55 protein-coding genes, 1 tRNA gene and 1 pseudogene (2 of these 57 only partly in view) are annotated in these 57061 nt (G+C 56.8%); 22 read left to right on the top strand and 35 right to left on the bottom strand.

Going from position 1 to position 57061, the window contains the following annotated elements; genetic code table 11:
* Positions 1-322, bottom strand: partial view of a glycine--tRNA ligase subunit alpha gene (locus tag RYZ18_RS07790; RefSeq protein WP_317656006.1) — the beginning only. It extends 617 nt beyond the left edge of the window; the window shows 322 of its 939 coding nt (coding positions 1-322); it begins with the start codon at positions 320-322; its stop codon lies off the left edge, out of view.
* A 184-nt stretch (positions 323-506) separates the two neighbouring features.
* Between RYZ18_RS07790 and RYZ18_RS07795 the strand changes: the two genes are divergently transcribed.
* From RYZ18_RS07795 to RYZ18_RS07815, 5 genes are all read left to right on the top strand, one after another.
* Positions 507-2285: a peptidoglycan-binding domain-containing protein gene (locus RYZ18_RS07795; protein WP_317656007.1), complete on the top strand. Its 1779-nt coding sequence runs from the start codon at positions 507-509 to the stop codon at positions 2283-2285.
* 128 nt (positions 2286-2413) lie between these two features.
* Positions 2414-3400 carry a cobaltochelatase subunit CobS gene (cobS, locus tag RYZ18_RS07800; protein WP_317656008.1) on the top strand — a complete coding sequence of 329 codons (987 nt, stop codon included), beginning with the start codon at positions 2414-2416 and terminating at the stop codon, positions 3398-3400.
* Positions 3401-3417: 17 nt separating this feature from the next.
* Entirely contained in the window at positions 3418-5328 is a 1911-nt protein-coding gene (cobT, locus tag RYZ18_RS07805) for a cobaltochelatase subunit CobT (protein ID WP_317656009.1), read from the top strand.
* Entirely contained in the window at positions 5321-7144 is a 1824-nt protein-coding gene (locus RYZ18_RS07810) for an aminopeptidase P family protein (RefSeq protein ID WP_317656010.1), read from the top strand. The genes cobT and RYZ18_RS07810 overlap by 8 nt, the downstream gene beginning before the upstream one ends.
* Positions 7145-7214: 70 nt before the next feature.
* Positions 7215-7559, top strand: coding sequence for a DUF427 domain-containing protein (locus tag RYZ18_RS07815; RefSeq protein WP_317656012.1), 345 nt, complete (start codon positions 7215-7217; stop codon positions 7557-7559).
* A gap of 11 nt (positions 7560-7570) precedes the next feature.
* On the opposite strand, the gene RYZ18_RS07820 is transcribed toward RYZ18_RS07815, so the two are convergent.
* From RYZ18_RS07820 to RYZ18_RS07830, 3 genes are all read right to left on the bottom strand, one after another.
* Entirely contained in the window at positions 7571-9238 is a 1668-nt protein-coding gene (locus RYZ18_RS07820; protein WP_317656684.1) for a chloride channel protein, read from the bottom strand.
* A 113-nt stretch (positions 9239-9351) separates the two neighbouring features.
* Positions 9352-11064 carry a methionine--tRNA ligase gene (gene metG, locus RYZ18_RS07825; protein WP_317656014.1) on the bottom strand — a complete coding sequence of 571 codons (1713 nt, stop codon included), beginning with the start codon at positions 11062-11064 and terminating at the stop codon, positions 9352-9354.
* An 82-nt stretch (positions 11065-11146) separates the two neighbouring features.
* On the bottom strand, positions 11147-11806 hold the full coding sequence (locus RYZ18_RS07830; RefSeq protein WP_317656015.1) for an ImuA family protein: 660 nt from the start codon (positions 11804-11806) through the stop codon (positions 11147-11149).
* 115 nt (positions 11807-11921) lie between these two features.
* Here RYZ18_RS07830 and RYZ18_RS07835 point away from each other — a divergent pair, with 115 nt between their 5' ends.
* From RYZ18_RS07835 to RYZ18_RS07850, 4 genes are read left to right on the top strand one after another with little or no spacing between them, the layout of a single operon-like run.
* Positions 11922-12968: an aldo/keto reductase gene (locus RYZ18_RS07835; protein WP_317656017.1), complete on the top strand. Its 1047-nt coding sequence runs from the start codon at positions 11922-11924 to the stop codon at positions 12966-12968.
* Positions 12968-13459, top strand: coding sequence for a lipocalin family protein (locus RYZ18_RS07840; RefSeq protein WP_317656018.1), 492 nt, complete (start codon positions 12968-12970; stop codon positions 13457-13459). Before RYZ18_RS07835 ends, RYZ18_RS07840 begins: the two co-directional genes overlap by 1 nt.
* A gap of 42 nt (positions 13460-13501) precedes the next feature.
* The gene (locus tag RYZ18_RS07845) at positions 13502-14413 is read left to right on the top strand and encodes a DMT family transporter (RefSeq protein WP_317656020.1); all 912 of its coding nucleotides are present in this window, start codon (positions 13502-13504) and stop codon (positions 14411-14413) included.
* Positions 14414-14422: 9 nt separating this feature from the next.
* Entirely contained in the window at positions 14423-15370 is a 948-nt protein-coding gene (locus tag RYZ18_RS07850) for an AEC family transporter (RefSeq protein WP_317656022.1), read from the top strand.
* On the opposite strand, the gene RYZ18_RS07855 is transcribed toward RYZ18_RS07850, so the two are convergent.
* From RYZ18_RS07855 to RYZ18_RS07880, 6 genes are all read right to left on the bottom strand, one after another.
* Positions 15371-16213 (bottom strand): ATP-binding protein, encoded by an 843-nt coding sequence (locus RYZ18_RS07855; protein ID WP_317656685.1) that lies wholly within the window; start codon positions 16211-16213, stop codon positions 15371-15373.
* A gap of 15 nt (positions 16214-16228) precedes the next feature.
* Positions 16229-17122: a twin-arginine translocase subunit TatC gene (gene tatC / locus RYZ18_RS07860; RefSeq protein ID WP_317656024.1), complete on the bottom strand. Its 894-nt coding sequence runs from the start codon at positions 17120-17122 to the stop codon at positions 16229-16231.
* Entirely contained in the window at positions 17119-17724 is a 606-nt protein-coding gene (gene tatB, locus RYZ18_RS07865; RefSeq protein ID WP_317656026.1) for a Sec-independent protein translocase protein TatB, read from the bottom strand. The genes tatC and tatB overlap by 4 nt, the downstream gene beginning before the upstream one ends.
* Before the next feature lie 83 nt (positions 17725-17807).
* Positions 17808-18029 carry a twin-arginine translocase TatA/TatE family subunit gene (locus tag RYZ18_RS07870; protein ID WP_317656028.1) on the bottom strand — a complete coding sequence of 74 codons (222 nt, stop codon included), beginning with the start codon at positions 18027-18029 and terminating at the stop codon, positions 17808-17810.
* Between the two features lie 204 nt (positions 18030-18233).
* Positions 18234-19337 (bottom strand): ABC transporter ATP-binding protein, encoded by a 1104-nt coding sequence (locus RYZ18_RS07875; protein ID WP_317656030.1) that lies wholly within the window; start codon positions 19335-19337, stop codon positions 18234-18236.
* 87 nt (positions 19338-19424) lie between these two features.
* Positions 19425-20204 carry an SDR family oxidoreductase gene (locus RYZ18_RS07880; RefSeq protein ID WP_317656032.1) on the bottom strand — a complete coding sequence of 260 codons (780 nt, stop codon included), beginning with the start codon at positions 20202-20204 and terminating at the stop codon, positions 19425-19427.
* 171 nt (positions 20205-20375) lie between these two features.
* Here RYZ18_RS07880 and RYZ18_RS07885 point away from each other — a divergent pair, with 171 nt between their 5' ends.
* The 3 genes from RYZ18_RS07885 (at position 20376) to RYZ18_RS07895 (ending at position 24908) form a co-directional block, all read left to right on the top strand.
* Positions 20376-21395, top strand: a complete 1020-nt coding sequence (locus RYZ18_RS07885) for a Hint domain-containing protein (protein ID WP_317656033.1) — start codon at positions 20376-20378, stop codon at positions 21393-21395.
* Positions 21396-21463: 68 nt separating this feature from the next.
* Positions 21464-23083 carry a peptide chain release factor 3 gene (locus tag RYZ18_RS07890; protein ID WP_317656034.1) on the top strand — a complete coding sequence of 540 codons (1620 nt, stop codon included), beginning with the start codon at positions 21464-21466 and terminating at the stop codon, positions 23081-23083.
* 139 nt (positions 23084-23222) lie between these two features.
* The gene (locus tag RYZ18_RS07895; RefSeq protein ID WP_317656036.1) at positions 23223-24908 is read left to right on the top strand and encodes a DEAD/DEAH box helicase; all 1686 of its coding nucleotides are present in this window, start codon (positions 23223-23225) and stop codon (positions 24906-24908) included.
* A gap of 26 nt (positions 24909-24934) precedes the next feature.
* On the opposite strand, the gene RYZ18_RS07900 is transcribed toward RYZ18_RS07895, so the two are convergent.
* The 22 genes and pseudogenes from RYZ18_RS07900 to RYZ18_RS08005 all read right to left on the bottom strand — a co-directional run bounded on the left by RYZ18_RS07900 (position 24935) and on the right by RYZ18_RS08005 (position 45637).
* On the bottom strand, positions 24935-26614 hold the full coding sequence (locus RYZ18_RS07900; protein WP_317656038.1) for a ribonuclease J: 1680 nt from the start codon (positions 26612-26614) through the stop codon (positions 24935-24937).
* A complete protein-coding gene (locus tag RYZ18_RS07905) occupies positions 26614-27390 on the bottom strand; it encodes a type III pantothenate kinase (RefSeq protein WP_317656040.1) in 777 nt (258 codons plus the stop codon). Before RYZ18_RS07905 ends, RYZ18_RS07900 begins: the two co-directional genes overlap by 1 nt.
* A 12-nt stretch (positions 27391-27402) precedes the next feature.
* Positions 27403-28158: a biotin--[acetyl-CoA-carboxylase] ligase gene (locus tag RYZ18_RS07910; RefSeq protein WP_317656042.1), complete on the bottom strand. Its 756-nt coding sequence runs from the start codon at positions 28156-28158 to the stop codon at positions 27403-27405.
* Positions 28148-29584, bottom strand: a complete 1437-nt coding sequence (gene nuoN / locus RYZ18_RS07915) for an NADH-quinone oxidoreductase subunit NuoN (RefSeq protein WP_317656044.1) — start codon at positions 29582-29584, stop codon at positions 28148-28150. The genes RYZ18_RS07910 and nuoN overlap by 11 nt, the downstream gene beginning before the upstream one ends.
* Before the next feature lie 10 nt (positions 29585-29594).
* On the bottom strand, positions 29595-31139 hold the full coding sequence (locus RYZ18_RS07920) for an NADH-quinone oxidoreductase subunit M (RefSeq protein WP_317656046.1): 1545 nt from the start codon (positions 31137-31139) through the stop codon (positions 29595-29597).
* 9 nt (positions 31140-31148) lie between these two features.
* Entirely contained in the window at positions 31149-33290 is a 2142-nt protein-coding gene (nuoL, locus tag RYZ18_RS07925) for an NADH-quinone oxidoreductase subunit L (protein ID WP_317656048.1), read from the bottom strand.
* A 4-nt stretch (positions 33291-33294) separates the two neighbouring features.
* Positions 33295-33603, bottom strand: coding sequence for an NADH-quinone oxidoreductase subunit NuoK (gene nuoK / locus RYZ18_RS07930; RefSeq protein WP_317656049.1), 309 nt, complete (start codon positions 33601-33603; stop codon positions 33295-33297).
* A 68-nt stretch (positions 33604-33671) separates the two neighbouring features.
* Positions 33672-34286, bottom strand: coding sequence for an NADH-quinone oxidoreductase subunit J (locus tag RYZ18_RS07935; protein WP_317656051.1), 615 nt, complete (start codon positions 34284-34286; stop codon positions 33672-33674).
* A gap of 3 nt (positions 34287-34289) precedes the next feature.
* Entirely contained in the window at positions 34290-34706 is a 417-nt protein-coding gene (locus tag RYZ18_RS07940) for a carboxymuconolactone decarboxylase family protein (RefSeq protein WP_317656053.1), read from the bottom strand.
* Between the two features lie 23 nt (positions 34707-34729).
* Positions 34730-35224, bottom strand: coding sequence for an NADH-quinone oxidoreductase subunit NuoI (gene nuoI, locus RYZ18_RS07945; protein WP_317656054.1), 495 nt, complete (start codon positions 35222-35224; stop codon positions 34730-34732).
* A 3-nt stretch (positions 35225-35227) separates the two neighbouring features.
* A complete protein-coding gene (nuoH, locus tag RYZ18_RS07950; RefSeq protein WP_317656056.1) occupies positions 35228-36265 on the bottom strand; it encodes an NADH-quinone oxidoreductase subunit NuoH in 1038 nt (345 codons plus the stop codon).
* Between the two features lie 7 nt (positions 36266-36272).
* On the bottom strand, positions 36273-36659 hold the full coding sequence (locus tag RYZ18_RS07955) for a hypothetical protein (RefSeq protein WP_317656686.1): 387 nt from the start codon (positions 36657-36659) through the stop codon (positions 36273-36275).
* A gap of 49 nt (positions 36660-36708) precedes the next feature.
* The gene (gene nuoG, locus RYZ18_RS07960; RefSeq protein ID WP_317656058.1) at positions 36709-38730 is read right to left on the bottom strand and encodes an NADH-quinone oxidoreductase subunit NuoG; all 2022 of its coding nucleotides are present in this window, start codon (positions 38728-38730) and stop codon (positions 36709-36711) included.
* 70 nt (positions 38731-38800) lie between these two features.
* Positions 38801-39244 (bottom strand): DUF5333 domain-containing protein, encoded by a 444-nt coding sequence (locus RYZ18_RS07965; RefSeq protein WP_317656060.1) that lies wholly within the window; start codon positions 39242-39244, stop codon positions 38801-38803.
* 117 nt (positions 39245-39361) lie between these two features.
* Positions 39362-40648: an NADH-quinone oxidoreductase subunit NuoF gene (gene nuoF, locus RYZ18_RS07970; protein WP_317656062.1), complete on the bottom strand. Its 1287-nt coding sequence runs from the start codon at positions 40646-40648 to the stop codon at positions 39362-39364.
* A 3-nt stretch (positions 40649-40651) separates the two neighbouring features.
* Positions 40652-40924: a DUF5337 domain-containing protein gene (locus RYZ18_RS07975; RefSeq protein WP_317656064.1), complete on the bottom strand. Its 273-nt coding sequence runs from the start codon at positions 40922-40924 to the stop codon at positions 40652-40654.
* Between the two features lie 126 nt (positions 40925-41050).
* Entirely contained in the window at positions 41051-41740 is a 690-nt protein-coding gene (locus RYZ18_RS07980; RefSeq protein WP_317656065.1) for a hypothetical protein, read from the bottom strand.
* A gap of 194 nt (positions 41741-41934) precedes the next feature.
* Positions 41935-42789: pseudogene (nuoE, locus tag RYZ18_RS07985) on the bottom strand (NADH-quinone oxidoreductase subunit NuoE); the annotation flags it as partial.
* A gap of 66 nt (positions 42790-42855) precedes the next feature.
* A complete protein-coding gene (locus RYZ18_RS07990; protein WP_317656687.1) occupies positions 42856-44076 on the bottom strand; it encodes an NADH-quinone oxidoreductase subunit D in 1221 nt (406 codons plus the stop codon).
* Positions 44076-44699 (bottom strand): NADH-quinone oxidoreductase subunit C, encoded by a 624-nt coding sequence (locus tag RYZ18_RS07995; RefSeq protein WP_317656067.1) that lies wholly within the window; start codon positions 44697-44699, stop codon positions 44076-44078. Before RYZ18_RS07995 ends, RYZ18_RS07990 begins: the two co-directional genes overlap by 1 nt.
* A gap of 48 nt (positions 44700-44747) precedes the next feature.
* Complete coding sequence (locus RYZ18_RS08000) at positions 44748-45281, bottom strand: NuoB/complex I 20 kDa subunit family protein (protein WP_317656068.1); 534 nt, start codon at positions 45279-45281, stop codon at positions 44748-44750.
* Positions 45272-45637: an NADH-quinone oxidoreductase subunit A gene (locus tag RYZ18_RS08005; protein ID WP_317656069.1), complete on the bottom strand. Its 366-nt coding sequence runs from the start codon at positions 45635-45637 to the stop codon at positions 45272-45274. Before RYZ18_RS08005 ends, RYZ18_RS08000 begins: the two co-directional genes overlap by 10 nt.
* 258 nt (positions 45638-45895) lie before the next feature.
* Between RYZ18_RS08005 and ptsP the strand changes: the two genes are divergently transcribed.
* Positions 45896-48145 (top strand): phosphoenolpyruvate--protein phosphotransferase, encoded by a 2250-nt coding sequence (gene ptsP, locus RYZ18_RS08010; RefSeq protein ID WP_317656071.1) that lies wholly within the window; start codon positions 45896-45898, stop codon positions 48143-48145.
* Between the two features lie 3 nt (positions 48146-48148).
* Here ptsP and RYZ18_RS08015 read toward each other — a convergent pair whose 3' ends face one another.
* Positions 48149-48898 carry an SDR family oxidoreductase gene (locus tag RYZ18_RS08015; protein ID WP_317656072.1) on the bottom strand — a complete coding sequence of 250 codons (750 nt, stop codon included), beginning with the start codon at positions 48896-48898 and terminating at the stop codon, positions 48149-48151.
* Between the two features lie 132 nt (positions 48899-49030).
* Between RYZ18_RS08015 and RYZ18_RS08020 the strand changes: the two genes are divergently transcribed.
* From RYZ18_RS08020 to RYZ18_RS08035, 4 genes are read left to right on the top strand one after another with little or no spacing between them, the layout of a single operon-like run.
* Complete coding sequence (locus RYZ18_RS08020) at positions 49031-49708, top strand: TetR/AcrR family transcriptional regulator (protein WP_317656074.1); 678 nt, start codon at positions 49031-49033, stop codon at positions 49706-49708.
* Complete coding sequence (locus RYZ18_RS08025) at positions 49690-50685, top strand: MDR family oxidoreductase (RefSeq protein ID WP_317656075.1); 996 nt, start codon at positions 49690-49692, stop codon at positions 50683-50685. Before RYZ18_RS08020 ends, RYZ18_RS08025 begins: the two co-directional genes overlap by 19 nt.
* Before the next feature lie 20 nt (positions 50686-50705).
* Positions 50706-51419, top strand: a complete 714-nt coding sequence (locus tag RYZ18_RS08030; protein WP_411567098.1) for a dimethylsulfonioproprionate lyase family protein — start codon at positions 50706-50708, stop codon at positions 51417-51419.
* 21 nt (positions 51420-51440) lie between these two features.
* Positions 51441-53036, top strand: a complete 1596-nt coding sequence (locus RYZ18_RS08035) for a GMC family oxidoreductase (protein WP_317656076.1) — start codon at positions 51441-51443, stop codon at positions 53034-53036.
* On the opposite strand, the gene RYZ18_RS08040 is transcribed toward RYZ18_RS08035, so the two are convergent.
* Entirely contained in the window at positions 53033-53509 is a 477-nt protein-coding gene (locus RYZ18_RS08040) for a GNAT family N-acetyltransferase (RefSeq protein WP_317656078.1), read from the bottom strand. The two genes, RYZ18_RS08035 and RYZ18_RS08040, sit on opposite strands and share 4 nt — an antisense overlap.
* An 82-nt stretch (positions 53510-53591) precedes the next feature.
* Between RYZ18_RS08040 and RYZ18_RS08045 the strand changes: the two genes are divergently transcribed.
* The 4 genes from RYZ18_RS08045 to RYZ18_RS08060 all read left to right on the top strand — a co-directional run bounded on the left by RYZ18_RS08045 (position 53592) and on the right by RYZ18_RS08060 (position 55999).
* Entirely contained in the window at positions 53592-54194 is a 603-nt protein-coding gene (locus RYZ18_RS08045; RefSeq protein ID WP_317656079.1) for a flavin reductase family protein, read from the top strand.
* Positions 54195-54281: 87 nt separating this feature from the next.
* Positions 54282-55154 (top strand): S-methyl-5'-thioadenosine phosphorylase, encoded by an 873-nt coding sequence (locus RYZ18_RS08050; RefSeq protein WP_317656081.1) that lies wholly within the window; start codon positions 54282-54284, stop codon positions 55152-55154.
* Positions 55155-55177: 23 nt separating this feature from the next.
* A complete protein-coding gene (locus RYZ18_RS08055) occupies positions 55178-55717 on the top strand; it encodes an adenine phosphoribosyltransferase (protein ID WP_317656083.1) in 540 nt (179 codons plus the stop codon).
* 197 nt (positions 55718-55914) lie between these two features.
* Positions 55915-55999 (top strand) — tRNA-Leu (locus tag RYZ18_RS08060).
* 62 nt (positions 56000-56061) lie between these two features.
* Here RYZ18_RS08060 and RYZ18_RS08065 read toward each other — a convergent pair.
* Positions 56062-56373, bottom strand: coding sequence for a DUF6280 family protein (locus tag RYZ18_RS08065; RefSeq protein WP_317656084.1), 312 nt, complete (start codon positions 56371-56373; stop codon positions 56062-56064).
* 218 nt (positions 56374-56591) lie between these two features.
* On the opposite strand from RYZ18_RS08065, the gene efp reads away from it, so the two are divergent.
* Positions 56592-57061 carry the 5' portion of an elongation factor P gene (gene efp, locus RYZ18_RS08070; RefSeq protein WP_317656085.1) on the top strand. 94 nt of this gene lie beyond the right edge of the window, so only the first 470 of its 564 coding nucleotides appear in the window; it begins with the start codon at positions 56592-56594; the stop codon falls past the right edge of the window.

The raw sequence follows: 57061 nt of genomic DNA on the forward strand, positions 1-57061 counted from the left end.
TCCCAATGGCCTCGAGGCTACCAAGATAGAGATCTTGCAAATTGGGCGGGCTTGGTTTGATCAGCACCTGATACTGGTAATAATGCTGCAAGCGGTTAGGGTTCTCCCCATACCGGCCATCGGTGGGGCGGCGCGAGGGCTGCACATAAGCTGCCGCCCAAGGCCGCGAACCTAAGCTGCGCAAGGTTGTGGCAGGGTGAAAGGTTCCCGCCCCGACCTCCATGTCATAGGGCTGCATCACGGCACAGCCTTTCTGCGCCCAGTAGGTTTGAAGACGCAGGATGATCTCTTGGAAACTGCGGGGCTTTTCCATGCGCGACATTGATCGTTCCTTGGGCTTAACGAAAGTTGTCGTCCACATAGGACGCAGGATGCCGAGGGTCAATCACAGCTTATGAGCTGCGCGATGGGAAATTTAAGAAATTATTGATGAAAACGGGGTGCATCCCGTCCGTTTCGCGGATAACCTGAACAAAATCACCCTTAAGGTTACGGATTAGGGCAGTATGCAAAATCACGGGGTTCGGGCAGGTCAGACTGCGCGGTTGCGGGCGGCAATTGTGATCTCTTTGGCCATTCTATGCGCCGGTCTGATTGGCCATGCGCCACAGGCCCAAGCGCAGGCCCAAACAGATTTGGTTTGGGTGCAAATCGAAGCGCATCCTGATCTGGTTACGGCGCAATCGCGTCTGCGCGTCTATGAAAGCCGCAGCGCCACCATGGGGGTGGCAGGGTTCATGATGCGCACGGGCCTATATGCACTGGCCCTCGGCCCCTATCCGCGCGAGGTCGCACAGGAACGCCTGCGCGATCTAAGGGCCTCGGGTCAAATCCCTAGCGACAGCTATATGCAAACGCCGCAAAATTATACGCGCCAATTCTGGCCTATTGCGGCCCAAGCGACAGCACCGCAGGTGATCGCAATTGAACCTTTGCCCGAGATCGCGCCACAAGACGCGCCTGAAAAACCATCACAAACACCCGTGGAACCAAAAGCCGCCCCCGTAACCACGCCCCAAACAGATGCGCCACCGCGAGAAACCCTTGCCCAAGCGCGCGCAGGCGAAGCAGATCTTGATCCCGCCGCGCGCGATGATTTGCAGCGCGCGCTGCAATGGTTCGGTTTTTATGATGGGGCGATTGATGGGGTATTTGGCGCGGGCACGCGGGCGGCCATGGCGGCATGGCAGCGCAGGAATGACTGGCCCGAAACGGGGGTATTAACCACCGCCGAACGGTCAGATTTGATCGCGCAATGGCAAGCAGATTTGGGGGAACTTGGGCTAGAGCGGATCACGGACACCCGCGCGGGCATCGCAGCACTCTTGCCCATGGGATATGTGGAATTCGCGGCCTATGCCCCCCCTTTCGCGGTCTTTGCCCCGACAGATGCGCGCGGGGTCGAGGTCGTGCTGATCTCCGCCGAGGGGGATCAGGCGCGGCTGCAGTCTTTGTTCGAGATTGTAACGAATGCCGACATCATGCCCGAAGGGGGCTTGCGCGATATGCTGCGGGGCCGTTTTGATATTGCCGCCAGTGATGCAGCACGCTTTACCACAGGTTTTGCCCGCTTAGAGGGCGGCGCGATTAAGGGTTTAATCATCCGTGGCCCCGCTGCTGAATATACCCCCATCGCACGGCTGATGCCGCAGATTGAGGAAAATTTCTTGGCATTAGAGGGCGTGTTAGAGCGTGACACCGCACCAAGCGGCACATCACCCGCGCTGAATACATCGGAAACAGAGCCAAGCCCCCTTGCGCAACGCTCAGGCGTTTTTGTGACGGACACTGGCCATGTCCTAACCGATGCAAGCCTGCCGCAAACCTGCTCCAGCCTGCGCCTCAATGATGCGATTGCCGCGCGGGAGATTTACCGCGACAGCGCCCTTGGGATTGTGGTGATTGCGCCAGACACCCCGCTGACCCCACCAGATTTGGCTGAATTTACCGCAGCCTCGCGGATGGGATCGGCGCAATATATCGCTGGATTTGCCTATGAGGGCAGGCTTTCAGCGGCCACCTTGCGACCCTTGGAGGACGCAGGCCCCGCCTATCCAACCCCCTCGCAAACCGAGTTGGGCGGGCCCGTCCTTGATGCCACAGGCGGGCTTTTGGGGCTTTATCGCGGGGGGGCTGTCACGCCTGCTGCCGATATCACCACAACGCTTGCGGCGGCAGGGCTGCCTGCCCTGCCCCGTGTGGTCCGAGAGGAACCGCTGCGCGGCGAGAGCTTAGCGCGGCTTGCGCAGGCGATTACAGCAAAGGTGACCTGTCTTTCGCGTTAAGCGTGTAATTTGGCGGAAATCACCCCCAAATCGGAGACAAAATTCCTACGCCCCTTCCCCTTGCGGCGCGGCGCGATATGTTGCACCACCACAGGTGACGCATTTTAACTCCCCCGAGGTTTTACGATATGGCAGATGGCAGCTTGGCAATGGATGCAAAACCGACCGAAGAAATTTCGGTGCGGGATGTCTTTGGCATCGACAGTGATATGAAGGTTAAAGGCTTTGCTGACGCGACTGATCGTGTGCCTGAGATCGACTCGACCTATAAATTTGATCGCGACACGACATTGGCGATTTTGGCGGGGTTTTCTCATAATCGCCGCGTGATGATCCAAGGCTATCACGGCACAGGGAAATCGACCCATATCGAACAGGTCGCCGCCCGCCTGAACTGGCCCGCCGTGCGCGTGAACCTCGACAGCCATATTAGCCGTATTGACCTCATCGGCAAAGACGCCATCAAACTACGCGATGGTAAGCAGGTGACCGAATTCCACGAGGGTATCCTTCCTTGGGCTTTGCGCAATCCTGTCGCCATCGTATTTGACGAATATGATGCGGGCCGCGCTGATGTGATGTTCGTGATCCAGCGCGTGCTCGAGCATGATGGACAGCTCACCCTGCTTGATCAAAACGAGATCATTCAGCCGCATAAATATTTCCGTCTTTTCGCAACGGCAAACACAGTCGGTCTGGGCGACACCACAGGTCTTTATCACGGCACGCAGCAGATCAACCAAGCGCAGATGGACCGTTGGAGCCTAGTGGCGACCTTGAACTATCTCAGCCATGATGCCGAAGCCGCAATCGTTCTGTCAAAGGCCCCCCATTACAACACGGCAGAGGGGCGCAAAACGGTCAGCCAGATGGTCACAGTTGCAGATCTCACGCGCACGGCCTTTATGAACGGCGAATTGTCGACTGTGATGAGCCCGCGCACCGTCATCAATTGGGCGCAGAATGCCGAGATTTTCCGCGATACGGGCTATGCGTTCCGTTTGTCCTTCCTCAACAAATGTGACGAGCTCGAGCGCCAGACAGTGGCGGAGTTTTATCAGCGCTGCTTTGATGAAGAATTGCCAGAAAGTGCTGCAAGCGTCAGCCTTGGCTAAGGAAAGACCGACACCCAATGGGCAAGCCCACCGATAACCCAGCCGATCCGTTCAAAAAGGCGCTTGCCGATGCGACACGGGTTTTGGCCAATGACCCCGATCTTGGGGTCAGCTATTCGGTTGACCCGCCCGGCGCCAGCAATGACACGATCCGCCTGCCGCAAATCAGCCGCCGCATGAGCCGCGATGAGGTTCTGCTTGCGCGCGGCACGGCTGATGCGTTTGCACTGCGTCATCGCTTTCACAACCCCCGCATTGCCGCGAAATATGAACCCACGGGGCCTATTGCGCGCGATTTGATGACGGCGATTGAAACCGCACGTTGCGAAGCCATTGGTGCCCGCGTCATGCCTGGCACAGCTGGGAATATTGACGCAAAAATCGGCGCAGAGGCGCGGCGCAAGGCCTATGGTGAAATCACCGAGCGCAGCGATGCGCCGCTGTCGACCGCGGCGGGATATATGCTGCGCCAAATTGCAACAGGCCGCCCCCTGCCCCCTGAGGCGCAAAATATCGTAGAGCTGTGGCGCCCCTTTATTGAAGAACGCTGCGGCGAAAGCCTAGATGCCCTCAAAGGGTCACTGGACGATCAAGCCGCCTTTTCGCGCGTTGCACGGCAATTCATCTCTGATCTGGGATATGCTGACCAACTGGGCGATGACCCCGACCAATTGGACGACCAAGAGGACGAGGACAGCGCCGATCAAGATCAGGAGCAAGAAGAAACACCAGACAGCACAGGCGATAGCGAAAGTCAGGAAGATGACAGCGCCGATGCCGACCCAGAGCGTTCGCAAGAAGAACAGCAGGACGCCTCTCAGGCACAGGTGCAAATGGATGAGAACGGCGATGCCGAGGAGGGCGAGGAACAAGAGCTGCCCGATGGGGATGCGCCCGTTGAACCGCCCCAAGCGCCCCCTCATTCGGATGCTGATCCAGATTACACCGTATTCTCAACCGCCCATGACGAGGAAATTGCCGCCGAAGATTTGGCCGAAGCGCAAGAGCTTGAACGCCTGCGCGCCTATCTTGATCAGCAGTTGGAACCTTTGAAAGGCGCGGTCAGCCGCTTGGCAAATAAACTCCAGCGCCGCCTTCAGGCACAGCAAAACCGCTCGTGGGAGTTTGACCGCGAAGAAGGAATATTGGATGCAGGCCGCCTTGCGCGGGTTGTAGCAAATCCTACAACGCCTTTGTCCTTTAAGGTGGAAAAGGATACCGAATTCCGCGACACGGTGGTCACGCTTCTTTTGGACAATTCAGGCTCGATGCGCGGGCGGCCCATTTCCATCGCGGCAATCTGCGCCGATGTTCTGGCGCGCACGCTCGAGCGCTGCGATGTAAAGGTCGAAATCTTGGGCTTTACCACGCGGGCGTGGAAAGGTGGCCGCGCGCGCGAGGAATGGCTTGCACAAGGCCGCGCGCAGCAACCTGGTCGTCTGAATGATCTGCGCCACATCATCTATAAATCAGCCGATGCCCCATGGCGGCGGGTGCGCGACAATTTGGGCCTGATGATGAAAGAAGGCCTTTTGAAAGAAAACATCGATGGCGAGGCGCTGGAATGGGCGCATAAGCGGATGTTGGCCCGTACCGAAGCCCGCAAAATTTTGATGGTCATCTCGGATGGTGCGCCTGTCGATGACAGCACCTTATCCGTGAACCCCGCAAATTACCTCGAAAAGCACCTGCGCGATGTGATCAGCATGGTTGAACGCCGCCGTGCCGTTGAATTGCTGGCGATTGGGATTGGTCATGATGTAACCCGCTATTACGAGCGCGCCGTGACGATCACTGATGCCGAACAATTGGCAGGGGCAATCACCGAACAATTGGCGGCCCTCTTTGACAATGACCCACGGGCCCGCGCCCGCGTTATGGGACTGCGCAGCGGGGGCGCAAAATCAGGGTTATATCGGTTTGGATAAGCGGGCAGAGTTTCAAAGTTTTGATGCTGCCTCCCGCCCCGACCAAGGCGCCCCACGCGTGGCCGCTTTGCGTGATTGTTTCCCAAAACTTGGGGTCGATGGTGTTCTAGTGCCGCGCGCCGATGCCCATCAAGGCGAATATGTTGCGCCTTGTGATGCACGGCTTTTGTGGTTGAGCGGATTTTCAGGCTCGGCGGGGTTCTGTGCCGTTCTTAAAGATCAGGTTGGTATCTTTATTGATGGCCGTTACCGCCTGCAGGTGCGCGATGAGGTCGATTTGGACATCTTCACCCCTGTAGACTGGCCCAAAACCAAACTTGAAACATGGCTGCCCACAGCATTGCCGAAGGGCGGCGTGATCGGGTTTGATCCATGGCTGCACACAATGGCCGAGATTGATCGCTTGGCCGAGGCCGTTGCCGACCATCAGATCACCTTGCGCCCTCTTGCTGAAAACCCAATTGACGCGCTTTGGTCTGACCGCCCGCCGCCGCCTGATGGGAAGGCGAGCGCCTATCCGCTGCGCTATGCGGGCCGCAGCGCCGTTGAAAAATGTAGCGAAGTGGGGCTTGATCTCGCCGCCCAAGGCGTGAGCGCCGCTGTGCTCAGCCTGCCTGACTCCATCTGCTGGCTTTTAAACATTCGCGGCGCCGACCTGCCGCATCTTCCCGTGGTTCAGGCCTTCGCCATTCTCTCAAGCACAGGCAGCATCAGCGTATTTGCCGACCCTGCGAAATTCGCGGATGTTGATCTGCCCGATCGGGTGACGCTTTACCCGCTTGACCGCTTTGAGGAGCGGTTGCGCCAAGAGGCAAACTCTGGCCCCATCCGCCTTGATCCTAAGACAGCCCCCCATAAGCTGCGGATGATTTTGGCCGAGGCAGGGGCAGAAATTGACGAAGGCCCCGAGCCTTGCACCCTGCCCAAAGCGCGCAAACATCCCGCCGAGATTAACGCAACCCGTGCCGCACATCTGCGCGATGGGGCCGCCATGGTGCGGTTTTTGCATTGGTTTGATGACCGCGCCCTTCAAGGCGGGTTGACTGAAATTGAGTGCGTCTGTGCGCTTGAACGCTTTCGCCGCGAGACAGGCGCGCTGCAAGATATCAGTTTTGATACAATCGCAGGCGCAGGCGCACATGGCGCGATTGTGCATTATCGCGTGAGCGAGGCCACCAATGCGCCACTTGCGCCAAACACGCTGTTTTTGATCGACTCAGGCGGGCAATATCTTGATGGCACCACCGACATCACCCGCACCCTGCCCGTGGGGGATGTGGGGCCTGAGGAAAAACAGGCCTTTACCCAAGTGTTGCGCGGCATGATTGCGCTGTCGCGCGCGCGCTTCCCCAAAGGATTGGCAGGGCGGGATTTGGATGCTTTGGCCCGCGCGCCCCTCTGGGCCGCTGGACGCGATTATGACCACGGAACAGGTCACGGTGTCGGGGTCTATCTCAGCGTGCATGAGGCCCCACAACGGATCAGTCGCGCCTCGGATGTGCCCCTTGAGGTTGGGATGATTTTATCAAATGAGCCAGGCTTCTACAAAGAGGGGGCTTATGGGATCCGCATTGAAAACCTGATTGTCGTCCAAGAGGCCGCCCCAATTGCGGGGGGGGATGCACGGGCGATGTTGGAATTTGAAACTTTGACCCTTGCCCCCATTGATCGGCGCTTGGTGGTCAGTCATGACATGACGGCGGCGGATATCGCATGGCTGAACGAATATCACGCCCGCGTGGCCGAAGCCCTGATGCCGCTTGTGCCGCCTGAGACGCAAGCATGGCTGCGGCAGGCCACTGCGCCCATCGCGTAGTCTTTCCGTTACCTTCCCTAGCTATTCTCCGACCAAGCCTGTATGAGAGGCCCAAGAAGGAGATCTATTCATGACCAACACAATGTCGATTCGCCCTGCATCGGGGAAATATGTTGTGCGCGCAGGTGGCGCGATCGTAGCGGAGTCTGCTGCGGCATTGGAATTGAGCGAGGGCGATCTGCCCGCTGTGATCTACTTTCCGCGCGCAGATATCGCCATGGCGCTTTTGGAAAAGACCCAAAGCACCACCAAATGCCCCAAGAAGGGAATGGCCAGCTACTATGCCATTTCAACGGCATCAGGGCAGATTGATGATGCGGCGTGGTCTTATGAAGACCCAAAAACGGACGAAGCCCGAGCCATTAAGGGCCATATCGCTTTCTTTACCGACCGCGTCACAGTCGAGCGTATTTAACAGCGCGTCCGTCAGCTGTGCTCTTCAGCGGCAGTGTCCGCCATCGCACGGGTATAGGCTTTGAGCGCATCAATATGGAACACCGCCCCCTCTAGCGCGGGCGGGCCGTCCTGTGGATTTTCTTTGATCACGGGAATGTAATCCGCTTCGGTTTTTTCAAAAATCGGCATGATGGTTTCAAGCGTATCCTCAAGCGTCACGAACACCCCTTCCGCAACCTGCGCCAAGAGGGCATCAGCCGGCGCGGCACGCGGATCGGTCATGGGCCGCATGATCCGCCCTGCCCCCACCATGGCCAAAAGATAGGCCTGTGGCCCTGCCGCCAAATGGATGTTTCGCCGTTCAAGTTGGGTCAAAAAGAACGAGCGATCCACAAGGCGGCTGGCAAGCGCCGTGGAAAGGGACACGGAAACCATCACCGCAAGGCCCGTTTGCCAGTCGCCTGTCAGTTCAAACACGATCAACGTAGTTGAGATGGGCGCGCCCAAAACAGCGGCGGCAACCGCCCCCATCCCTGCCAAAGCGTAGAGCGTCACCGACCCTGACATTTCAGGCAGGATTGCGGTCGCGATCAAACCAAAGGCAAGCCCCGTCAGCGCGCCAATCATCAATGAGGGCGAAAACACCCCGCCCCCCATACGCCCCGCAACCGTGATTGCCACGGCAACCGTCTTGAGAATGGCGAAGATAATCGCCTCATGCAGCACCAATTGCCCCGTCAGAGCGGCGCTTGTGGTTTCATAGCCCACGCCAATGATATGGGGGAAGAAAATCGCCAAACCGCCCAGTAACGCCCCCGCAATCGCAGGGCGCAGGAATCGCGGCAAGCGTAAGAGATTTTGCACCCGAGTGCCTTGGTCATCGGCCCAAAAGGCCGCGCGGATAAACACCACCGCAACAAGCCCACAGATCAATCCCAACATAAGATAGGCGGGCAGTTCCGCGTAAAAGCCCAAGGCGCTTTCACGACCCAATGTGAACTCGGTCACATCGCCCAAGGTAAGGCGACTGATCACTGTGCCTGCCACACTGGCAATGACAATGGGCGCAAATGCATGCACCGCGAAATGGCGCAAGATCACCTCAAGCGCGAAAAGCGCCCCTGCAATCGGTGCATTGAACGAGGCGGAAACAGCCGCAGCCACCGCGCAGCCCAACAAATCCCGCCCCGTGATCCCATCGGCGCGAATAAGCGCGGAGATTTTACTAGAGATTACGGCAGCCAAATGCACCACAGGCCCCTCTCGACCCGTAGAGCCGCCTGAGCCAAGCGTGATCAAGGACGCCGCAGCCGAGGCAAGGCCCGCGCGGATCTCAACACGGCCTTCATTCAGCGCGGCCCCCTCAATCACATCCGCCACAGAGCGCACCCGCCCATCAGGCGTAAAGCGATGCAGGATCAGCCCCACCGAAAGCCCCCCTAAAATGGGGATCAGCAAAATCAGATACCACGGCAAACTTTCGGCGTAGCTGTGCAAATGACGGATATCTTCGGTGCCATAAAGCGTGGCTTGCAAGCGATCCACACCAAGGCGGAACAAAACCGCCGCACTGCCTGCTGCCCCCCCAAGCACAAGCGCGATAAACCAAAACTGAATTTGGCTTGGGCCTTTGCGGCGCAGGATAAACCATGCCTCCGACAACAAGGCGCGCTGCTGGCGCCATGTTGCTGCCAACATCGCCTTAAGGGGGTGTTGCCCAGATCGGGACGGGTCTTTATCCAACTTACCAGCCTTTGCGCCGCGCCTCTATCACCACCAAAGGCCCAAAGAGGTTGAAATTCAACCCTCTATCAGCTGCGCACCCCCGCAAAGCGGGCTTGCCATTCTTCGCGCTGCTCGTCACTGATCTTTGCGAAAAGAACCTCAGGCACAGTGAAGCTCTGCCCCGCTGGCAGCCGCGAGAGGCCTTCTGCGACATCTTCGGGCCATGCGTAATCTTTGCACCCCATCGCATCCAACATTGCCTGTGCGGCATCTGGGATGAACGGCGCGGACAAGAGCGCATAAAACGGGATGAGGTTCAGAGAAAACCGCGTGATGGCCGCGGCGCGATCTGGATCTTCCTTGAACACAGTCCAAGGGGCTGCAGATTGCAAATATTCATTCCCCAAAACCCAAATTGCGCGCAACTCGGCGGCGGCTTTGCGAATTTCAATCGCCTCCATATGCGCCTGATAGGCCGCAAGGCGGGCCTGTAAATCAGCCATCAATTGGGCCTCTTGTGCGCTGTAGTCGCCCGCCTCAGGGATCACTTCACCGAATTTCGAGCGGCAGAATTTGGTGATCCGACTGACAAAATTGCCCAGAACATCGGCCAAATCCTTGTTCACGCCTGCTTGGAAATTCTCCCAAGTGAATTCGCTATCCGAGGTTTCTGGCGCATGGCTCAGCAACCACCACCGCCAATAATCCGAAGGCAGGATCGACAAAGCCTGATCCATGAACACGCCACGCCCTTGGCTGGTCGAGAATTGGCCACCATCATAATTGAGATAGTTGAAGGATTTGATGTAATCCACCAGCTTCCATGGCTCGCCAGAGCCTAAGATCGTTGCAGGAAAGCTCAAGGTGTGGAAGGGCACGTTATCCTTGCCCATGAACTGGACGTAACGCACATCTTGGGCGCCCTTGTCAGTACGCCACCACCGCTCCCAATCATCTCCCTTGCCTGCGTCAACCCATTCTGCGGCGCAGGCGATATATTCAATCGGGGCATCGAACCAAACATAGAAGACCTTGCCCTCCATCCCTGGCCATTCATCCTTGCCCTTTTTAACAGGAATGCCCCAATCCAAATCGCGCGTGATGCCGCGATCTTGCAACCCTTCCCCGTCATTGAGCCATTTTTTGGCGATAGAGGTGGTCAGAATTGGCCAATCTGTCTTGCTGTCGATCCACGTGTTCAATTGATCCCGCATAGAGGATTGGCGCAGATAGAGATGCTTGGTTTCACGCGCCTCCAAATCTGTTGAGCCAGAAATCGCGCTGCGCGGATCAATCAAATCGGTCGGGTCAAGCTGCTTGGTGCAGTTCTCGCATTGATCCCCACGGGCCTTGTCATAGCCGCAATTGGGGCATGTGCCCTCAATGTAGCGATCAGGCAAAAAGCGGCCATCGGCGTTGGAATAGACCTGCCGCTCGCTCACCTCAGAGATCAGCCCTGCCTCGGCCAAACGGCCTGCGAAATGCTGGGTCAATTCGTGGTTCTGCGGGCTAGAAGACCGGCCAAAGTGATCGAAACTCAGGCGAAAACCCTGTGCAATCTCAGCCTGAACTGCGTGCATTTTTGCGCAATATTCCGCGACATCCATGCCCGCTTTGGCGGCGGCTAATTCGGCGGGCGTGCCATGCTCATCCGTGGCACAGAGAAATAAAACCTCACGGCCCCGACCGCGGTTGTAACGGGCGAAAAGATCAGCAGGCAATTGGCTGCCTACGAGATTTCCCAAATGCTTGATCCCATTGATATATGGGATCGCCGAAGTGATCAGAACACGCTCCATCACGCCCGCCTTGTCTTAGATGATTTCCTTCGCTCTCGCGTCTAACCCAAAGCAAAGCGGATGGCTAGACGGTGCAAAGATGTCAAACAAAACTGGGCGCTATGGATTTCGCACAAAGGCCTGAGGATGCGCGCGTCACGCGCCATGCGGCGGGCGGGGCAAGGCGCGCGCGCAAACGCTGCATATGCCATGCGCGCCCCTCCAGACCTGCGGGCAGATTTCCTGCAAGCGCCCCTTGCATGGATAAGGCCCCATGATTGGCCGCCAAGGAAAAGCGCGTCTCAACCCCAGCCGCGCCCCCATGATGCGGTGTTAAAATCGCGGCGAAAGGCTGCTTTCCCGCATGTTCAGCCGCCAGATGCAAACGGCGGATCGCGGTCAGGTTGGGTGGCTCTAGAACTTCGGCCACCACGGTTTCACAGGCCCCGCTGCGCAAAGCCTCCTCCATGCACCATAACAGGTCTTCGCGCCGCTCAGGCGCGACAAAGATCATGCGGGCGGGGTCAATTTCCTCCGCCACGGCTTGCATATGCAGATGATCAGGGTGCCACGCAGGGCGGATCCAAAGCACCGCCCCCTCCATCCGCGCCGCCGCCCAAAGCGCCAGACGCCGCCGTGCGGGGCCGCAAAACTCATGCACCCGCCCAAGCCGCAAATCACACCCCTCGAAAAGGCGCAAAGACGGGTTTGCGCGCGCCACAGAGGCCGTAATGTGATCAAAAGAGGCATGGGTGATTTGCATAAGGCGAGACTAAGTGTTCTTCTTTTGTTCTGCAAGAAATTTTCGCACTCCCCTTGCCCTTCTTGGGCATCTCGCTACCAATAACGCCGAAGATAGCAGCGAAGGATAGGATGGGATGCGCAAAATTCAGCTTGGCACCACAGACACAATGATCACCGATTACTGCCTCGGCACGATGACATGGGGCAACCAAACCCCAGAGGCAGACGCACATCGTCAAATGGATATGGCGCTTGCGGCGGGGATCAATATTGTCGACACCGCCGAGATGTATCCCGTTAACCCTGTGCGGGCGGAAACAGTCGGCAATACCGAAACCATTCTTGGCAATTGGAACCGCGCCAACCCTGCGCGGCGCGGCGATTATATCTTGGCCACCAAAATCACGGGCAAAAACGCCGCGTTTGTGCGCATGGGTGAGGATATAACAGCCGCAAGTTTTACCGCAGCACTCGATGCCTCGCTCGCACGACTGGGCACAGAATATATCGACATTTACCAAATGCATTGGCCCAATCGCGGTTCATATCATTTCCGCCAAAACTGGGGCTATGATCCTTCGGCACAGGTGAAATCCGTGACACTGGCCCATATGGAAGAGATTTTGGATGCGGCAGATCGGATGATCAAAGCAGGCAAAATGCGCTATTTCGCGCTGTCCAATGATACGGTCTGGGGCGTTGCGCAATGGATGCGCCTTTCCGAAGAGCGCGGCCTGCCGCGTGTGATTTCCTTGCAAAATGAATATTCGCTCCTGTGCCGCCTCTATGACACAGATTTTGCGGAACTGGCCGTGAATGAGCAACTGACCCTGCTGGCCTACTCACCGCTTGCCGCGGGCCTTTTGACGGGGAAATACCAAAACGGGGCCATTCCAGAGGGCTCGCGCATGGCGGGTAACGGGGATTTGGGCGGACGCAAAAGCCCGCGCGTCTTTGATGCGGTCGCAGCCTATCTAGACTTAGCGCAAAAGCACGGGATTGACCCCGTTCACATGGCTTTGGCCTTTACGGTGCAGCGCCCTTTCCCTGTCTCGACCATCTTTGGCGCAACCACAAGCGCCCAGCTTACCCGCATTCTAGATGGCTTAGATGTGACCCTATCGGGCGACATTCTGGACGAGATAGACGCGATCCATCGCGCCCATCCGTTGCCCTATTGATGCGCCTGCGCCTCACCCAAACCGCGCTCGTCTTGGCCCTGTGTTTGATCACAGCCTGCAGCCCCCCCATGGTGGGGGCAAGACGGGCGGATGCACCGATTGCCTCGACCACGCGGTTTGAAGCCTCTCGATTTGCGGGGCCATGGGTGATGCGCCACGCCATTGATAGAACCGCCCCGCGCAACCTCAGCTTTGAGGAAGGCGGCGGCCAAATCATAGGTTTGCATTATGTGGATGGGTCTGGCCAAAGGATGGCGCTGACCTCGGACGGCCCGCACCCTGCCCGCTTTACAGATACGCGCGGGCGGGCGCTTTGGGTGCTTTGGGTTGATGATGACTATCGCACCGCATTGCTAGGCGCGCCTGACGGGCGCTTGGCGTGGATCATTGACCGCAGAAAAACGGGGGGCGCTGATCGCATTGACGCTGCAGTGCGCCTTGCTGCGGCCAATGGTTACGACCCGAATGATTTTATCGCGCTGAACCCATGACTGCGCGCTTGCCCTTTCACAGGAAAGGCGCAATCTGATCGCATGCCAATTTGGATCGCCGCCACCATCTTTGCCGCCTTCATGCAGAACCTCAGGTTTCTGTTGCAGCATCACTTGCGCAAAAGCGCGCTGTCAACCGCAGGCGCCACTTGGGCGCGGTTTCTTTACAGCGCGCCCATCGTGGCCTGTGGCGTGATCCTATATGCCCGCCTACGCGGGTTTGATTTGCCGCAGATCCAACCCCAGTTCTGGGCCTATATCGTTCTTGGATCATTGGCCCAAATTCTGGCCACAGCCTGTGTTGTGGCGCTGTTTGGGTTTCGCAACTTCGCAATTGGCGTAACCCTGAAAAAGACGGAAACCATCCTGACCGCCTGCCTCGGTTTGGTGGTTTTAGGCGAAGGCGTATCAGTATGGGTTTTTGCCGCCATCGTGGTTGGGGTGATCGGCGTCATTTTGATCTCAGACGGGGGGCAAAAGGGCGATGGCCAAACCCTACTCCCACGCTTTGCCACCAAGGCCGCATTTTTCGGGCTGGCCTCTGGCGGGCTATTCGGGGTGTCTGCCGTGACCTATCGCGGCGCGATCCTCAGCCTTGAAGGGGGGGATGCGCTGCTGCGATCTGGATTTGCCCTTGCAGTGGCCTGCGCCATCCAAGCCAGCAGTTTGGGCCTTTGGATCGCTTGGCGCGAGCGCGCACAAATTGGTTCTGTGCTGCATCAATGGCGCATTGGACTTGCCACAGGGGCCACCTCACTTTTGGGTTCACTTGGATGGTTCTTGGCCTTTGGCCTACAAAATGCGGCATTGGTCAAAGCGGTCGGGCAAGTGGAATTGGTCTTTACCTATCTCTTTTCCATCTTCTGGCTCAAAGAACGAAGCACCAAAAAAGAGGTTATGGGATTGGTTCTGATCCTCGCCGCGCTGCTCGCCATTATCCTGCAAGAGGCGTAAGACAGCGCCATGTTCACAATACCCCTCGCCATTGCGCCGATTTTCGTTCTAATTGCCACAGGCTACGGCCTGCGCCGCGCGGGCCTGCCCTCGGCCGAGTTTTGGAACCTCAATGATCGTCTGGTCTATCTGGTTCTGATGCCTGCCATCTTCTTTGATAGCATTTCTACAGCCGATTTGGGCGCCGCTGCGTTGGGTGGCTTTTCGGCATTGCTCTATGCGGGATTTTTCGTGGGCATCCTTGCGGGGCTCATCGGGGCAGGCTTAATGCGCCACCATGGGCGCGCCGCAGGCAGTTCTTTGGTGCAAGGGGCGGGACGGTTCAACACGTTCATCGCCCTTGCGGTTGCAGGCGCCCTCTATGGGCCTGAGGGATTAGAGCTTGCGATTTTAGGCGCGGCCATTCTGGTGCCTGTGGTCAACCTCACTGTGGTGACCACGCTTGTCCTCATGTTGCCACAAGAGCGCGGCACGGGGATTGGCGGCCAGATCACCGCCACGCTGAAAAATCTTGCGAAAAACCCTTTGATCCTGTCGATTGCCGCCGCCTTAGCATGGAACCTTGCAGGGTTGCCGCGCGTGCCAGTTTTTCATGACAGCCTCGAAATTCTGGGCCAAGCGGCCCTGCCCATCATGTTGCTATGCGTTGGGGCAAACCTCAAACTGCGCGGTCTTTCGGCGGAGGCGGGGCCATTATTTCTTGCAGCCATCGCAAAGCTTGGCTTGTTTCCTGCAGCAATTATGGGGTTGGCTTTGATCCTCGATGTGCCGCCCCTACAGGCACAAATCGCGCTGACCTTTGGCGCGCTGCCAACAGGCGTGGCCGCCTATACATTGGCCCGACAAATGGGGGGGGATGCGCCGCTTATGGCCGCAATGATCACGGTGCAAACGCTGCTCTCCTTCGCAACCATGCCATTGTGGCTGAGCCTTGGGGAGCGGGTTTTCGGCCTATAGTTATTTCAGCGCAACGCCGTGTCGACCTGCCAAATCAGTGAAAAATTGCCATGCCACGCGGCCTGACCGCGCCCCGCGTGTTGCAGTCCACTCAATCGCCTCGGCACGCAACTGATCTTGGGGCACAGCCACACCATAGGCACGGCAATAGCCGTCAATCATCTCGAAATATTCGTCTTGCGTGCAAGGATGGAACCCAAGCCACAGCCCAAACCGATCCGAGAGCGAGACCTTCTCCTCCACGGCCTCAGATGGGTTTATAGCACCGCTGCGCTCATTCTCGATCATATCACGCGGCATCAGGTGACGGCGGTTAGAGGTGGCATAGAAAATTACATTTTCAGGGCGGCCTTGCACACCACCATCCAAAACCGCCTTAAGCGATTTATAATGCTGATCATCATGGCTGAAGGATAGATCATCACAAAACAGGATCACGCGTGCAGGGGCCGCGCGCAACAGCGTCAAAAGCCTGCCAATCGTGGGCAAATCTTCGCGCTGCATTTCTACCAATTTGAGCGGCAGACCCTCGGCCACCACAGCCCCATGTGCGGCCTTAACCAACGAGGATTTCCCCATCCCCCGCGCGCCCCATAAGAGCGCGTTATTGGCGGCATAGCCGCGCGCAAATTGGCGCGTATTGGCCATAAGCGTGTCGCGCGCGCGATCCACGCCCACCAACATTTCAACACCCACGCGCGAAATCTGTGCGACAGGTTCCAAATGATCAGGATCTGCATGCCACACAAAGGCATCAGCCGCATCCCAATCAGGGGTTTGCGCGGCGGGCGGGGCCATCCGTTCTAACGCATCCGCAATTCGGGCAAGCTGCTTTTTCGCCATAGCCATTACTACCGTTTACTCTTTCTTCGCCGCGTCCTCTGCGGGCGCTTCATCGGCCTCGTCTTCATCCCACAGGCCTTCGGCCTGTAGGCGCTCCTTGCGCTTTTTCTCAACCATGGCGACCAAGAAAATGGAAATCTCGTAAAGCCCATAAACGGCGCTGAAAAGGATCAGCTGCGTGACAACATCGGGCGGGGTCACTAAGGCCGCAACGACCAAAATGCCCACAATCGCATATTTGCGCACATCGCGCAGACCTGCGGCTGAAACCAAACCCGCCTTACCCATCAAGGTCAAAAGCACGGGCAGCTGAAAGCACAGCCCGAAGGCAAAGATAAACTTAAGCGCCAGATCAAGCGACTCGCGCACCGAACCGAGAAAGACCGTTTGCAACTCTTGTGAGGGCGCGGAGGGTTGGAATTCCCCCTCCCCTGCAATCAAATTGGCCAAGGCAGGGATCGCATCGGAAAACCCGATGAAGAAATTCATGGCCAAGGGCGTGACGATGAAATGCGCGAAGGCAGCCCCCAATAGAAACAAAAGCGGCGAAGCAATCAAGAAGGGTAAAAACGCATTTTTCTCGGTCTTGTAGAGACCAGGTGCTACAAAGCGCCAAAGCTGATGCGCGATCACAGGGAAAGAAATCGCAAAGCCCGCGATCACCGAAATACGGATCAAGACAAAGAATTTCTCTTGCGGGGCGGTGAAGATCAAACGTGCATCTTCGCCCCGCGCGCGCAAGACATCGGCCAGAGGTTGCGAAATGAATTCAAGCAATGGCTCGGCTACAGTGAACATAATCACCATACCCGCCACAAAGGCCAAAACCGAGCGGATCAACCGCGTGCGCAATTCCGCCAAATGCTCAATCAATGGGGCGGAATGATCTTCAATCTCGTCTTCGCTCATGCCTCATCCGCCTTTTTCGCGCGGGGTTTAGGGGCCGCTTTGGGCGCAGTCGTCTTGGCCTTTGCAGGCGCGGCCTTGGCCCGTGTCGTTTTTGCGGGTTCGGCTTTTTTCACAGGTGCCTTTTTAGGCGTAGCCTTCGGGGCCGCTTTTGCTTTGGGCGCCGTCTTTTTGGCAGGCGCGGCTTTAGCCTGCGCTGGCACCTCGCTTGGTGCCTCTGCAGGCTCACTGCGCTTAACGGCAGGTGCGGGGGCTTGTGTCGGATTTCCTTGCGCGCCCGCAGGTTTACCCTGATTGCCCGTCTTCAGCGGCTTGTCGCTATTGAAATCTGCATCGAGATCAAGATCCGCGTTGAGAGATTGCTTGACCTTATCCAGACCATATTGACGCGGATTGGTCAGGGCTTTCATCTCGCGGTTCATTTCGCGCATGCCCGTTTGATCGGCCGCATCATTCATAGCCGAGGTAAACTCGCGCGCCATGCCTTTGATGCGGCCCACAAACAGACCCGCTTTGCGGAACATAACAGGCAAGTCTTTTGGCCCGACAACGATCAAGGCAACAATGCCGATCACCATCAATTCCATCCACCCGATATCAGGCATGGCGTCCCTCTCGTGACAAACCGCGATTAGCGCAGGGTTTCATGATCCCGCCCCGCGCCAAGGCGCAAGGCCAAAGACGATCATTAGGCCTTGTCACGCTCGTTTTCAGGGGTGACATCGCGCGCGCCCTCACCATCGGCAGCTTTATTTTCAAGCTCCTCGGTGCTGTCTTTGACGCCGCGCTTAAAGGCGGTGATACCTTTCCCCACTTCGCCCATCAGGCCCGCAATTTTGCCGCGCCCGAAGAGAACCAGCACGACCACCGCAATCAGCAAAAGCCCTGCAGGGCCAATATTGTTGAACATTTCGCTCTCCCATTTCAGCGCCGACTGATGCAACACTCCGCACATCAACCGCGCCGCGTTTATATCTTGGCCTCAACGCCATAGCCCCCAAAGGCCAATGCCGCTTGCCCACCAAGGGAATGTCGCGAAATCCTGCGCCGCCTGCAAGGGGCAAAACGACCCTGCACGCGGGAAACTGATCACGATTGTATAATGAAGGCCCGTTTAGGATGCTTTGGCCGCGGGAAAGACAAAACATTTCTCGCGGCGCAGGCTCAACCACATCGCGGTGCCTTTCTTGGGCAAAAATACGCCCGGCACCGTGGCACGGATCACCTCGCCGTTGAAATCCATGCGAAACTCAACAAGGCTTTCATGGCCCATGAAGCGCGCGCGCTCGACCATGCCGCGTGCTGGCACACCATCGCTGACAGTCGGGTTTGGGCCACGACCGCCCCGATCAAAATCAATCTTCACATGTTGGGGGCGAAAGACAATCTCAACTGCCGTGCCATCGGCGAAACCTGGCGCCAAGAATTGCCCAAAGGCGGTGTCGGTCAGCGCCCCTTCCACACGGCCAGAGATGACATTCACATCCGAGAAAAACGCCGCCGCCGCCTTGTCCACGGGGGCGTTGTAAATATTATAAGGCGCGCCCTGTTGCACGATCTGACCGTTGCGCATCAAGGCGATTTGATCTGCCATGCGCATCGCTTCCTCGGGCTCATGGGTGACAAGAACGACCGCTGTGCCCTCTTCTTTCAGCAATTCCAATGTTTCATCGCGGATGCCATCGCGCAGACGATTGTCCAATCCCGAAAAGGGTTCATCCATCAGCATCACTTTCGGGCGCGGTGCTAGCGCGCGGGCCAAGGCCACACGCTGCTGCTCGCCGCCCGACAGCATATGGATGCCTTTTTCCCCGTAGCCTTTGAGATCGACACGAGCGAGCAAGTCCTCAACCCGCGCGCCCACTTCAGGGCCGCGCCCCTTTAGACCAAAGGCAATATTTTGCGCCACGTTGAGATGCGGAAAAAGCGCGAAATCTTGAAAGATCAAACCGACCGACCGTGCCTCGGGGGGCAGATGCAGCCCTGCATCGGAGACAGTGACACCATCAAGCGCAACCGTTCCACCCGTTTGACGCTCGACCCCCGCGATGACACGCAAGGTGGTGGATTTTCCGCATCCCGAAGGGCCAAGCAAACACATCACCTGCCCAGCCGCCACCGACAAGGATATGCCCCGCACCACTTCCGTCCCATCAAAGACGCAAGAGAGGTTGCTTACCTCAAGCCGCGGGGAATTTTGGCGCGGGACTTGGTTCATAGGGCGCTTACATCCTGATAAAAACACTCAACTTGGTCAGCTATCAGGCACAAGCCCCCCTTTCAAGCGCCGCTTTGCTGCGGCCTCTCAAATGGTTATGGCGTTCTGACCACCATCCAAGAGCACATTTTGCCCCACCATGAAGCCCACATGTTGCGAGCATAGAAAGGCACAAGTAGCGCCAAATTCCTGCGCCGTGCCATAGCGCCCAACGGGTAGGGTGCCAAAGCGGCGGGTGCGTGCCTCCTCAACACTGATCCCCTCGCGTTCCGCCACACCCTTATCAAGCGCATCGGCGCGATCCGTGGCGTGAATACCAGGCAAAAGATTGTTGATGATCACCCCTTTGGCAGCAACCTGACGGGCTGTGCCCGCAACATAGCCCGTCAAGCCTGCGCGTGCAGAATTGGACAAGCCCAATTGTGGGATCGGTGCCTTGACCGATTGCGAAGTGATATTGACCACGCGGCCCCATGATTTTTCCATCATCTGCGGCATGTAATGTTTCATCAGCGCAATTGGCGTCAGCATATTGGCATCCAGCGCCTTGATGAAATCCTCACGCGTCCAATCTGACCACAAACCTGGTGGGGGGCCGCCTGCATTGGTCACAAGAATATCAATCGCACCCGCCCCCGCGATAACATCGGCGCGCGCTGCCTCATCGGTGATATCGGCGGCAATCGCGGTGACTGAAACACCATAGGTGTCGCGAATATGCGCGGCAGTCGCCTCAAGCGCCTCTGCCCCGCGGGCGTTGAGCACCAGATCAACCCCTGCCTCAGCCAAGGCTTCGGCGCAGCCGCGCCCCAAGCCCTTGGACGATGCACAAACCAATGCGCGTTTTCCCTTGATGCCCAAATCCATGATCTGCTCCCTCGCATTCCTTAATATCTTTCCTAGCGCGCAAGCGCGCCTCTGGGGGCAAGTTAGGTGCCTGTTGCCGCCAAATCCAGTCTTGCGCTAGATTTACCTTTCACCAAAAGCGCCGCTTGACCGCGCCCTGCCCCGTTTCTATTGAGAAAAAGGGAGGGTGAAATGGCCAGCTTACCCGCGCAATTAAAATTCGATGTTTATCCTGCCACGCAGTTCTGCGTGGATCGCGGCGCCAATGAAGGCGATGCGCTTGGCACCTTTGACGAGGTGGAAGCAGGCGATATCTACCGCATGCGCAAAGATGCCAGCGCCCTCACCCTTGCCATGCGGGATGATGCCGATGGCACGCAGTTGGTGGCCGAAGGCAGTCAATTGGGCCGTGCAGGCGACAAGCTGACGATTGCAGCCTGTCACCAATTGATGACCCCAGACGGGACTTTGGCCGAAATCCTGACCCTGACAATCTGGCCCGCGGGCCAACCCGCCCATTACATCCTGCCGCTGTGCAACCTTGAGCCGGGCGAAGATTATGAATTGGTGGGCTCTGAGGCCGAAACAGCATCGCTGCGCTTTGCTGATATTGCCTGCCTGTCCTTTTTGGCGGGCACACACCTTACCCTTGCCTCTGGCGCACAAATTGCCGTTGAGGCGCTGCAAGAAGGCGACCTGCTGCTGACCCGCGAAAATGGGGCGCAGCCTATTCGATGGATTGGGCGCACTGTGTTGCGCGGCACAGGCAGCACAGCGCCCGTGCTGATCCGCCAAGGCGCGTTAAACACGGCGCGAGATTTGGTTTTGATGCCGAACCATCGCCTCTTTGTGTGGCAGCGCCAAGATATGCTTGGCACAGGCCGGGCTGAGGTCATGGTGAAGGCCGCCCATTTGATTAATGGCAGCACGATCACACGGCTTGAGGGCGGCTTCTTTGATGGGTTCCAAATCCTACTTGATCGTCACGAAATCCTCTATGCCGAGGGGATCGCGGTCGAAAGCCTGATGGTTACAGGGCAAACCCGCCCTGCCTTGCCCGAAGCGATACTTGCAACCGCCGCGCCCGATCTAAGCCCCGAATTACGCACCGCACTTGAGCTTGACGCGCTGGCGCTTGCCCGCGCAGGGGGGGATCCCGCCAAGGCGCTTTATGAGGCCTCACTAGGTGGCAAAAAACGCCCCAACCCATAGCACATTCTGATCGCCTTGCCGCATCATCCCCCTTTCCAAAGGGCGCATCGCGCCATATACCGCGCCCCATGTCCGATATATCGCCTTCACCCCTCGCCAATCGCCCTGCCCTGCCGCCTGAAATCGGGCGCAGACGCACCTTTGCGATCATTTCACACCCAGACGCGGGCAAGACCACGCTGACCGAGAAATTCTTGCTCTATGGCGGTGCTATTCAAATGGCGGGTCAAGTGCGCGCCAAAGGCGAAGCACGGCGCACGCGCTCGGACTTTATGAAAATGGAACAGGATCGCGGCATCTCGGTCTCGGCATCGGCCATGTCCTTTGACTACCGCGAGTTCCGCTTTAACCTTGTGGACACCCCCGGCCACAGCGATTTCTCAGAGGATACCTACCGCACGCTTACGGCGGTGGATGCCGCCATCATGGTGATTGATGGGGCCAAGGGCGTAGAAAGCCAGACCCAAAAACTCTTTGAGGTTTGCCGCTTGCGCGATTTGCCCATCCTCACCTTCTGCAACAAGATGGATCGCGAAAGCCGCGACACATTCGAAATCATTGACGAAATCCAAGAGAACCTCGCGATTGATGTGGCCCCCGCCAGTTGGCCCATTGGGATGGGGCGCGATTTCTTGGGATGCTACGACCTGATCCATGATCGGCTTGAATTGATGGATCGCGCAGATCGCAACCGCGTTGCCGAAACGGTCAAGATGAGTGGGCTAGATGACCCCAAACTGGCCGATCACATCCCCGAAGCACAGTTGGCCAAGCTGCGCGAAGAAATCGAGATGGCGCGCGAATTGCTCCCCGCCTTTGACCGCGCCACATTCCTTGCGGGTGCGATGACCCCGATTTGGTTCGGCTCGGCCATCAACTCATTTGGGGTGCGGGAATTAATGGAAGGCATTGCCGAATTCGGCCCCGCGCCACAGGTGCAAACGGCCGATCCGCGCGAAATTGCGCCAGAAGAAGGCAAGGTTACGGGCTTCGTGTTCAAAGTTCAGGCCAATATGGACCCAAAACACCGCGATCGCGTGGCCTTTATTCGTTTGGCGTCAGGACATTTTGAGCGGGGCATGAAACTGCATCATGTGCGCTCTAAGAAACCGATGGCTGTATCCAACCCTGTGCTCTTCCTCGCCGCTGACCGCGAATTGGCAGAAGAGGCATGGGCAGGCGACATCATCGGCATTCCCAATCACGGGCAGTTGCGCATCGGGGATGCCCTGACCGAAGGGGAGGCGCTACGCTTTACAGGGATACCCAGTTTCGCGCCTGAATTGTTGCAAGTGGCGCGCGCAGGCGACCCGATGAAGGCCAAACACCTTGAAAAGGCGCTTATGCAATTCGCCGAAGAAGGGGCTGCAAAAATCTTTAAACCACAGCTTGGCTCAGGTTTTATCGTGGGTGTCGTGGGCGCGCTGCAATTTGAGGTTCTCGCCAGTCGAATAGAACTGGAATATGGCCTGCCCGTGCGCTTTGAAGCCAGCCAATTCACATCGGCCCGTTGGGTTCATGGCGCGCGCGACAAGGTCGATGCATTTGCGACCGCCAATAAACAACATATGGCGGTCGATAATGATGGCGACCCTGTGTATCTGACGCGCCTGCAATGGGACATTGATCGTGTCGAACGCGACTACCCCGATGTGCGGCTCTCGGCGACCAAGGAATTGATGGTTTAACACCCCGTTTGACCCTTGCCGTGGTTTCAGCTAAATGCTTGTTCATTCTTGGCAATCTGGCCAAGGATCACGCCGCGGAGCGCGCGAGGATATGCGCTCCTTCACATATGCCAGTTGAGACTGGCCAGAACGGACGCATATGACCAAATTCACCGATCTAAACCTCAATCCGAAGGTTCTGAAAGCTATATCTGAAGCAGGGTATGAAACCCCAACCCCCATTCAGGCAGGCGCGATCCCCCCCGCATTGGAAGGGCGCGATGTTTTGGGGATTGCCCAGACGGGCACAGGCAAAACCGCCAGTTTCACATTGCCCATGATCACGCTTCTGGCACGGGGGCGGGCACGGGCGCGGATGCCACGCAGCCTTGTTCTTTGTCCCACCCGCGAATTGGCGGCACAGGTGGCCGAAAATTTCGACACCTACACCAAGCATCTGAAACTGACCAAGGCGCTGCTGATTGGCGGCGTATCATTTAAAGAGCAAGACCTTCTGATTGATCGGGGTGTCGATGTTCTGATCGCCACACCAGGCCGTCTGTTGGATCATTTCGAGCGCGGCAAACTGTTGTTGACGGGCGTTCAGATCATGGTGGTGGATGAGGCCGACCGCATGTTGGATATGGGCTTTATCCCCGATATTGAGCGGATTTTCTCGCTGACGCCCTTCACGCGCCAAACTTTCTTTTTCTCTGCCACGATGGCCCCCGAGATTGAGCGTATCACATCAACATTTTTGTCGAATCCCGCGCGGATCGAAGTGGCGCGCCAATCCACGACATCCGACACAATCACGCAGGCGTTGTTTTCTTTCAAACCCACCCGCCGCGACACAAGCGCGAAAGAAAAGCGCACCATGCTGCGCGCCGCGATTGCCGCAGAGGGCGAGGGCTGCACAAATGCCATCATCTTCTGCAATCGCAAGGTGGATGTCGATATAGTCGCAAAATCTTTGAAGAAACACGGGCTGGATGCCGCCCCTATTCATGGCGATTTGGATCAATCGCAACGCATGCGCACCTTGGATGGGTTCCGCGAAGGAAGCCTTCGCTTTCTTGTGGCCTCAGATGTGGCCGCGCGTGGGCTTGATGTGCCAAGCGTAAGCCATGTGTTCAATTATGATGTCCCTTCCCACGCCGAGGATTACGTTCATCGTATTGGCCGCACGGGCCGCGCGGGGCGTAAGGGCCGCGCAATCACCATCGCGGTGCCTGCAGATGAAAAATATCTCACGGCGATTGAGGCCTTGATTGGCAAGCCCATTCCGACTGATGAGCCCCTGCCATGGAGCCCCACAAGCGCGCAAAAGCCGCATGAAGCGGACGCGGCGAATGATGACCGCGACAAGCCACGCCGCAGCCGCGGGGGGCGTGGTCGCCGCAAGCCGCACGAGGGCGATGAGGGCAGCACAGCAAAGACTGAAACAAAGACCGAAGCGCCCAAAGAGGGCCCCGAAGACAACACCCCGCCCCAGCCAACGCCGAGCAGCACGGCGCCGCGCCCCGAGCGCAACCATGACCGCCATGAGCGCGGCGGACGCAATCGCGGCGGACAAGGTGGTGGACATCGTGTTGTTGGCATGGGTGAGCATTTACCAAGCTTTATCGCGCTCAGCTTTGAAGAACGCCGCGGGCCAAGCAGCAGCTATGTCTCTGCCGATGCAGAGGATGAGCAGAGCCAAGCTGAGGCGCAAGAGATAGAGACGCCAGTGGCCGCCACTGAGGAGGCCCCAAAGCCAAAGCGCAAGCGCAGCCCACGCAAACCTAAAGAAAAACCAGAGGCGGCAGGGACAGAAACCCCCGCCGAAGCAGTATCAGAAGAATAAAAAACGCCCCAGCTTGGGGCGTTTTTTTATTCCGCAACAAGGCGGCTGATGATCACGCTGACCTCTGGCTTTTTGCCGATTTCAGCCTGAACAGATTGGCGGATGGCGCGGCGCACCGCCTCTTCAATCTTGTCGTCATCACGGGTGATCTTGCGATCCAGACGCGGCAGAAGATCGGCCAATTCATCCTCGAGCATCTCGGTTAAACTGCCATGGCCATTGCGCAAATGATCTGGCAGACCACGCAGCTCGACCCATGCATCTTCAATCAAGCTGTCATCCTCATCGACAATCAGCGCCGCAATCACGAGGCCGTTTAGGGCCAGTTTCATGCGATCACGGATCACCCCGTCATAGGCGCCCACCCGTGTGCTGCCATCTAGGTAATCGCGCGCGACCTCGACATATTCCACCGCAGCGGGCGCATTGCCCGACAATTCCAACATTGTGCCATTTGGCGCTACAAGGCCAAGCATTCCCTTTTCCGTGGCAAGCCGCGCATGTTCGCGCAAATGGCGGAATTCACCATGATTGGGCACAAGGATACGTGGACGCAAAATATCATGCATCTTTTCCAAATCGGGGCGATTGGCATGGCCCGACACATGGAAAAAGCCTGATTGTTCATCCACAATCTCTACCCCGATTTCTGCAAGCGCGTTTTGAATACGCCCCACGGAAACCTCATTGCCCGGAATTGTTTTGGATGAGAACAGGAACATGTCGCCCTCTTTCAGCTCCATCCCCAAATAAGAGCCGCGCGATAGGGCCGCCGAGGCTGCCCGCCGTTCCCCCTGACTGCCTGTCACAATCAGCATGAGGTTTTCGCGTGGGATATCGCGGGCCTCCTCAACTGCCACGGTCGAGGGGAAATCAGTCAGCACGCCCGCCTCGACCGAGGCGCGGATCATGCGTTGCATTGCACGGCCCAGCAGACAGACGGAACGGCCATTGGCCACCGCGGCATCGGCCAAGGTTTTCACCCGCGCAACATTGGAGGCAAAGGTGGTCGCCACCATCATACCCCGCGCGCGCCCAATCAGCGCTGTGATGGGTTCTGGCAACTGGCTTTCGCTGCGCCCCTCATGGCGCGAAAACACATTGGTGCTGTCGCAGATATAAGCCAAGACCCCCTTCCCTGCGATCTCGCCCCACATGGCTTCGTCAAAGGGTTCGCCGACCATCGGGTTCGTGTCGATTTTGAAATCACCCGAATGCACCACACGGCCATGTTCAGTGTCGATAACAAGGCCCGAGCTTTCAGGGATGGAATGCGAGACGGGGGCAAATTGCACCTTGAACGGGCCTGCTTCCACCACTTCGGGATAGGCCCCAACGACCCGCACCTGATCAGGGTCGTGACCCGCCTCCTCCAATTTGCGGCGCGCATGGATGGCCGTGAAATTACGGGCGTAAACAGGCGCGCGCAGGCGCCCCCACAAATGGCCAAGGGCGCCAACGTGATCTTCATGGGCGTGGGTGATGAAAATCCCCTCAAGGCGATCTGCGCGTTCTTCCAACCACGCGATATCAGGCAGGATCAGGTCAACGCCCGGTTGACCATCCATGTCGGGAAAGCTGACGCCGCAATCGACAAGGATTAAACGCTCCGCACCTTGTTCTCCAACACCATAGACATATGCGTTCATTCCGATCTCACCTGCCCCGCCAAGGGGAAGATAGATCAGCCTGTTTCGATCGCTCATCAGCTTGCCTGTTCCTCGTTATATTTATGGATCACGGTCAGACCATGCATGGTCAGATCATCTTCGATCCTGTCAAACAACACATCGCCCGTAGAGAAGAGCGGCGCAAGCCCCCCTGTCCCAACTATCCGCATCGGGCGGTCGCGCTCGGCGCGAATGCGGTCACAAATACCACGCACAAGGCCCACATAGCCCCAAAACACGCCCGACTGCATGCAGGCCACCGTATTGGTGCCAATCACCGATTGCGGTTTTGTCACATCCACATGGGGCAAGGCGGCGGCTGCGTGATGCAATGCTTCAAGGCTAAGGTTTACGCCAGGCGCGATAACACCACCCACATAAGCGCCATCTTCGGCCACAACGTCAAAGGTGGTTGCTGTGCCAAAATCCACCACAATCAAATCGCCGCCATGGCGATCATAGGCGCCCGCGGTATTGACCAAGCGGTCAGGCCCCACTTGCGTGCCTGCATCCACCCGTGGCGGCACAGGCAAGAGACACTCAGATTTACCAACCACAAGCGGGCGGCAGTCGAAATAGCGATCACACAACACGCGCAAGTTAAAGACCACGCGTGGCACAGTTGAGGAGATAATCACCGCGTCAATCTTGGGTTTTAGCCCATAATGATCCATCAGGGTCGAATACCAAACGTAATATTGATCTGCGGTGCGTTGATGCTCGGTTGCGGTGCGTAATGTGCACAGAAATTGCGCGCCATCCCATAGGGAAAACACTGTATTCGTATTGCCGCAATCCACGCAAAGAAGCATCTCGCACGCCCCCTAAAAATAAATATCCGCCGCCGCAATGGCACAAGGCCCGCTTGGCGTGGTTAATATCAGATTACCAGTTTCATCGACATCGTCAAAAACACCACGAATGTCCCGATTGGGCAAACGCGCCAAAATGACTTCGCCGCGCTTGGCGGCGTGGGTCAACCATGCGGCGCGCACAGGGGCAAAACCCTGCTGAGAGATCTGCGCCTCCCAGTGAGCCATGCGCGGGGTCAGGTGATCTAAAAATGTTTCAGGGTCTGGGCATTGGCCTGCAACGCTGAACAGATCAATAGGCGCAAGCGCGCCCTCCTCAAGGCCCGCCACATCTGGGCTGTGCCGAAGGTTCACACCGATGCCAATCACCAAATGCCCCTGCTGGCCCGCAGCGACCCCGTGGCTTTGCAGCAGGATGCCCGCGATTTTCTGACCATGAAGCAGCACATCATTGGGCCATTTTAAGGTCAATGCGTCAGGCGCCACATAACTGGCCAAAGCATCGCGCAAGGCCAGCGCCGCGGTGAACGAGCGCAAAGCTGCCTCTTGCGGGGGGCAGTTGAGTGGCAGGATGAGTGAGGCTGTGAAGTTACCACGGGGGGCGCGCCATGCCCGCCCCCGCCGACCATATCCCGCGTCTTGGGTATGGGCCAAAATCCATGTGGGTCGCTCTAGCGGCGCGGCGCGCAAGCGCCGCTCCGCTTCGGCCATGGTGCTGTCGACACGGGCCAAAATGACCCGTTCAACCGCCGTGCTGTCAGCGCACAAGTGCCTGCGCCGCGTTGGCCGCCAAGTGGTCAATCCCGAACAAATTCACAATGCCCGCAATCATGACCACAGCGGAAATCGTCAGGCCCAAGAATTGGATGATCGACATCCGCCCATCTAGGCCTTCGCGCGGTTCGCCAAAATACATGAAATAGACGATACGCAAATAATAGTAGGCGCCTATTACAGAGGCGATGACCCCTGCCACGGCCAACCAAACCAAGCCTGCATCAACAGCCGCGACCAAGACCGCGTATTTCGCGAAAAAGCCCAACATGGGTGGGACACCCGCGAGACTGAACATCAGCACCAAAACCGCCAAGGCCTGACCCGATTGCGCGGTGGCATAGCCATTCAAGGCAGAGATATCGGTGACGGGGTATCCATCTTTCTCCATCGACATGATGAAGGAGAACACACCAATATTCATGGTCACATAGATCGCCATATAGATCAGCATCGCCTCGACACCCTGCCCCGTGCCAGACGCCAGACCCATCAGGGCAAAACCCATATGCCCGATGGAAGAATAAGCCATCAGGCGTTTGATATCGGTTTGGCCAATCGCTGCAATGGCCCCGACAAACATCGACAAAACCGCCAAGGCCGCAACGATCTGCTGCCAATCGGAAATGACCATGCCAAAGGCATCGTAGACGACACGGGCAAATAGGCCCATTGCGGCCATTTTCGGGGCAGTTGCGAAAAGGGCTGTCACAGGTGTGGGTGCGCCCTCATAAACATCAGGTGTCCACATATGGAACGGGGCCGCTGATACTTTGAAGGCCAGACCTGCCGCCATAAAGACAAGGCCAAACACCATGCCCAAAGACATACCCCCCATCGAGGCCTCGATGATGCCCGCAAAAAGCGTAGTTCCCGCAAAGCCGTAAACGAGGGACGCGCCATAGAGCAAAAGACCCGAGGAAAGAGCGCCAAGCACGAAATATTTAAGGCCTGCCTCGGTTGAGCGCACGCTGTCACGGCGCAAGGCGGCAACCACATAAAGGGCTAGGGATTGCAGCTCCAACCCCATGTAAAGCACGATCAAGTCGCCAGCGGACACCATGATCATCATGCCAACAACCGCCAAGGTGACAATCATCGGATATTCAAACCGACCAAGGCCCGATTTCTGCATCGCCTCTTGGCCTACGATCAAAATTGCCGCCGCGGACAAAAGGATCACAATTTTGGCAAAGCGCGCAAAATCATCAACCACGATCATGCCACCAAAGCTGCTTGCATCGCCTTGACCTGTTGCCGCGACATAGAGCGCCATAATGGCGAAAACTGCGGCGGTCGCGTAGGTTAACGCAGGCGCCATGCCATCTTTGGTGGTGTAAACAGCCAACATCAGCCCCGCCATCGCATAGATGGACAGGACAATCTCTGGGATCAAAACTGCGAGGTCTGCGCCGATCATTAGAAATTCCTCAATGGCTGGCTGCAAGCGCAGTTGCGGGGGCAAACTCCGCAACGCTTGTGTGATAATTCGACAAAAGCGCCTCTACCGAGGGGCCAATAATATCGGTGACGAGGCTCGGATAGACACCCAATAGAATGGTCATCACCACCAATGGCGCGAAAATCGCCTTTTCGCGCGCGGTCATGTCGGTGATGGATTTCAGGCTTTCCTTGATCAGGTCACCAAACACCACGCGGCGATAGAGCCATAGCGCATAGGCCGCCGACAAGATCACGCCTGTTGCCGCCAAAAGCCCAATCAGCGTGTTCACATGGAAAACACCCATCAAGGTCAGGAATTCGCCGACAAAGCCCGATGTGCCAGGAAGGCCCACATTGGCCATGGTGAACAGCATGAACACCGCCGCATAAGCGGGCATCCGATTTACCAGACCACCATAAGCGTCAATCTCACGCGTGTGCATGCGATCATAGATCACGCCAACACAGAGGAACAACGCCCCCGAAACAAAGCCGTGGCTGATCATTTGGAAAATGGCGCCATCTACACCTTGTTGATTGGCGGCGAAAATCCCCATCGTCACATATCCCATATGCGCAACCGATGAGTAAGCGATCAGCTTTTTCATGTCTTCTTGCACCATCGCGACCAGTGAGGTGTAGATGATCGCAATCACAGACATCCAAAGCACCAATGGCGCCATGATGTCAGAGGCAACTGGGAACATTGGCAAGCTAAAGCGCAAGAAACCGTATCCGCCCATCTTCAGCAGGATTGCCGCCAGAACCACAGAGCCTGCGGTTGGCGCCTGAACGTGCGCATCGGGCAACCATGTATGGACAGGCCACATTGGCATTTTGACCGCAAAGGACGCGAAGAAAGCAAGCCAAAGCAACATCTGCATCCCACCTGCAATCTGCCATCCAAAGAGGCTGATGCCTGCCGCCGAGAATTCATGTGTCAGCAATGTTGGGATATCGGTGGTGCCGGCATCGATATACATCGCCACCATCGCCACCAGCATCAGCACCGAGCCAAGGAAGGTGTAGAGGAAGAATTTGAACGCCGCATAGATGCGGTTTTTGCCGCCCCAAATCCCAATAATCAGGAACATCGGGATCAGGCCCGCTTCGAAGAACAGGTAGAACAGCACCAAATCCAATGCCACAAAGACGCCGATCATCAGGCTTTCGAGAACCAAAAGCGCGATCATGTATTCTTTGACGCGATGCTCTACGCCCCAACAGGCAGCGATTGTAATGGGCATCAAGAATGTGGTCAGCAGAACGAATAGCACGCTGATCCCGTCTACGCCCAATTTATAGCTGAGGCCAAAGAGCCATTCGCGTTCTTCCACCATTTGGAAGCCCGTGTCATTCGCATCGAATTGCACAAGGATCGCCAAGGAGATCAGGAAGGTTGCGGTCGTGGCTGCCAGCGCCAAACGCTTGGCTCCAAGCTGTGCCGCCTCATCCTCGCCGCGCAAAAACAGCGCAAGGATGAGGGCCGCAACCATAGGCAGGAAGGTGACGATGGAAAGTAAGTTGTCCATGGAAATCCCTTAGCCTCCGATCGAAAGGCTGATCCATGTGATCAGTGCTACCACACCGACCACCATGGCAAATGCATAATGGAAAACGTAACCCGACTGCGCACGCCCTGCGAGGCGGGTTAGGAAGGGGATGATCCCAAGGGCAAGGCCGTTGATCCCCCCGTCAATGATTTTGGTATCGCCAAGCTTCCAAAAGACACGGCCAATCGCCTGAGCAGGGCGCACAAAGACCGCGTCATAAATCTCGTCAAAATACCACTTGTTCAGCAAGAACAGATAAAGCGGGCGGTTGACCGCTGCCCAACGGGCAGGAAGGCTTGGGACAGCGATGTAAAAGATATAAGCCACAAGAAGCCCGCCCAACATCGCGATAAACGGCGCAACTTTGACCCATTTGGGCACTTCATGCGCGTCACTGAGAACCGTGTTATCCGGGGCTTGGTGAATGGCCCCTTCACCAGGTGCGCCCGTAAAGACGTAGTGATGTTCAGCTTCGGCTGTGCCCTCATGCGTGGCGGCATGGGTGGCATCATGACCTGCTTCGGCCATGGCCGCATCGGTGTGACCTTCGGTGCCATGGGTTGCATCCCCTTCACCATGGGCCATCGCCTCAGCATAGGGGACGCCAAAGAATTTACCGACCTCATCTGGATGCCCAAAGAACGGCTTCAGCCAGATCATACCGGCAAACACCGCACCAAAGGCCAGAACGCCAAGCGGGATCAACATCACCACAGGGCTTTCATGTGCGTGATCATGCGTGTGCTTGTCACCCCGCGGAGTGCCAAAGAAGGTGAGGAACATCAAACGCCATGAATAGAAGCTGGTGAAGGCAGCAGCGATCACCAACATCCAGAAGGCGTAATGGCCCAAACCACCGCCAAAGGCATAGGCGCTTTCAATCACCGCGTCTTTGGACAGGAACCCTGCAAAGCCATAATAGGTCAGCGGGATACCAACGCCCGTGATAGCCAATGTGCCAATCAGCATGGCCGCGAATGTATAGGGGATCTTCTTCCGCAATCCGCCGTAATTGCGCATATCCTGCTCATGATGCATCGCGTGGATGACCGAGCCCGCGCCAAGGAACAGCATGGCCTTGAAGAATGCGTGGGTAAAGAGGTGGAACATCGCCACCGAATAAACCCCAACCCCTGCCGCAACGAACATATATCCCAATTGCGAACAGGTGGAATAGGCGATGACGCGCTTGATATCGTTCTGCACCAACCCAACCGTGGCCGCAAAGAACGCGGTCAGCGCGCCAAGGATGATGATGAAGTTTGTAGCATAGGGGGCGTATTCCATAATCGGCGACATACGGCAGACCAAGAAGACCCCCGCCGTCACCATGGTTGCAGCGTGGATCAGCGCGGATACAGGGGTCGGGCCTTCCATCGCGTCAGGCAACCATGTGTGCAGCAAGAGCTGCGCCGATTTCCCCATCGCGCCGATGAACAACAGCATTGCGATTGTATTGGCGGCATTTACCTCAAAACCGAGGAAGGCAAAGCTTTGCTCTGCCAATTCCGCACCCATCGGCAAAATCACATCGAATTGGATCGAGTCCGCCATCCAATACAGACCGAAGATCCCCAACAGGAAGCCGAAATCGCCAACGCGGTTGACGATAAAGGCCTTCATCGCCGCCGCACCTGCGCTTGGCTTGCGGAAGTAGAAGCCAATCAAAAGATAGGAGGCGACCCCGACCCCTTCCCACCCGAAAAAGAGTTGCAACAGGTTATCCGCGGTCACCAGCATCAGCATGGCAAAAGTGAAGAACGACAGATAGGCAAAGAACCGCGGGCGATAACTTTCGCCTTCGCGGAAATTGTCGTCATGCGCCATGTAGCCAAAGGAATAAAGATGCACCAGCGCCGAGACAGAGGTGATCACAATCAACATAATCGCCGTCAAGCGATCAATGCGAATGGCCCAATCCGTGAACAGGCTGCCTGATTCCACCCAACGCAGGATTGAGATGGAATAGGTTTCGCCATCAAACCCGATGAACACGGCCCAAGACAGGATCATCGACAAGAACAAAAGCGCGGTTGCAATGATGCAGGCGAGTTGTTCACCAAACCACCGCCAGCCAAAGCCAGCCAAAAGCGCGCCGATGAGCGGTGCAAAAAGCAGGATCGTTTCCATCGGCTCAGCCCTTCATATTCGAAACATCTTCAACCGCGATGGTGCCACGGTTGCGGAAGAAACAGACAAGGATCGCAAGACCAATCGCGGCCTCTGCCGCGGCGACTGTCAGGACGAACATGGTAAAGACCTGACCCGTCAAATCCCCCAAATAGGAGGAAAAGGCGACAAGGTTGATATTCACCGATAGCAAAATCAATTCGACTGACATCAGGATTACGATGACATTCTTCCGATTGAGGAAGATGCCAAAAATCCCGATCACAAAGAGCGCAGCCGCCACCGTCAGGTAGTGTTCCAGTCCGATCGTCATCTCGTCCCTCCGAGGGGGTTTCCCTCATGGTCATTCAATATTCTGCGGGGCCAAAAGCCCCGCTTATGTCACAGCCCTTGACCAGGCTTTACGTCTTTTAGTTCCATCGCTTTCGCAGGATCACGATACATTTGTGCCAAGACATTCTGGCGTTTGACGTCTACGCGGTGGCGCAGCGTCAGAACAATCGCGCCCACCATCGCAACCAACAAAACCAAACCTGCCAATTGGAACACCAACAGGTAATGATCATAAAGGATCATCCCCAAAGCTTTGGTGTTGTGCATCTGATCAATTGCGGGGGTTGGGTTGCCAAGGCGAGTATCAATCCCGTCTGAAAAGGCCCATGTGCCATAGGCAAGGCCCAGTTGGATCAACAAAACCACACCAATCAAAAGCGCGAGTGGCATATATTGCGCCATTCCCGCCTTAAGTTCGGCGAAATCGACATCCAACATCATCACCACAAAGAGGAACAACACCGCCACCGCGCCCACATAAACAATGATCAGCAACATCGCGACAAATTCAGCGCCCAAAAGGACGAACAAACCCGCCGCAGACAGGAAGCTGAGGATCAGCCACAGAACCGAATGCACGGGGTTGCGGGCCAGCACCACCAAAAGTGCTGCGGCAACCAGAACGGTTGAAAACGCATAGAAGGTGATATCGGCCACGCCCATATTTCAGTCCTCGCCTTCGTCAATGGCCGCTTTGGCCAGTTCCATCGCTTTGTTCATCGCAGGCACACCGCCAAACATCGCGGCCATGCCAATGGTCTCAGCAATCTCTTGCGGGCTTGCCCCTGCCTCGACCGCGTGGCGCACCGTCATACGGATTTGCGCCTCGGCCAATGCGCCCTGAACGGTCAGACCATGCAGGGTCAAAAGCAGCCGCGTTTTCGCGTCCAAACCCCCAGGATTGAATTGCTTTCCAAAGAAAGCCTCCATCATTTCGGCGGGCATGGTGGGCCACAGTTTATCAAGATTTGACGCAGTAATATTCGCCATGGCGGGGTTAACCGCCTTGAGGAAGTCCTGTGTCATCTCTTGCGTTTGGCGCATCAATGCCTCGAAAGGGTTCTGGGGGGACTCGTTACTCATTTTACACACTCACAGGTTCGGACTTACCGATACGGCGCGTCCAACTCTAGGTTGCGGGCAATTTCCGCTTCCCATCTCTCACCATTGGCCAGAAGTTTGGCCTTGTCGTAATACAGTTCTTCACGGGTTTCCGTGGCGAATTCGAAATTCGGCCCTTCAACAATCGCATCCACAGGGCAAGCCTCTTGGCAGAAACCGCAATAGATGCATTTTGTCATATCGATATCGTAGCGCGTGGTGCGGCGGCTGCCGTCCTCGCGGGGTTCAGCGTCAATCGTAATCGCCTGTGCGGGGCAAATCGCCTCGCATAATTTACACGCGATGCAGCGTTCTTCGCCATTAGGATAGCGGCGCAGCGCATGTTCACCGCGAAAACGCGGCGACAACGGCCCCTTTTCATGCGGATAATTGACGGTCGCTTTGGGGGCAAAGAAATACTTAAAGCCCAGCTTGAAGCCCTTAAAAAAGTCGACCAGCAAGAAATATTTTGCAGCGCGGGTATAATCGATCTGTGTCATCGTTCAGCCCCCAATTGCCCAACGGGCATATGCCCCACCAAAGAGTTCAAACTTTGCGAGGAAGGCGACCAAAACGACCCAAGCCAAAGACATAGGCAAGAACACTTTCCAACCGATGCGCATCAATTGGTCATAGCGGTAGCGCGGCACAACCGCCTTTACCATCGCGAAGAAGAAGAAGAATACGGCCATCTTGGCGACCATCCACAGCGCGCCATCTGCGACCCCTGGAATGGGCGACAGCCAACCGCCGAAGAACAACAGCGTCATCAGCGCGCACATCAAGAAAATTGCGATATATTCGCCGGCCATGAACAGCAAGAATGGTGTCGAAGAATATTCAACCTGATAGCCCGCGACCAGTTCCGATTCCGCTTCGGGCAGATCGAAGGGCGGGCGGTTGGTTTCGGCAAGCGCCGAGATGAAGAACAAAAACACCATCGGCAAATGCGGCAACCAATACCACGAGAACAGGCCGAAATCCCCGTCCTGCGCGCGCACGATATCGCCAAAGTTCAGCGATCCAGTCGAAATGATCACCCCAACGATGATCAGACCAATCGACACCTCATAAGAGATCATTTGCGCTGCCGAACGCAAAGAGCCAAGGAACGGATATTTCGAGTTGGACGCCCATCCCCCCATGATCACGCCATAAACCTCAAGCGAGGAAATCGCGAAAACATACAGGATTGCCACGTTCAAATCGGCCAAAACCCATGTATCGTTGAACGGGATCACCGCCCAAGCAATCATGGCCAAGACAAAACTGGTCATTGGCGCCAGAAGGAATACGGGGCGATCCGCACCTGCGGGGATCACGACCTCCTTCACGACATATTTCAGCGCATCGGCCACGGTCTGCAACAGGCCGAACACACCCACCACATTGGGGCCGCGGCGCATCTGAACAGCCGCCCAGATTTTGCGGTCGCCATAAACAAGGAAAAGTAGCGAAACCATCACAAAGCCGATCACAAGCAAACATTGTGCTGCGATGATCAGCATCATTCCGGGCGTGGTTGATAAGAAACCGTCCATGTCGTCCTCAAACCGTCGGTATGCCGTTATCCTGACAGGCCGCAACGATGACTTCTGCATCTATCGTCTGCGACCCGAGCGGGAGCGATGGCGAGATGGTGTAAACCGCATCTCCGCGCCAAATGCCACCCTCTTCGTATACATTTGTGCGCACATGTCGCGCAAAACCATATCCGCGGATCAGCGCATATTGCGCTGCCGCACATTTGGCATAGTCCTCGACATTACTTGTCGTGGCCGCGCCTGACATTTGCACGATGAAATTCACCAAGTCGTCGTCCAGTAGTCTTGTCTCTACACCGTCATAAAAAGCGGGTGGCCCTTGATCGTAACGCGGAATGGTCTGGCATCCCGCAAGGCCTAAGCCCGCCCATATCAGCCCCGCGATCATCATAGAACCCCGTTTCGAGATAATATGATGTAAATCGCGGAACATCATTTCTTCATTCAGCCGCCAGTGCGGCCGCATTACGCGCCTTTGCATTCGCCGATAGCTCGGCCATCAATTGGCTGGCACGGGCAATCGGGTTGGTTAGGTAATGATCTGCAATGGCCGATTTGAAATCTGCCTTGCCCAAGGCCTTTTGCGTCAGAGCCGCGCCTGAATTTGCGGGCAACTCGTCCACCATAGCCAAATGCGGCACGGCTTTCACCAAGGCCTGACGCAATTGGGTTTGGGTGTCGTAAGGCAATGTCGCGCCCAATTCAGCGGAAAGCGCGCGCAAAATCGCCCAATTTTCCTTGGCCTCATTGGGCGGGAAATTCGCGCGCAGCGCCAATTGCGGACGCCCCTCGGTGTTTACGAAGAGGCCATTTTCTTCGGTATAAGCCGCAGCAGGCAGAATGACATCCGCACGATGCGCGCCACGATCCCCATGGCTGCCTTGATAGATAACAAAGGCACCATCGGCGATCTCAACCTCATCTGCGCCGAGGTTATAGATGACATCCGCATCTTTTACCGCGGCGGTCAGCCCCCCCTTGGTAACAGCGCCCACATCCATCGCGCCCACGCGGGCCGCGGCCGTGTGCAAGACCAAGAGGCCCGATTTGGTTTTCTCAGCCAAGGCTTGCGCTGCGGCCAAAACCGCCTCGCCATCGGCCTCGCGCAGGGCGCCTTGGCCGATGATGACCAGTGATGCCTGCTTTGCGACCGCCCCTGCCGCACGGGACAAGGTTTTCTCCAAGGCCGCACGATCTGTGCCAAGATGTGCATAGTCATAGGTCAGATCAGCCGCTTCGCCGATCACCTCGACATTTGCGCCGCGCGCCCATGCTTTGCGAATCCGCGCATTGAGCACGGGGGCCTCGAGGCGGGGGTTGGTGCCAATGAGGATGATATGATCTGCGTGATCAATATCTTCAATCGCCGCTGTGCCCACATAGGTCGCGCGATTGGCTTCGGGCAATTTCGCGCCATCGGTGCGGCATTCTACAACGCCACCTTGACCCTCGATCATCTGTTTCATTGCGAAAATCGCCTCAACGGGGGCCAAATCACCCACGAGACCCGCAATTTTCTTAGCGCCTTTCAGCGCCTCGGCGGCTTTGGCCAAAGCCTCGCCCCACGTTGCTTTGCGCAATTTACCTTTTTCGCGGATATAGGGCACATCAAGCCGCTGGCGGCGCAGGCCATCCCACACAAAGCGGGTTTTATCCGAAATCCATTCCTCGTTCACGCCATCATGGTTGCGCGGCAGGATACGCATCACTTCGCGCCCTTTTGTATCCACGCGGATGTTGCTGCCAAGCGCGTCCATGACATCGATTGTCTCGGTCTTGCTCAACTCCCAAGGCCGCGCGGTAAAGGCATAAGGCTTGGAGGTCAGCGCGCCCACGGGGCACAGGTCGATAATGTTGCCCTGCAAGTTCGAATTCAGCGTTTCCCCAAGATAAGAGGTGATCTCTGCATCCTCGCCACGGCCTGTCTGGCCCATTTGGGTGATCCCTGCCACCTCAGTGGTGAAGCGCACGCAGCGCGTGCAGGAAATGCAGCGCGTCATATGGGTTTCGACCAAGGGGCCCAAATCCAAATCTTCTGAGGCACGTTTGGGTTCGCGATACCGGCTGAAATCCACGCCATAAGCCATGGCCTGATCTTGCAGATCACATTCACCGCCTTGGTCACAGATCGGGCAATCCAGCGGGTGGTTGATCAGAAGAAACTCCATCACCCCTTCGCGGGCCTTTTTGACCATAGGCGAATTGGTTTTCACCACAGGCGGCTGACCTTCGGGGCCAGGGCGCAAATCGCGCACCTGCATCGCGCAAGAGGCCGCAGGTTTGGGGGGGCCGCCTACAACCTCAACCAAACACATCCGGCAGTTGCCCGCGATGGAGAGGCGCTCGTGATAGCAGAAGCGCGGGATTTCGATTCCTGCCACTTCACAAGCTTGGATCAGGGTCATCGCCCCTTCCACCTCGATCTCATTCCCATCAATTACGATTTTTCTCAGGTCGCTCATGCGCGCGGTCCTTCGTTGGCCTCAGGGCGGGTCTGGAATTTATGCCCTGCAAATTCGCTTTTGGTGCCTTCTAACCCTCAATAAGCAATCTGCCAACGGCTGACTGCGAAGAAATTTCGTCGCGGCCCAATCTGCACATAGATTGGGCATCTTCGACAGTTGCTTCGCGCTCTGCCAGATAGGCCGCTGCTAGGGCACGGTATCGTGCTTTGTCAGCATCGCTATCGAGATAGTCTTCTAGCTCAGCACGCGAATAGCCCAAGGATATGCCGCGATCAACCAAGCTTTGTGCAAAAGCCCAAGCGCGCAGAATCCGCGCATTGATACTGTCACAATGATTGCGCACCAATCGCCCGATTGAGATGACCAAAAGACCCTCATGAATTTGGGGATCGTTGCGCAAGGCATCAAAGCGATCCTCAGCCCTTGCAGGCATCGCCGCAGCCGCCAAAAGCAGCGTAACGGCCAAGGCACGCATCATTGCGCGCGGGCCATTTCGTGGGGATTTGTGCATCTGCGTCACCATATTCAAATCAGGCCACATCGGGTGCCAGAGCGCAATTCACAAGCCCGTGCAGGGCTTAGGCCAAAGATAGATACAAAAACGGGGCCCCAAGGGCCCCGTTCTCTATCATTCTGCTGCAATCGCGGCACCGCGTTTTGATTTGATGCGATCTTCAATTTCATCACGGAAATTGCGGATCAAACCTTGGATCGGCCATGCAGCCGCATCGCCAAGCGCACAAATTGTATGACCTTCAACCTGCTTGGTCACATCAAGCAGCATATCGATTTCTTCAACCGATGCCTCGCCTTTGACCAAACGATCCATCACGCGCATCATCCAGCCCGTGCCTTCGCGGCAAGGCGTGCATTGGCCACAAGATTCGTGTTTGTAGAATTTCGACAAACGCCAAATCGCTTTGATGATGTCTGTGGATTTATCCATCACGATCACCGCTGCTGTGCCAAGGCCAGAGCGCTGTTCGCGCAGATAATCAAAATCCATGATGGCCTCGCGCATATCCTCACCACGGATACAGGGCACAGATGATCCACCTGGAATGACCGCCTTAAGGTTATCCCAACCACCGCGAATGCCGCCGCAATGACGCTCGATCAATTCCTCAAAGGTGATCGACATCGCCTCTTCCACGACGCAAGGGGTGTTCACATGGCCAGAAATCGCAAAAAGTTTTGTCCCCGCATTATTGGGGCGCCCAAAGCCCGCAAACCATTCAGCCCCACGGCGCAGGATGGTCGGCACAACTGCGATTGATTCGACATTGTTCACCGTGGTCGGGCATCCATAAAGACCCGCCCCCGCAGGGAAGGGTGGCTTCATGCGTGGCATGCCTTTTTTGCCCTCAAGGCTTTCAAGAAGTGCGGTTTCCTCGCCGCAAATATAGGCCCCTGCCCCGTGATGCAGGTATAGATCAAAATCCCAACCCGATTTCGCGGCATTTTTGCCCAGAAGGCCCGCATCATAACATTCATCAATCGCGGCCTGCAGGGCCTCGCGTTCGCGGATATATTCACCGCGGATATAGATGTAGCAGGCATGGGCCCCCATCGCGAAAGAGGCGATCAAACACCCCTCAATCAGCGTATGCGGATCATGGCGCATGATCTCGCGGTCTTTACAGGTGCCAGGCTCAGATTCGTCTGCATTCACCACCAAGTAGGAGGGGCGACCATCGCTTTCCTTCGGCATGAAGGACCATTTCAGACCTGTGGGGAACCCTGCCCCGCCACGGCCCCGCAATCCCGATGCTTTCATGATCTCAATGATTTTGTCACGGCCCAGCGCAATCAGGTCTTTGGTGCCATCCCAATGGCCCCGCGCCTTTGCGCCTTTCAGGCTGCGCTCATGCATCCCATAGATGTTGGTAAAGATGCGGTCTTTATCCTGAAGCATGTCCTAGTCCTTGTCGTTCTGGCGCTGTCCGTGCCCCGCACGGAGTTTTTTACGGCCTTGCCATACCTGATACGTTACCACAAGCGCCCAGAAAAGGGCCGCAATTGCCGCAAGGTCAAACAAAAAAGCCAGTCTCGCAGGCCACCCAAGATGGGCACCAATGGCCTGCATCAACATCCACAACAGCATTGCCCCCGCAATAACCAAGGCAGCCACCCGCCCCTTGCGGTCGAGCGCGGCATCTTCAGCGTTTTGCATGGGCAGTTTGCGGGTCATTCATTTGGTCTGCAACATGGCATGTCATTTGCTCGGGGTTGTAACGGGGGTGGCTGCAAGCTGCAAGAAAAAGCGGCCCCGCATCTGGGATGCAGGGCCGCCTTTTGCAGGAATTCGCATTAGGACTTAGTAGACATCCCCATCGCCAACGCGTTTTGAGAATTCCGTTTGCCCACCTGTGGCCAAGGTTTTGGCTTGCGCAACCCAATTATCGCGGCTGACGCGGCCCTTGAACCCTTCGAGGTTCTGATCAACCCATGCGACCTCATCCGCCGTCCAAGAGGCCACTTGGTCAAAATGGTAAAACCCTAGACGATTGAGCAACGCCTCCAGTTTCGGGCCAACGCCTTTGATCATTTTCAGATCATCCGCGCCCGAGGCGCGCGCGGCGCTCAAGGCGGCAGGGCGCGTGCCTGCGCCTGTCGTGGCCGCAGGCGCGGCGGCTTTGGCAGGCGCTTTGGGTTTTGCTGCGGCTTTGGATTTTGCCGCTGCTTTTGGCTTGGGGGCGGCTTTAGGTTTTGCAGCAGGTTTTGTGGTTGCGGATGCTGCAGGTGCCGCCGCCTTCGGGGCCGCGGGTTTTGGCGTTGCGGGCTGTGGCGCAGACACACTCTTATTGGCGGGCTCAGGCAAGCTGCGACACAGCGTGAGCATCAAAAACAATCCCACACCAACTGCCACGATCACGGCCGCAAACACGGCTTGCATAAAGCTCCAATCACCAAGGACTGCCACAAGCACCCCTGCAAATGCGCCGACCAATGCCGCCAAGCCCCATGACACAGCTGCACAGGTCAAACCCCCTGAATTCTCGCTCATTTATTTTCCCCCGTCTGATCGTAGATTTTTGATCACTGATTTCGACATGCGCCTGTCGCGCCTTAATGCCCCGCAACTTACCCTATCTTTTCACATATAAAAAACATCTTTTCATGGGGTAAGATGTAAAAAACCCGCCATAAAAGCGGGTTTTTTGTGGAATTGATCCGAATTTTACGTGGTTCAGCCGCTTATTCGCTCGACTTTGGCTTGCGCGATGTGGGCTTTGCTGCCGCCTTTTTGGCGGCTGGTTTCTTCGCAGCAGGCTTTTTCGCAGGGGCTTTCTTCGCCGCATTTGCGGGTTTAGGCCGCGCGGCCTCCTTGGGAAGGCCAGCCGATGACTGCTTACCCCAAGGGGCCAGCAATGGCACCTCGGTGCCATCAATCCGCTTGACCGTATCACCGATATCCGCCGCCAATCGCGCGGAGGCATTCAGCGGATCGCGGCCCTTTTCATGTGCGGCCAAACTGGTCAGACCCGATGCAGGCTCGGATGTGTAGCGGCCATTTTGTGGCCCCGGTGTCGGCACCTTGCCTGCCGACAATTCATCAATAATCTCAGACAGGCGCGCCGCCGTCAGGTCTTCGTAATAGTCCTTGCCGATCTGCGCCATCGGCGCGTTGGAACAGGCGCCCAAACATTCGACCTCTTCCCACGAAAACTTACCATCTTTCGACAGCTCATGCGGGTTGGGGGCAATTTTCTCGCGGCAAATGCCAATCAAATCTTCCGCGCCACAGATCATGCAGGAGGTGGTGCCGCAAACCTGAATGTGCGCCACGCTGCCCACGGGCTGCAATTGGAACATGAAATAGAAGGTCGCGACTTCCAAGGCACGGATATAGGCCATGCCGAGCATATCAGCGACATATTCAATCGCAGGCTTGCTGAGCCACCCTTCCTGTTCTTGTGCGCGCCACAACAGGGGAATAATCGCCGAAGCCTGACGTCCTTCGGGATATTTGGTGATCTGCGCCTGAGCCCATGCCTGATTTTCAGGGGTAAAGGCAAAGCTATCTGGCTGTTCCGAATGAAGGCGTCTGAGCATCGTAAAGTTTTCCGTCAACAGGTTGAACGCGGCGGTGATCCCGCCGCTGCAAAGGCCGATACAGGATCAGCGGTCAATCTCACCAAACACAACATCAAGCGAGCCAAGAACAGCAGAAACATCCGCCAATTGGTGGCCGCGGCATAGGTGATCCATCGCCTGAAGATGCGCAAATCCAGGGGCGCGGATCTTAGAACGGTAAGGTTTGTTGCTGCCATCAGAAACCAGATAGACACCAAACTCACCTTTCGGGGCCTCGACCGCGGCGTAAATTTCGCCCTCAGGGACGTGGAAGCCCTCGGTGTAAAGTTTGAAGTGATGGATCAGCGCCTCCATCGAGGTTTTCATCTCACCGCGTGAGGGCGGGGTGATCTTGCCGCGTGCCAGAACATCGCCCTGATTTTCAGGCATTTGCAACTTGGCACAAGCTTGGCGGATGATCGAAATGGATTGGCGCATTTCCTCCATGCGGCACAGATAGCGATCATAACAATCGCCATTCTTGCCCACAGGGATTTGGAATTCGAACTCGTCATAGCATTCATAAGGCTGCGCGCGGCGCAAATCCCATGCCAAACCAGACCCGCGCGCCATAACCCCCGAGAATGCCCAGTTTTGAATATCTTCTTCTGTCACAATGCCAATTTCGACATTGCGCTGTTTGAAGATGCGGTTTTCGGTCAAAAGCCCGTCAATATCTGACAATACGCGCGGGAAGTCCTGCGCCCATGTATCGATATCCGCAATCAATTCAGGGGGCAGGTCTTGGTGCACGCCACCGGGGCGGAAATAGGCTGCGTGCAAACGCGCACCACAGGCGCGCTCGTAGAACACCATCAGCTTTTCGCGCTCCTCAAAGCCCCAAAGGGGTGGCGTCAGTGCGCCCACATCCATCGCCTGCGTGGTTACGTTCAGCAAATGGTTCAAGATACGCCCGATCTCGCAGTAGAGAACACGGATCAACTGGGCGCGGCGCGGCACCTCGACACCTGTCATACGTTCGATCGCCAAGCACCATGCGTGCTCTTGGTTCATCGTGCCAACGTAATCCAAACGGTCGAAATAGGGCAGGTTTTGCAGATAGGTGCGGCTTTCCATCAGCTTTTCTGTGCCGCGATGCAAAAGACCAATATGCGGATCGCAGCGCTCGCAAATCTCGCCGTCCAATTCTAGCACCAAACGCAACACGCCATGCGCGGCGGGGTGTTGTGGCCCGAAATTGATATTGAAATTGCGAATTTTCTGCTCGCCTGTCAACGCGTCTTCAAATCCTTTGGAGCCGTCCATCATTTCTGCGCCTCCTTGGCTTGGTCTGCCTTCTCATCCCCGGGCAGCACATATTGCGCGCCCTCCCATGGGCTCATGAAATCAAATTGGCGGTATTCCTGAACCAGTTTTACAGGCTCGTAGACCACACGCTTAAGCGCTTCGTCATAGCGCAGCTCGACATAGCCAGTGGTCGGGAAATCCTTGCGCAACGGATGACCGCGAAAGCCGTAATCGGTCAAAATGCGGCGCAGATCGGGATGGCCTGTAAAAAGAATGCCGAACATATCGAACACTTCACGCTCGAACCAATTCGCCGATGGGTGAATCGACACGATGGAGGGGGCCATCTCATCCTCGCGCAGCGCCGCTTTAAGGCGGATGCGCTGATTTTGATACATGGACAAGAAATGCCAGACCAAATCAAAACGCCGCTCCCGACCGGGGTAATCCACAGCGGTCACATCGACCAAGGTCGAGAAGGCGCAATTGCGGTCGAGTTTCAAGAATTCCACGAAAGCCAACAGATGGGCCAAGGAGACCTCGACCGTCAATTCGCCGCGTGTGATGGTGCTGCCCATCACGGCTTCGGGCTGCTTTTCGGCCAGATAGTTCGCCAATTCTTGCAAGGCCTGGTCGCTCATTGCGTCACTCTCTTTTTGGTTCGGGCGCTTTGCGCCCAAAAATGCGCCTTAGCGCGTAATCGTTCCCGTGCGGCGGATTTTGCGCTGCAACTGAAGGATACCATAAAGCAGCGCTTCAGCGGTCGGAGGGCAGCCAGGAACATAAATATCCACTGGCACAATCCGATCACAGCCGCGCACAACGGAATAGCTGTAATGGTAATAACCGCCGCCATTCGCACAAGATCCCATCGAGATCACGTAGCGCGGTTCAGGCATCTGGTCGTAAACCTTACGCAACGCAGGGGCCATTTTATTGGTCAAAGTGCCCGCCACGATCATAACATCCGACTGGCGTGGAGAGGCGCGTGGGGCGATCCCGAACCGCTCTGCATCATAGCGAGGCATTGAGGTATGCATCATCTCAACCGCGCAGCATGCCAGACCAAATGTCATCCAATGCAAGCTGCCCGTGCGCGCCCAGTTGATGATGTCCTCTGTCGAGGTCAACAAAAACCCTTTATCCTGAAGCTCGCGATTAAGCGCTTGGGTGGCGACCTCTTTGTCCACACCTGCGGTGTTTTGACCTGTCATCACTCCCATTCCAGCGCTCCTTTCTTCCATTCATAGGCAAAGCCAATGGTCAGCACGCCTAAGAACACCATCATCGACCAGAACGCCGTCATCGACATATCTGGGAAAGCAACCGCCCATGGGAACAGGAACGCGATTTCCAAATCAAAGATGATGAACAGGATCGACACCAGATAGAAACGCACATCAAATTTCATGCGCGCATCATCAAAGGCGTTGAACCCGCATTCATAGGCGGAAACTTTTTCAGGATCAGGATTGCGCACAGCGACAATCACAGCAGCCAAAATCAGGATCAGGCCAAGGCCGATGGCCATGGCAAGAAAGATCAAAATTGGCGCGTATTCAGAAAGAAGGTCTTGCAAGATGCTCTCCCTCGGTTGTCAGGAACCGTGGCAAAGGGTGTCCGGTCAGCGCAGGGTCTAGCGCCAAGCCTTGAAGTGGTCAACCGATGCGCGCGCATTGCGCACGTTTTGTCGCTGCTTTTTTCAACCAAAGGCCCGAGTTTCGTGCAAATTTATGCCGCAAGGCGCAGATTGCGCTAACCCTATGTTGCGCGACACCTGCATCGGGCGGTATGTCTAGGCCGAACGACAAGCCCCCATGGGGCTAAATGAGGGACTATGCCAGAGCGCACGGAAACCGAGAGCCGCAAATTGCTGCGCCGCCTGCAAGCCAGTTTGGCCGAAGCAGGCGCAGGACAGGAGCGACTTGACCGTATCACCCATCTGATCGCCGATTCGATGGGCACGGAGGTATGCTCGATTTACCTGCTGCGTGATTCTGACACCCTCGAGCTTTGCGCGACCGAGGGCTTGGCCCCAGAGGCTGTTCACGTCACCCGAATGCGCCTTGGCGAGGGTCTGGTGGGGCGCGTTGCCCGCGATGCCCGCCCCATTAACACCCCCAACGCCCCCGCTGCGCGTGGATTTCGCTATATGCCTGAGACGGGCGAAGAGCGGTATTCCAGTTTCTTGGGCGTGCCGATCCAACGCTTAGGAGAACGGCTTGGCGTTTTGGTTGTGCAATCGAAAGAGGCGCGCAGCTATTCGGAAGATGAACTCTATGCCCTAGAGGTTGTCGCGATGGTTCTGGCTGAAATGACAGAACTTGGTGCCTTTGTCGGTGAGGGCGAGGCATTATCTGCCCGTCACCAATCGCAGGTGATGATCCGTGGCGGCGTCGCGCAAGAGGGCGTGACCGAAGGTGCGGTTTACTTGCACGAACCGCGCGTGGTCGTCACCCGCCCCGTGGCGGATGACCCAGAGGCCGAACAAGCCCGCCTATCGGATGCAATCGCCACGCTGCGCCAATCAGTTGATCAGCTTTTGACCCGTATGGACAACGATGACAGCGAGGAACGCCAAGTTCTCGAAGCCTATCGCATGTTCGCCAATTCGCGCAGTTGGATCAAACGGATGCAAGAGGACATTGCGCGCGGCCTGTCGGCCGAAGCCGCCGTTGAGAAAGAACAATCCGCCGCCCGCGCACGGCTAGAAACTGTGCCTGATGCCTATTTGCGCGAACGTTTGCAGGATTTAGACGACCTTTCAAACCGTCTTTTGCGGATTTTGACAGGTCAAGGCGGCGACACGGGCGCGGAAATGCCCGAACATCCGATTCTCGTGGCGCGCAACATTGGGCCAGGGGAATTGTTGGATTATGGCCGCCGCCTTAAAGGGGTGGTGCTTGAGGAGGGATCGGTTGGAAGTCATGCGGCGATTGTGGCCCGCGCCCTTGCGATTCCGCTGATCATCAATGCCAAACGTATTACAACCGAGGCGTTGAACGGTGACCCGATTTTGGTCGATGGCGAGCAGGGTATCGTGCATTTGCGGCCCGAAGAAAATGTGGCCAAGGCGTTTCGCGATAAAATCGCCATGCAGGCCGCGGCCCAAGAACGCTATGCCTCGATCCGTGACAAACCCGCTGAGACGCTTTGTGGCACGCGTATCACGCTTGAGATGAATGCGGGCCTTATGGCGGATCTTCCCTCCCTGCCCTCCTCTGGTGCGGAAGGGGTGGGGTTGTTTCGCACGGAATTGCAATTTCTAACCCGCAACCAAGTGCCACGGCGCGGGGAATTGGCCGCGCTTTATTCCCGCGTCATGGATGCAGCAGGCGGCAAGCGCGTGGTGTTTCGCACGCTTGATATTGGCTCGGATAAGGTGCTGCCCTATATGAAGCGGCCAGAAGAACCAAACCCCGCCTTGGGGTGGCGCGCGATCCGCGTGGGTCTTGATAAACCGGGCGTTATGCGGATGCAGTTGCAGGCCCTAATCCGCGCGGCACAAGGCCGCCCTCTTTCGGTCATGTTCCCCTTTGTGGCCCAACTCGAAGAATTCACCGAGGCCCGTGATCATCTGTTGCGCGAAATGGATCGCGAAGCGGCCTTGGGACATATCTTGCCCGAAACTCTTAAAATCGGGGCAATGCTGGAAACCCCAAGCCTTGCTTTCGCACCGCGCCAATTTTTTGAAATGGCTGATTTTGTCTCAATCGGCGGCAATGACCTTAAGCAGTTCTTCTTCGCCGCTGACCGCGAGAACGAACAGGTGCGCCGCCGCTATGACACGCTCAACGTCAGTTTCTTGAATTTCCTAGAAATGATCGTCACGCGCTGCGCGGAAACTGAAACCGATTTGTCATTTTGTGGCGAGGATGCAGGCCGCCCCCTTGAGGCGTTGTGCTTTGCCGCGATGGGGTTGCGCAAATTGTCGATGCGCCCCGCCTCCATCGGCCCCGTCAAAAGCCTCTTGCGGCGGGTTGATTTGCGCGAATTGCGGGCCGTGATCCGCGAAGCGCAGGCAACAGGGGCGATGAGCGTGCGCAGTGCGGTTGCAAACTGGCTCGCTCATCAAAACGGCCATTAGGCCCTAGCTGCGCAGCGCAGGCAGCCCAACGCCTGTCGACTCAAACCCCCCATCCGCAGCCAGTATTTGGCCAGAGATGTAGCTCGCTTTTTCACTGCACAGGAAGCAGATCGCTTCGGCAATCTCACGCTCGGACCCATAACGATTGAGCGGGATCGCATCATGATAGGCAGCGATGATGGCGGGCGAATGGACCGCAATCGACAATTTCGTGCGCACAGGGCCAGGGCAGACGCAATTCGAACGAATGCCGTATTCGCCCAATTCCGCCGCCTGCTGTTTGGTCAGATGAATAACAGCCGCCTTGGTCGTGCCATAAGCCACCCGCAAGGTTGACGCCCGAAGACCGGAAATCGACCCAATATTGACAATCGCGCCTTGGGTTTCCTTTAGCGCAGGCGTCATCGCCTGTGACATCAGAAAAACGCCATCTAAATTGGTCGCCATGACACGGCGCCATGTTGGGAAATCGCATTCTTCAATCGGCCCAAATTCCGCGACACCTGCATTATTCACCAAAGCATCCACGCGCCCCATTTTGGCGCTGATCTGGGTTGCCAGTTCTGCCACAGCCTCAGGGTCTGAGACATCGCAGACAAACCCTAGGGCCCCATCACGCGGGGTCGCTGTCGCATCAAGTTCGGCCGCATCGCGATCCACCATCGCAACTCGCCAGCCCATCTCAAGGAAAAGATCCGTGGTGGCCAATCCGATACCGCGCGCGGCCCCCGTTACAATCGCTACTTTGCTCACCCGTTTGTCCCTCCCTTTATGTTGGCTTTGCCGTGGCATCCTGACGGGTTCCACGCCCTTGGCAAGCGGAATTTATGCCACCTGAAAAATGAGGGCTTTTATTATTAGACCAAGCCGTCTAAGAAATACCGCATGAGCTTAGCCGATGTGACATATGACGCCCCCAAACGCCGTGGCCGCCCCGCTACTGCGCCCCAAGACGCGGCCACCTATCAGCGATTGATCCGCGCAGGGTTGGTGCATCTTACAGAGCGGGGTTATTCTGCGGTCGGGCTTGATATGATCCTCACGCATGCCCGTGTGCCAAAGGGCAGTTTCTATCATTATTTTCCCAACAAGGCCGCCTTCGGTCGCGCCGCCATCGCAGCCTATCGCGCCTATTTCGTGGCAAAGATGGAACGCCATTTGGGCGATGACAGTCTCGCCCCGCTTGCCCGTGTCGCAGCCTTTGCAGCGGCGGCTGAGGCGGGCATGGCCCGTCATGGCTTTCGGCGCGGATGTTTGATTGGCAATTTGGGCCAAGAAATGGGCGCATTGCCCGAAGAATTTCGCGCCGATCTCATTGCGACCTTGGAAGATTGGCAAGCCCGCTTGGCGCAGGTTCTACAGCTTGCCCAAAATCAGGGCGAGATATCCCCCCATCACAACCCCGCCGATCTGGCGCAAATGTTCTGGATCGGATGGGAAGGCGCCGTTTTGCGGGCCAAATTGGAACGCGGGCCTGCGCCCTTGCGCCTGTTTGCAGCGCAATTTCTTGCACAGCTTAACACCACCCCAAAAGGAGATGCCCCATGTTCGATGCCATCGTAATCAGCAAAGAGGATGATCAGCAAAGCGTGGCCTTGCGCCAAATCGCCAAGGAAGACTTGCCCGAGGGGGATGTTTTGGTCGAAGTGGCTTGGTCAACCTTGAATTACAAGGACGCGCTCGCCATCACAGGGGCCGCGCCAGTGGTGCGCAGTTTTCCGATGGTTCCCGGCATTGACCTATCGGGCATCGTCCGTGAAAGCGCCGATCCGCGCTATAATCCTGGCGATCGGGTGGTCTTGAACGGATGGGGTGTTGGTGAAAAACATTGGGGCGGTTTGGCGCGTTTCGCGCGCCTCAAGGGTGATTGGTTGGTTCCACTTCCCGATGGTGTCAGCCTGCGTCAAGCGATGGAGATCGGCACGGCAGGATATACCGCGCAGCTCTGCGTCAGCGCCTTGTTGAAGGCCGGTCTCACTCCAGAGGCGGGCGAGGTCGTGGTCACAGGGGCCGCGGGCGGTGTTGGCAGTGTTGCCGTGGCCCTTTTGGCGGCGAAAGGATTTACTGTCTGTGCGGTCACGGGCCGCGCCGAGGAAGAAGCCTATCTTAAATCCTTGGGCGCAAGCGAAATCCTGCCGCGAGAGGAATTCGCAGGCAAACCCCGCCCCCTCGACAAGGAGCGTTTCGCAGGTGCGGTCGATGTTGCGGGCAGCACCGTCTTGGCCAATGTTATCTCGAAAATGAAATATCGTGGGCTTGTCGCCGCTTGTGGCCTTGCCGCAGGCATGGATTTGCCAAGCTCAGTCGCGCCCTTCATTTTGCGCGGGGTCAGCCTATTGGGGGTCGACAGTGTCATGGTGCCGCGCGATGAGCGGATTGATGCATGGGCGGCCTTGGCCAAAGATTTGGATATGAGCAAATTGGCGGCAATCGCCCATGAAATGGCCCTTGAAGATGTCATCGCAGAGGCGCCAAAATTTCTTGAAGGTAAAATCCGCGGCCGCGTGGTTGTGCCTTTGAATGCGGCACTGGCCGAGTAGGCCCCAAAAGGATAGCAGCTATGACAGATCCCCTTGCCCCGTTGGCGCTTGAGGTTGAGGCCCCAAAGCGGCTGATGGCCTTTCCAAATTGGGTCTATCTCTTGCGCGAGTTTGAGGCGCTTTACAGGCGCGGCTCGGCGGGGGGATCAAAACCAATCCGCAGTCACCGAAAACGGGTGCGTGAAGGCATCTCGCAGGTATTTGACACAAATCCCGTGGTGATGCCGCGCGGGCCGTTGCTTAAACCCGTCACCGACCATTTGCCGCGCGCCCTTGATCTGGGCGAGCGGGGTTTGGTCGCGGGGCTGTCGCGCGCGCTGTCGCGGGTCGCAACCGAACTGACATGGGAATACGGCTATGAGAAAGTGCCAAAGGCTTTGGCGCAGAAATATGCCTATTGTGAGATATTGGGGCCGCGCGGGCCGATCTATTCTGAAAAGATGATCTTGGGCTTTGTTCTCTTTGCCCCCCGCACCACTTACCCGCAACACAGCCATGCGGAAATTGAAGAAAGCTATATCTCGGTCGCGGGCGATTGGTCTGAAAACGAGGTCGCAGTTCACGCGCCAGGCTCGTTAATCCTAAACCGCCCCGGTGACGAACATCGGATCACAACGGCGGATCTTGATCCCTGTCTGTTGGCTTATGCATGGCTTGGGCCTGAGAGCAAACTTTCAAGCCCAGGGATGAAGCTTTCCGCGACAAGAAAAGCCCGTATTGAAGCGGGCATATAAAAAGGCATTCGAGGTTAAATCATGCAGGCAGCGGATATTGTGATTGTCGGCGCAGGGTCAGCGGGATGTGTATTGGCCAATCGCCTGTCTGAAAATGGCAAGCACAAGGTCGTGTTGTTGGAGGCGGGTGGGCATGACCGCCACCCTTGGGTGCATATCCCCGTGGGATATCTCTATGCGATGGGAAATCCGCGCCTTGATTGGTGCTATAAAACCGCGCCTGTAGCGGGGTTAAATGGGCGCGCGCTCAACTATCCGCGTGGGCGGGTTTTGGGGGGCTGCTCCTCAATCAATGGAATGATCTATATGCGCGGCCAGGCGCGCGATTATGATCTGTGGCGGCAAATGGGCAATACGGGTTGGGGATGGGAGGATGTCCTGCCCTATTTCAAACGCTCGGAAGATTATCATCGCGGCGCGGACGCCCTGCATGGCGCTGGCGGCGAAATGCGCGTAGAAAATCAGCGCCTGTCATGGGAAATTTTAGATGCCGTGCGGGAAGCCGCCGCTGAAATGGGCATCCCGCCCTCAGATGATTTCAACACAGGCGACAATGAGGGCGCGGGATATTTCGAAGTGACCCAAAGAGGCGGTTTGCGGTGGAACGCGCGCCGCGCCTTCCTTGATCCCGCCAAAACCCGTAAGAACCTGAGCATCGTCACGAATGCCGAGGCCGAACAAATCGTCATCACCGAAGGACGCGTTCGCGCCTTGCGCTATCGTCAAAACGGGATCGTCAAAGACATCCAAATCCGTGGTGAGTTGGTCTTAGCCGCAGGGGCAATTGGCACACCGAAACTTTTGGAGTTGTCAGGCATTGGCCAAGCGGAACGCCTGCAGGGTTTGGGCATACCCGTGATCCAAGACAGCCCCGAGATTGGCGAAAACCTCGCCGATCACCTTCAGATCCGCACGATTTTCCGCATCACAGGCGCGAAAACACTCAACACCCTTTACGCCTCGCTCTGGGGGCGGGCCAAAATTGCGATTGAATATGCGCTCAAGCGATCTGGCCCGATGGCCATGGCCCCCTCACAACTTGGCATTTTCACGAAATCAAGTTCAGATTACGAAACCGCCAATATCGAATATCATGTGCAGCCCCTATCGCTTGAAGCCTTTGGTCAGCCTTTGCATGACTTCCCCGCCCTCACCATCTCGGTCTGCAACCTTCGGCCAGAAAGCCGCGGTTCGGTGCATATCACCTCGCCCGATGCAAAGGCCGCGCCTGTGATTGACCCAAATTACCTGTCGGCTGAAGCAGATCAGCGCGTGGCGGTCAATAGCATCAAACATGCCCGCCGCCTGATGCAAACCGAACGCTTGCGCGCCTTTGCGCCGCAAGAAATCAAACCCGGCGCCCATATCAATAGCGAAGGTGATCTGGTGCGCGCCGCAGGCGATATCGCAACCACGATTTTTCACCCTGTCTCAACCGTTCGAATGGGGGCGGATCAAAACGCGCCGCTTGACCCAGAGTTGCGCTTGCGCGGGATTTCCGGCCTGTCCGTGGCGGATGCCAGCGTGATGCCATCCATCCCCTCGGGCAATACCCATGCGCCCGTGACCATGATTGCCGAAAAAGCCGCAGATTTGATCTTGGCGCGCCTCGCTTAGGCGCCCCAACGCGTCACTTTCCCCGTCACCCCTGACCAATCGCCAACGCCCAAAATGCGGGCGGGGTTGGTGGGTGGCGGCATCTCCACCCCCTCGAGGCGGTGAAACCCGAAGCGGCTATAATAAGGGGCATCCCCCACCAACATGGTGCGCGGCCAGTGCAAGGCGTCAGCCCGCCGCAGACCTTCGCGGATCAGCAGCCCGCCCAAACCTTCCCCCTGACGGGTGGGATGCACGGCAATCGGGCCAAGCAACAACGCCTCTTTGGCCCCGACACGCACGGGCCAAAAGCGGATCGCCCCACCAATCGCACCATAGTCATCGCGGGCAATGAGACAGAGCCCGTCAACAGGCGGAACCCCATCGCGCAGGCGATAGGAACTCAGGGCCGTGCGCCCGGGCGCAAAGCACAGATCGAAAAGGGCTTCGACCTCCCACCAGTCATTTGGCTGCTCTTTGGCGATATCGACCATTGGCTGCTCATGTAATGCCTCTGGTCAAACTGGTAGCACGGCGCTAGCTCAATGCCAAACCGAAGAAGCAAAAGGCGCGGCGATGTTCTATAAAACTGATGACGGCCACCCCCTGCCCCACAACCCGTTCAATGCCATAGTCGCACCGCGCCCGATTGGGTGGATTTCGACACGGGGGAGCGATGGTCAGGACAATCTTGCGCCTTATTCCTTTTTCAACGCAGTCGCCTATGTGCCGCCACAGGTGATGTTCGCCTCGACCTCGGCCAAAGCGGATCGCGGCGACACCAAGGATAGCGTAGCCAATATTCGCGAGACGGGGGTATTTTGTGTCAATCTCGTGGGCTACGAGATGCGCGATATGATGAACCAAAGCTCTGGCCCGTGGCCAAGGGGCGTGGATGAATTTACCCATGCACAGATCGCCCGTGCCCCCTGTGAAACCATTGCAGCGGCGCGGGTGGCCAACGCCCCCGCAAGCCTTGAATGCAAACTGACCCAAATCGTTACCTTGGACGGGGCACATAATTTTGCGGTCTTTGGCGAAGTGACGGGGGTGCATATCCGTCCCGATTGCCTGAGTGATGGACGCTTTGACATCACCCGCGCGGGCTTGATTTCACGGCTTGGCTATCAGGATTACGCGCAAATCGGTGAAATTTTCACCATGACGCGGCCTGAATAGGCCAAAATACCAATTCGCGGGTTCCCTTCCCCCCGCCGCTTGCGATACTGCGCGCGTGGATTTGGAACCAACCCATGGAGGGGCAGGATGACAGAGCGCGTGATTGGCGTGATCGGCGGCTCGGGCGTCTATGAGATAGACGGGCTTGAGGGCGCGAAATGGGTTGAGGTGAACAGCCCCTTCGGTACGCCGTCTGACGCCATCCTGACGGGCCGCCTGAGCGGGGTCAGCATGGCCTTTTTGCCACGCCACGGGCGCGGCCATGTCCACAGCCCCACCACCGTGCCCTATCGCGCCAATATTGACGCGCTAAAACGCCTTGGGGTGACCGATTTGATCTCTGTCTCCGCCTGCGGGTCATTCCGCGAAGATTTGGCACCTGGTGATTTCGTCTTGGTTGATCAATTTATCGACCGCACTTTCGCGCGCGATAAATCCTTTTTCGGCACAGGTCTGGTGGCACATGTCAGCGTGGCGCATCCCACCTGCGCGGATCTCAGCGCAAAATTGGCCAAGGCCGCAAGCGCAAGCAGCGCAAAACTGCATCAAGGCGGCACGTATCTGGCGATGGAAGGCCCGCAATTCTCGACCCTCGCGGAATCACGGATGTATCGCAATGAATGGAAGGCCGATGTGATCGGCATGACCAATATGCCAGAGGCAAAATTGGCCCGCGAAGCGGAGATGTGCTACGCCCCGATTGCGATGATCACGGATTATGACAGTTGGCATGCAGATCACGGCGCGGTGGATATCACCGAGATCATCAAAACCCTTACAGGAAATGCAGAAAATGCGCGCAAGACCATTGCCGCCTTGCCTGCGCTTTTGGGGCCTGAGCGCGCGCCTTGTCCGTGCGGCTGTGATCGCGCATTGGATCACGCCATCATGACGGCCCCCGATAAGCGCGACCCTGATATGGTCGCCAAGCTAGATGCGATTGCAGGCCGCGTGCTGTAAGGCCCGCCGAACGGAGAGACGCTATGACGCCCCAAAAAACGGTTCAGGATTATATCCGCACCATTCCCGATTTCCCGCATGAGGGGATTTTGTTTCGTGACGTGACCACGCTTTTTGCAGACCCGCGCGGGTTTCGATTGGCTGTGGATCAATTGCTTGCCCCTTATGTTGGGCAAAAGATTGATAAGGTCGCGGGGCTTGAGGCGCGGGGGTTCATCCTTGGCGGCGCGGTCGCGCATCAACTGGGCAAAGGTTTTGTGCCTATTCGCAAGAAAGGCAAATTGCCCGCGGCCACGATCAGCGAAGATTACGCATTGGAATATGGCACGGCCACTGTCGAGATCCATGATGATGCTTTCGAGGCGGGTGAACGTGTTTTGCTCGTGGATGATCTCTTGGCCACTGGCGGCACGGCGCGGGCGGGCATTCACCTGATTGAGCGCCTCGGCGCGCAGGTGACGGGCTGCGCCTTTGTGGTTGATCTGCCCGAATTGGGGGGGCGCGCCAAGCTTGAGGAGATGGGCCAAAGCGTTCACGCGCTCTGCCAATTTGACGGGCTATAGAATTTTTCGCAATTTCACCAAAATTTAACGCCCTGCCCTGTATCGAAGGGGCGTTCGTCAGCACGTGCGAACATGTTGCTTGCTAACCCAAACCCTCGCCTCGCTCATATTATGGGCGGGGCGAATTTTGGATGTAGGGGATGGAACGTGCCTTGGCCGCTTGCGGGGCGGGAAACTTTCCTCTAGTCAAACCCTGTGGCCGCTTGCTGGAACTGGTAGACAGACCGGACTTAAAATCCGAGGCTTTCGGGCGTGTGGGTTCGAGTCCCACAGCGGCCACCACCTTCCCAACAAAAAACGCGCCCCAATGGGACGCGTTTCGAAACATCAAGCGTGACGTTACATCAGGCAGCTTCGGCCTGATTGCGGCGTTCGCTTTCCTCGCGGCTCAGCGCAACAGAGGTGCGCACGCCAGAGGCAACAAATTTCATCAAGCCTTGAACAACGCGCTCGTTCGGGTCAATGCCCGCACAGCTGAGCACTTCGCGGCCATCACGCGAGCGCGCCCAGCGCGCGATTTGCTCTGGGCCGTTGCCGAATTTCTTGTCATCGGCGATTGCATCATCCAGCGCGGCCAAAACAACGGCAGCAAACAGTTTGCGTGCGCGTTGACCTTGCTCGTAATTGAAGGCAGTGCCATCAACGAAATCTCGCATTTCGTCGTCCTTTTTATTTTTTGCTCTTGCGTTTTGCGGCGTGGGGCCCCTTATGCACATGTTCTAAGCGATTCTGGTATGCGAATATTGCATACCTCGTATGCATTTTACGCATGGGATCGCATTTGATGCTGCACGGCGCTTGTGTATTGCCACCCTGATGTCGCCTAGATATAGGGAGCATTAATCAATCATCAAGGTTTGCTAGGGTTTACACTATGCCTAAAATCAACGGCAATGAAATTCGTCCCGGAAATGTTTTGGAACATAATGGCGGTCTGTGGGCCGCTGTAAAAGTGGATCACGTGAAGCCCGGTAAGGGCGGCGCTTTTGCTCAGGTCGAAATGCGCAATCTGCGAAATGGCAGCAAATTGAACGAGCGTTTCCGCTCTGCTGATAAGGTAGAACGCGTGCGTCTTGAACAAAAAGACCAGCAATTTCTCTATGAGCAAGATGGAATGTTGGTGTTCATGGACGCCGAAACCTATGAGCAGATCGAATTGCCTGCGGAATTGTTGGGCGACCGCCGCCCCTTCTTGCAAGATGGAATGACCATCGTGGTGGAATTCCATGAAAGCGAGGCGCTCAACGCAACCTTGCCTCAGAAAGTCACCTGCAAAGTTGTGGAAACAGAACCCGTGGTGAAGGGCCAAACAGCGGCGAATAGCTTTAAGCCCGCGATCCTCGA

This window comes from Roseovarius sp. 10 (assembly GCF_033100315.1).
Taxonomy (GTDB): domain Bacteria; phylum Pseudomonadota; class Alphaproteobacteria; order Rhodobacterales; family Rhodobacteraceae; genus M30B80.

Excerpts from the sequence above, each read along its gene's own strand:
- RYZ18_RS07795 (WP_317656007.1), top strand. The coding sequence starts at position 507 with ATGCAAAATCACGGGGTTCGGGCAGGTCAGACTGCGCGGTTGCGGGCG.
- cobS (WP_317656008.1), top strand. The coding sequence starts at position 2,414 with ATGGCAGATGGCAGCTTGGCAATGGATGCAAAACCGACCGAAGAAATT.
- cobT (WP_317656009.1), top strand. The coding sequence starts at position 3,418 with ATGGGCAAGCCCACCGATAACCCAGCCGATCCGTTCAAAAAGGCGCTT.
- RYZ18_RS07815 (WP_317656012.1), top strand. The coding sequence starts at position 7,215 with ATGACCAACACAATGTCGATTCGCCCTGCATCGGGGAAATATGTTGTG.
- RYZ18_RS07820 (WP_317656684.1), bottom strand. The coding sequence starts at position 9,238 with ATGTTGGCAGCAACATGGCGCCAGCAGCGCGCCTTGTTGTCGGAGGCA.
- metG (WP_317656014.1), bottom strand. The coding sequence starts at position 11,064 with ATGGAGCGTGTTCTGATCACTTCGGCGATCCCATATATCAATGGGATC.
- RYZ18_RS07830 (WP_317656015.1), bottom strand. The coding sequence starts at position 11,806 with ATGCAAATCACCCATGCCTCTTTTGATCACATTACGGCCTCTGTGGCG.
- RYZ18_RS07835 (WP_317656017.1), top strand. The coding sequence starts at position 11,922 with ATGCGCAAAATTCAGCTTGGCACCACAGACACAATGATCACCGATTAC.
- RYZ18_RS07840 (WP_317656018.1), top strand. The coding sequence starts at position 12,968 with ATGCGCCTGCGCCTCACCCAAACCGCGCTCGTCTTGGCCCTGTGTTTG.
- RYZ18_RS07845 (WP_317656020.1), top strand. The coding sequence starts at position 13,502 with ATGCCAATTTGGATCGCCGCCACCATCTTTGCCGCCTTCATGCAGAAC.
- RYZ18_RS07850 (WP_317656022.1), top strand. The coding sequence starts at position 14,423 with ATGTTCACAATACCCCTCGCCATTGCGCCGATTTTCGTTCTAATTGCC.
- RYZ18_RS07855 (WP_317656685.1), bottom strand. The coding sequence starts at position 16,213 with ATGGCGAAAAAGCAGCTTGCCCGAATTGCGGATGCGTTAGAACGGATG.
- tatC (WP_317656024.1), bottom strand. The coding sequence starts at position 17,122 with ATGAGCGAAGACGAGATTGAAGATCATTCCGCCCCATTGATTGAGCAT.
- tatB (WP_317656026.1), bottom strand. The coding sequence starts at position 17,724 with ATGCCTGATATCGGGTGGATGGAATTGATGGTGATCGGCATTGTTGCC.
- RYZ18_RS07870 (WP_317656028.1), bottom strand. The coding sequence starts at position 18,029 with ATGTTCAACAATATTGGCCCTGCAGGGCTTTTGCTGATTGCGGTGGTC.
- RYZ18_RS07875 (WP_317656030.1), bottom strand. The coding sequence starts at position 19,337 with ATGAACCAAGTCCCGCGCCAAAATTCCCCGCGGCTTGAGGTAAGCAAC.
- RYZ18_RS07880 (WP_317656032.1), bottom strand. The coding sequence starts at position 20,204 with ATGGATTTGGGCATCAAGGGAAAACGCGCATTGGTTTGTGCATCGTCC.
- RYZ18_RS07885 (WP_317656033.1), top strand. The coding sequence starts at position 20,376 with ATGGCCAGCTTACCCGCGCAATTAAAATTCGATGTTTATCCTGCCACG.
- RYZ18_RS07890 (WP_317656034.1), top strand. The coding sequence starts at position 21,464 with ATGTCCGATATATCGCCTTCACCCCTCGCCAATCGCCCTGCCCTGCCG.
- RYZ18_RS07895 (WP_317656036.1), top strand. The coding sequence starts at position 23,223 with ATGACCAAATTCACCGATCTAAACCTCAATCCGAAGGTTCTGAAAGCT.
- RYZ18_RS07900 (WP_317656038.1), bottom strand. The coding sequence starts at position 26,614 with ATGAGCGATCGAAACAGGCTGATCTATCTTCCCCTTGGCGGGGCAGGT.
- RYZ18_RS07905 (WP_317656040.1), bottom strand. The coding sequence starts at position 27,390 with ATGCTTCTTTGCGTGGATTGCGGCAATACGAATACAGTGTTTTCCCTA.
- nuoN (WP_317656044.1), bottom strand. The coding sequence starts at position 29,584 with ATGATCGGCGCAGACCTCGCAGTTTTGATCCCAGAGATTGTCCTGTCC.
- RYZ18_RS07920 (WP_317656046.1), bottom strand. The coding sequence starts at position 31,139 with ATGGACAACTTACTTTCCATCGTCACCTTCCTGCCTATGGTTGCGGCC.
- nuoL (WP_317656048.1), bottom strand. The coding sequence starts at position 33,290 with ATGGAAACGATCCTGCTTTTTGCACCGCTCATCGGCGCGCTTTTGGCT.
- nuoK (WP_317656049.1), bottom strand. The coding sequence starts at position 33,603 with ATGACGATCGGACTGGAACACTACCTGACGGTGGCGGCTGCGCTCTTT.
- RYZ18_RS07935 (WP_317656051.1), bottom strand. The coding sequence starts at position 34,286 with ATGGGCGTGGCCGATATCACCTTCTATGCGTTTTCAACCGTTCTGGTT.
- RYZ18_RS07940 (WP_317656053.1), bottom strand. The coding sequence starts at position 34,706 with ATGAGTAACGAGTCCCCCCAGAACCCTTTCGAGGCATTGATGCGCCAA.
- nuoI (WP_317656054.1), bottom strand. The coding sequence starts at position 35,224 with ATGACACAGATCGATTATACCCGCGCTGCAAAATATTTCTTGCTGGTC.
- nuoH (WP_317656056.1), bottom strand. The coding sequence starts at position 36,265 with ATGGACGGTTTCTTATCAACCACGCCCGGAATGATGCTGATCATCGCA.
- RYZ18_RS07955 (WP_317656686.1), bottom strand. The coding sequence starts at position 36,659 with ATGATGATCGCGGGGCTGATATGGGCGGGCTTAGGCCTTGCGGGATGC.
- nuoG (WP_317656058.1), bottom strand. The coding sequence starts at position 38,730 with ATGAGCGACCTGAGAAAAATCGTAATTGATGGGAATGAGATCGAGGTG.
- RYZ18_RS07965 (WP_317656060.1), bottom strand. The coding sequence starts at position 39,244 with ATGCACAAATCCCCACGAAATGGCCCGCGCGCAATGATGCGTGCCTTG.
- nuoF (WP_317656062.1), bottom strand. The coding sequence starts at position 40,648 with ATGCTTCAGGATAAAGACCGCATCTTTACCAACATCTATGGGATGCAT.
- RYZ18_RS07975 (WP_317656064.1), bottom strand. The coding sequence starts at position 40,924 with ATGACCCGCAAACTGCCCATGCAAAACGCTGAAGATGCCGCGCTCGAC.
- RYZ18_RS07980 (WP_317656065.1), bottom strand. The coding sequence starts at position 41,740 with ATGAGCGAGAATTCAGGGGGTTTGACCTGTGCAGCTGTGTCATGGGGC.
- RYZ18_RS07990 (WP_317656687.1), bottom strand. The coding sequence starts at position 44,076 with ATGGACGGCTCCAAAGGATTTGAAGACGCGTTGACAGGCGAGCAGAAA.
- RYZ18_RS07995 (WP_317656067.1), bottom strand. The coding sequence starts at position 44,699 with ATGAGCGACCAGGCCTTGCAAGAATTGGCGAACTATCTGGCCGAAAAG.
- RYZ18_RS08000 (WP_317656068.1), bottom strand. The coding sequence starts at position 45,281 with ATGGGAGTGATGACAGGTCAAAACACCGCAGGTGTGGACAAAGAGGTC.
- ptsP (WP_317656071.1), top strand. The coding sequence starts at position 45,896 with ATGCCAGAGCGCACGGAAACCGAGAGCCGCAAATTGCTGCGCCGCCTG.
- RYZ18_RS08020 (WP_317656074.1), top strand. The coding sequence starts at position 49,031 with ATGAGCTTAGCCGATGTGACATATGACGCCCCCAAACGCCGTGGCCGC.
- RYZ18_RS08025 (WP_317656075.1), top strand. The coding sequence starts at position 49,690 with ATGTTCGATGCCATCGTAATCAGCAAAGAGGATGATCAGCAAAGCGTG.
- RYZ18_RS08030 (WP_411567098.1), top strand. The coding sequence starts at position 50,706 with ATGACAGATCCCCTTGCCCCGTTGGCGCTTGAGGTTGAGGCCCCAAAG.
- RYZ18_RS08035 (WP_317656076.1), top strand. The coding sequence starts at position 51,441 with ATGCAGGCAGCGGATATTGTGATTGTCGGCGCAGGGTCAGCGGGATGT.
- RYZ18_RS08040 (WP_317656078.1), bottom strand. The coding sequence starts at position 53,509 with ATGGTCGATATCGCCAAAGAGCAGCCAAATGACTGGTGGGAGGTCGAA.
- RYZ18_RS08045 (WP_317656079.1), top strand. The coding sequence starts at position 53,592 with ATGTTCTATAAAACTGATGACGGCCACCCCCTGCCCCACAACCCGTTC.
- RYZ18_RS08050 (WP_317656081.1), top strand. The coding sequence starts at position 54,282 with ATGACAGAGCGCGTGATTGGCGTGATCGGCGGCTCGGGCGTCTATGAG.
- RYZ18_RS08055 (WP_317656083.1), top strand. The coding sequence starts at position 55,178 with ATGACGCCCCAAAAAACGGTTCAGGATTATATCCGCACCATTCCCGAT.
- RYZ18_RS08065 (WP_317656084.1), bottom strand. The coding sequence starts at position 56,373 with ATGCGAGATTTCGTTGATGGCACTGCCTTCAATTACGAGCAAGGTCAA.